Origin of the sequence: Streptomyces sp. NPDC029526 (assembly GCF_040637405.1) — a bacterium.
In the GTDB taxonomy this organism is placed as follows: domain Bacteria; phylum Actinomycetota; class Actinomycetes; order Streptomycetales; family Streptomycetaceae; genus Streptomyces.
Genome location: NZ_JBEZWE010000002.1, coordinates 111,464 through 169,134, shown reverse-complemented (window position 1 = coordinate 169,134; position 57,671 = coordinate 111,464). Strand labels below are relative to the sequence as shown.

At 73.3% G+C, this 57,671-nt stretch carries 45 protein-coding genes and 1 riboswitch (1 of these 46 cut by a window edge); of the genes, 17 read left to right on the top strand and 28 right to left on the bottom strand.

Translation table 11 applies throughout. The features are described from left to right. Positions 1-1,559, top strand: the 3' portion of a protein-coding gene (locus AB0F01_RS06305; protein WP_362090502.1) for a 2-oxoacid:acceptor oxidoreductase subunit alpha. 370 nt of this gene lie to the left of the window's left edge; 1,559 of the gene's 1,929 nt are visible here — the last part of the coding sequence; the start codon falls outside the window, past its left edge; it ends in the stop codon at positions 1,557-1,559. A 118-nt stretch (positions 1,560-1,677) separates the two neighbouring features. Next, positions 1,678-2,679 carry a 2-oxoacid:ferredoxin oxidoreductase subunit beta gene (locus tag AB0F01_RS06300; protein WP_362092452.1) on the top strand — a complete coding sequence of 334 codons (1,002 nt, stop codon included), beginning with the start codon at positions 1,678-1,680 and terminating at the stop codon, positions 2,677-2,679. A 304-nt stretch (positions 2,680-2,983) separates the two neighbouring features. Here the strand turns inward: AB0F01_RS06300 and AB0F01_RS06295 are convergent, their stop codons facing one another. Continuing rightward, positions 2,984-3,325, bottom strand: a complete 342-nt coding sequence (locus tag AB0F01_RS06295; protein ID WP_362092449.1) for a helix-turn-helix domain-containing protein — start codon at positions 3,323-3,325, stop codon at positions 2,984-2,986. A 138-nt stretch (positions 3,326-3,463) separates the two neighbouring features. On the opposite strand from AB0F01_RS06295, the gene AB0F01_RS06290 reads away from it, so the two are divergent. From AB0F01_RS06290 to AB0F01_RS06275, 4 genes are all read left to right on the top strand, one after another. Then, a complete protein-coding gene (locus AB0F01_RS06290; RefSeq protein WP_362092446.1) occupies positions 3,464-4,318 on the top strand; it encodes an SDR family oxidoreductase in 855 nt (284 codons plus the stop codon). A gap of 300 nt (positions 4,319-4,618) precedes the next feature. Further along, entirely contained in the window at positions 4,619-5,713 is a 1,095-nt protein-coding gene (gene rarD / locus AB0F01_RS06285; protein WP_362090500.1) for an EamA family transporter RarD, read from the top strand. A 36-nt stretch (positions 5,714-5,749) separates the two neighbouring features. Then, positions 5,750-6,226, top strand: coding sequence for a VOC family protein (locus tag AB0F01_RS06280; protein WP_362090498.1), 477 nt, complete (start codon positions 5,750-5,752; stop codon positions 6,224-6,226). Positions 6,227-6,595: 369 nt separating this feature from the next. After that, on the top strand, positions 6,596-7,549 hold the full coding sequence (locus AB0F01_RS06275) for a M28 family metallopeptidase (RefSeq protein WP_362090497.1): 954 nt from the start codon (positions 6,596-6,598) through the stop codon (positions 7,547-7,549). Between the two features lie 283 nt (positions 7,550-7,832). On the opposite strand, the gene AB0F01_RS06270 is transcribed toward AB0F01_RS06275, so the two are convergent. Continuing rightward, positions 7,833-9,080, bottom strand: coding sequence for a tetratricopeptide repeat protein (locus AB0F01_RS06270; RefSeq protein WP_362090495.1), 1,248 nt, complete (start codon positions 9,078-9,080; stop codon positions 7,833-7,835). Positions 9,081-9,466: 386 nt separating this feature from the next. Here AB0F01_RS06270 and AB0F01_RS06265 point away from each other — a divergent pair, with 386 nt between their 5' ends. Beyond that, entirely contained in the window at positions 9,467-11,050 is a 1,584-nt protein-coding gene (locus AB0F01_RS06265) for an amidase (protein ID WP_362090493.1), read from the top strand. A gap of 363 nt (positions 11,051-11,413) precedes the next feature. On the opposite strand, the gene AB0F01_RS06260 is transcribed toward AB0F01_RS06265, so the two are convergent. Together AB0F01_RS06260 and AB0F01_RS06255 are read right to left on the bottom strand one after the other, a co-directional pair. Continuing rightward, positions 11,414-12,649, bottom strand: a complete 1,236-nt coding sequence (locus tag AB0F01_RS06260; protein WP_362090491.1) for a sigma-E factor regulatory protein RseB domain-containing protein — start codon at positions 12,647-12,649, stop codon at positions 11,414-11,416. 312 nt (positions 12,650-12,961) lie between these two features. After that, a complete protein-coding gene (locus tag AB0F01_RS06255; RefSeq protein ID WP_362090489.1) occupies positions 12,962-13,972 on the bottom strand; it encodes a polyprenyl synthetase family protein in 1,011 nt (336 codons plus the stop codon). A 556-nt stretch (positions 13,973-14,528) separates the two neighbouring features. Continuing rightward, positions 14,529-14,691, top strand: a riboswitch (cyclic di-AMP (ydaO/yuaA leader). A gap of 5 nt (positions 14,692-14,696) precedes the next feature. Between AB0F01_RS06255 and AB0F01_RS06250 the strand changes: the two genes are divergently transcribed. Then, on the top strand, positions 14,697-15,176 hold the full coding sequence (locus AB0F01_RS06250; RefSeq protein ID WP_362090487.1) for a transglycosylase SLT domain-containing protein: 480 nt from the start codon (positions 14,697-14,699) through the stop codon (positions 15,174-15,176). Here AB0F01_RS06250 and AB0F01_RS06245 read toward each other — a convergent pair. Continuing rightward, entirely contained in the window at positions 15,140-16,069 is a 930-nt protein-coding gene (locus AB0F01_RS06245) for an HAD family hydrolase (RefSeq protein WP_362090485.1), read from the bottom strand. The genes AB0F01_RS06250 and AB0F01_RS06245 overlap by 37 nt on opposite strands. 443 nt (positions 16,070-16,512) lie before the next feature. Here AB0F01_RS06245 and AB0F01_RS06240 point away from each other — a divergent pair, with 443 nt between their 5' ends. From AB0F01_RS06240 to AB0F01_RS06230, 3 genes are all read left to right on the top strand, one after another. Further along, positions 16,513-17,577: a GNAT family N-acetyltransferase gene (locus AB0F01_RS06240; protein ID WP_362090483.1), complete on the top strand. Its 1,065-nt coding sequence runs from the start codon at positions 16,513-16,515 to the stop codon at positions 17,575-17,577. 16 nt (positions 17,578-17,593) lie between these two features. Then, positions 17,594-19,258, top strand: coding sequence for a glycosyltransferase (locus tag AB0F01_RS06235; protein WP_362090481.1), 1,665 nt, complete (start codon positions 17,594-17,596; stop codon positions 19,256-19,258). 113 nt (positions 19,259-19,371) lie between these two features. After that, positions 19,372-20,127, top strand: a complete 756-nt coding sequence (locus AB0F01_RS06230; protein ID WP_362092443.1) for a polysaccharide deacetylase family protein — start codon at positions 19,372-19,374, stop codon at positions 20,125-20,127. A gap of 194 nt (positions 20,128-20,321) precedes the next feature. Here AB0F01_RS06230 and AB0F01_RS06225 read toward each other — a convergent pair whose 3' ends face one another. The 5 genes from AB0F01_RS06225 to AB0F01_RS06205 form a co-directional block, all read right to left on the bottom strand. Then, the gene (locus AB0F01_RS06225) at positions 20,322-21,689 is read right to left on the bottom strand and encodes a glycosyl hydrolase (protein WP_362090479.1); all 1,368 of its coding nucleotides are present in this window, start codon (positions 21,687-21,689) and stop codon (positions 20,322-20,324) included. After that, a complete protein-coding gene (locus AB0F01_RS06220; protein ID WP_362090477.1) occupies positions 21,686-22,117 on the bottom strand; it encodes a hypothetical protein in 432 nt (143 codons plus the stop codon). Before AB0F01_RS06220 ends, AB0F01_RS06225 begins: the two co-directional genes overlap by 4 nt. After that, positions 22,117-23,928 (bottom strand): glycosyltransferase, encoded by a 1,812-nt coding sequence (locus AB0F01_RS06215; protein ID WP_362090476.1) that lies wholly within the window; start codon positions 23,926-23,928, stop codon positions 22,117-22,119. The genes AB0F01_RS06220 and AB0F01_RS06215 overlap by 1 nt, the downstream gene beginning before the upstream one ends. Before the next feature lie 365 nt (positions 23,929-24,293). Next, the gene (locus AB0F01_RS06210) at positions 24,294-27,230 is read right to left on the bottom strand and encodes a lipopolysaccharide biosynthesis protein (protein WP_362092440.1); all 2,937 of its coding nucleotides are present in this window, start codon (positions 27,228-27,230) and stop codon (positions 24,294-24,296) included. A gap of 109 nt (positions 27,231-27,339) precedes the next feature. Further along, complete coding sequence (locus AB0F01_RS06205; RefSeq protein WP_362090474.1) at positions 27,340-28,599, bottom strand: DegT/DnrJ/EryC1/StrS family aminotransferase; 1,260 nt, start codon at positions 28,597-28,599, stop codon at positions 27,340-27,342. 599 nt (positions 28,600-29,198) lie between these two features. Between AB0F01_RS06205 and fahA the strand changes: the two genes are divergently transcribed. Both fahA and AB0F01_RS06195 read left to right on the top strand, forming a co-directional pair. Next, complete coding sequence (gene fahA, locus AB0F01_RS06200) at positions 29,199-30,416, top strand: fumarylacetoacetase (RefSeq protein WP_362090472.1); 1,218 nt, start codon at positions 29,199-29,201, stop codon at positions 30,414-30,416. Between the two features lie 220 nt (positions 30,417-30,636). After that, positions 30,637-31,575 carry a M56 family metallopeptidase gene (locus AB0F01_RS06195; RefSeq protein WP_362090470.1) on the top strand — a complete coding sequence of 313 codons (939 nt, stop codon included), beginning with the start codon at positions 30,637-30,639 and terminating at the stop codon, positions 31,573-31,575. 199 nt (positions 31,576-31,774) lie between these two features. On the opposite strand, the gene recQ is transcribed toward AB0F01_RS06195, so the two are convergent. Then, positions 31,775-33,799, bottom strand: a complete 2,025-nt coding sequence (recQ, locus tag AB0F01_RS06190; protein WP_362092437.1) for a DNA helicase RecQ — start codon at positions 33,797-33,799, stop codon at positions 31,775-31,777. Between the two features lie 309 nt (positions 33,800-34,108). Further along, positions 34,109-34,543, bottom strand: coding sequence for an ATP-binding protein (locus AB0F01_RS06185; RefSeq protein ID WP_362090468.1), 435 nt, complete (start codon positions 34,541-34,543; stop codon positions 34,109-34,111). Positions 34,544-34,760: 217 nt separating this feature from the next. On the opposite strand from AB0F01_RS06185, the gene AB0F01_RS06180 reads away from it, so the two are divergent. After that, on the top strand, positions 34,761-36,110 hold the full coding sequence (locus tag AB0F01_RS06180; RefSeq protein WP_362092434.1) for a hypothetical protein: 1,350 nt from the start codon (positions 34,761-34,763) through the stop codon (positions 36,108-36,110). Between the two features lie 233 nt (positions 36,111-36,343). On the opposite strand, the gene nuoN is transcribed toward AB0F01_RS06180, so the two are convergent. The 14 genes from nuoN to AB0F01_RS06110 are packed head-to-tail and all read right to left on the bottom strand — an operon-like array spanning position 36,344 to position 52,444. Then, the gene (gene nuoN, locus AB0F01_RS06175) at positions 36,344-37,993 is read right to left on the bottom strand and encodes an NADH-quinone oxidoreductase subunit NuoN (RefSeq protein WP_362090466.1); all 1,650 of its coding nucleotides are present in this window, start codon (positions 37,991-37,993) and stop codon (positions 36,344-36,346) included. Then, entirely contained in the window at positions 37,990-39,561 is a 1,572-nt protein-coding gene (locus tag AB0F01_RS06170; RefSeq protein WP_362090465.1) for an NADH-quinone oxidoreductase subunit M, read from the bottom strand. Before AB0F01_RS06170 ends, nuoN begins: the two co-directional genes overlap by 4 nt. 5 nt (positions 39,562-39,566) lie before the next feature. Then, positions 39,567-41,531, bottom strand: coding sequence for an NADH-quinone oxidoreductase subunit L (nuoL, locus tag AB0F01_RS06165; protein ID WP_362090463.1), 1,965 nt, complete (start codon positions 41,529-41,531; stop codon positions 39,567-39,569). Between the two features lie 14 nt (positions 41,532-41,545). After that, on the bottom strand, positions 41,546-41,845 hold the full coding sequence (gene nuoK, locus AB0F01_RS06160) for an NADH-quinone oxidoreductase subunit NuoK (RefSeq protein ID WP_003974374.1): 300 nt from the start codon (positions 41,843-41,845) through the stop codon (positions 41,546-41,548). Next, the gene (locus AB0F01_RS06155) at positions 41,842-42,681 is read right to left on the bottom strand and encodes an NADH-quinone oxidoreductase subunit J (protein ID WP_362090461.1); all 840 of its coding nucleotides are present in this window, start codon (positions 42,679-42,681) and stop codon (positions 41,842-41,844) included. The genes nuoK and AB0F01_RS06155 overlap by 4 nt, the downstream gene beginning before the upstream one ends. Then, positions 42,678-43,328 carry an NADH-quinone oxidoreductase subunit NuoI gene (gene nuoI / locus AB0F01_RS06150; RefSeq protein WP_362090459.1) on the bottom strand — a complete coding sequence of 217 codons (651 nt, stop codon included), beginning with the start codon at positions 43,326-43,328 and terminating at the stop codon, positions 42,678-42,680. The genes AB0F01_RS06155 and nuoI overlap by 4 nt, the downstream gene beginning before the upstream one ends. Then, entirely contained in the window at positions 43,321-44,697 is a 1,377-nt protein-coding gene (gene nuoH / locus AB0F01_RS06145; RefSeq protein WP_362090457.1) for an NADH-quinone oxidoreductase subunit NuoH, read from the bottom strand. The genes nuoI and nuoH overlap by 8 nt, the downstream gene beginning before the upstream one ends. Further along, positions 44,694-47,198 carry an NADH-quinone oxidoreductase subunit G gene (locus AB0F01_RS06140; RefSeq protein WP_362090455.1) on the bottom strand — a complete coding sequence of 835 codons (2,505 nt, stop codon included), beginning with the start codon at positions 47,196-47,198 and terminating at the stop codon, positions 44,694-44,696. The genes nuoH and AB0F01_RS06140 overlap by 4 nt, the downstream gene beginning before the upstream one ends. Further along, positions 47,195-48,544, bottom strand: a complete 1,350-nt coding sequence (gene nuoF / locus AB0F01_RS06135; RefSeq protein WP_362090453.1) for an NADH-quinone oxidoreductase subunit NuoF — start codon at positions 48,542-48,544, stop codon at positions 47,195-47,197. Before nuoF ends, AB0F01_RS06140 begins: the two co-directional genes overlap by 4 nt. After that, positions 48,541-49,452: an NADH-quinone oxidoreductase subunit NuoE gene (gene nuoE, locus AB0F01_RS06130; RefSeq protein WP_362090451.1), complete on the bottom strand. Its 912-nt coding sequence runs from the start codon at positions 49,450-49,452 to the stop codon at positions 48,541-48,543. Before nuoE ends, nuoF begins: the two co-directional genes overlap by 4 nt. Further along, positions 49,449-50,780: an NADH-quinone oxidoreductase subunit D gene (locus AB0F01_RS06125; protein WP_362090449.1), complete on the bottom strand. Its 1,332-nt coding sequence runs from the start codon at positions 50,778-50,780 to the stop codon at positions 49,449-49,451. The genes nuoE and AB0F01_RS06125 overlap by 4 nt, the downstream gene beginning before the upstream one ends. Further along, the gene (locus AB0F01_RS06120; protein WP_362090447.1) at positions 50,777-51,523 is read right to left on the bottom strand and encodes an NADH-quinone oxidoreductase subunit C; all 747 of its coding nucleotides are present in this window, start codon (positions 51,521-51,523) and stop codon (positions 50,777-50,779) included. The genes AB0F01_RS06125 and AB0F01_RS06120 overlap by 4 nt, the downstream gene beginning before the upstream one ends. Next, positions 51,520-52,074: an NADH-quinone oxidoreductase subunit B gene (locus AB0F01_RS06115; protein WP_004984689.1), complete on the bottom strand. Its 555-nt coding sequence runs from the start codon at positions 52,072-52,074 to the stop codon at positions 51,520-51,522. The genes AB0F01_RS06120 and AB0F01_RS06115 overlap by 4 nt, the downstream gene beginning before the upstream one ends. 10 nt (positions 52,075-52,084) lie before the next feature. Then, on the bottom strand, positions 52,085-52,444 hold the full coding sequence (locus tag AB0F01_RS06110; RefSeq protein WP_164337649.1) for an NADH-quinone oxidoreductase subunit A: 360 nt from the start codon (positions 52,442-52,444) through the stop codon (positions 52,085-52,087). A 756-nt stretch (positions 52,445-53,200) separates the two neighbouring features. Between AB0F01_RS06110 and AB0F01_RS06105 the strand changes: the two genes are divergently transcribed. Continuing rightward, positions 53,201-54,040: a C40 family peptidase gene (locus tag AB0F01_RS06105; RefSeq protein ID WP_362090444.1), complete on the top strand. Its 840-nt coding sequence runs from the start codon at positions 53,201-53,203 to the stop codon at positions 54,038-54,040. Between the two features lie 426 nt (positions 54,041-54,466). Here AB0F01_RS06105 and AB0F01_RS06100 read toward each other — a convergent pair whose 3' ends face one another. Then, positions 54,467-54,916 carry a hypothetical protein gene (locus AB0F01_RS06100; protein WP_362090442.1) on the bottom strand — a complete coding sequence of 150 codons (450 nt, stop codon included), beginning with the start codon at positions 54,914-54,916 and terminating at the stop codon, positions 54,467-54,469. A gap of 136 nt (positions 54,917-55,052) precedes the next feature. Next, positions 55,053-56,336, bottom strand: coding sequence for a geranylgeranyl reductase family protein (locus AB0F01_RS06095; protein ID WP_362090440.1), 1,284 nt, complete (start codon positions 56,334-56,336; stop codon positions 55,053-55,055). Between the two features lie 98 nt (positions 56,337-56,434). Here AB0F01_RS06095 and AB0F01_RS06090 point away from each other — a divergent pair, with 98 nt between their 5' ends. Together AB0F01_RS06090 and AB0F01_RS06085 are read left to right on the top strand one after the other, a co-directional pair. Further along, positions 56,435-56,941 (top strand): GNAT family N-acetyltransferase, encoded by a 507-nt coding sequence (locus tag AB0F01_RS06090; RefSeq protein ID WP_362090439.1) that lies wholly within the window; start codon positions 56,435-56,437, stop codon positions 56,939-56,941. Positions 56,942-57,170: 229 nt separating this feature from the next. Further along, the gene (locus AB0F01_RS06085) at positions 57,171-57,518 is read left to right on the top strand and encodes a PASTA domain-containing protein (protein ID WP_362090437.1); all 348 of its coding nucleotides are present in this window, start codon (positions 57,171-57,173) and stop codon (positions 57,516-57,518) included. The last annotated feature ends 153 nt before the right edge of the window (positions 57,519-57,671 follow it).

Here is a 57,671-nt window from a genome sequence, read left to right as displayed (position 1 = left end):
GCGGCGCCGAGATCATCGTCAACACGGACGAGTTCACCAAGCGGGCGATGGCCAAGGTCGGCTACGACAGCAACCCGCTGGAGGACGGTTCGCTCGACGGCTACCACCTCCATCCGGTGCCGCTGACGACGCTCACGGTCGAGGCCCTGAAGGACTTCGAGCTGAGCCGCAAGGAGGCCGAGCGCAGCAAGAACATGTTCGCGCTGGGCCTGCTGAGCTGGATGTACCACCGGCCCACCGAGGGCACGGAGCGCTTCCTGAGGTCGAAGTTCGCGAAGAAGCCGGACATCGCGGCGGCCAACATCGCGGCCTACCGGGCCGGCTGGAACTTCGGCGAGACGACCGAGGACTTCGCCGTCTCCTACGAGGTGGCCCCGGCGGCGACGGCGTTCCCGCCGGGCGTGTACCGGAACATCTCGGGGAACCTGGCGCTGGCCTACGGGCTGATCGCGGCGTCCCGGCAGGCGGACCTGCCGCTGTTCCTGGGGTCCTACCCGATCACCCCCGCGTCCGACATCCTGCACGAGCTGAGCCGCCACAAGAACTTCGGCGTGCGCACCTTCCAGGCGGAGGACGAGATCGCGGGCATCGGCGCGGCACTGGGGGCGGCCTTCGGGGGTTCGCTCGCGGTCACCACGACCTCCGGTCCCGGCGTGGCGCTGAAGTCGGAGACCATCGGGCTGGCGGTGTCGCTGGAGCTGCCGCTGCTGATCGTGGACATCCAGCGTGGCGGCCCGTCGACGGGGCTGCCGACCAAGACCGAGCAGGCGGACCTGCTGCAGGCGATGTACGGGCGCAACGGCGAGGCCCCGGTCCCGGTGGTAGCACCGCGCACGCCGGCGGACTGCTTCGACGCGGCCCTGGAGGCCGCCCGGATCGCGCTGACGTACCGGACGCCGGTGTTCCTGCTGTCCGACGGCTACCTGGCCAACGGCTCGGAGCCCTGGCGGGTGCCGGACCTGGAGGAGCTGCCGGACCTCGGGGTGCAGTTCGCGCAGGGCCCGAACCACACCACCGAGGACGGCACGGAGGTGTTCTGGCCGTACAAGCGGGACCCCGAGACGCTGGCCCGGCCGTGGGCCATCCCCGGCACCCCGGGCCTGGAGCACCGCATCGGCGGCATCGAGAAGCAGGACGGCACGGGCAACATCTCCTACGATCCGGCCAACCACGACTTCATGGTCCGCACCCGGCAGGCCAAGGTCGACGGCATCGACGTGCCCGACCTGGAGGTGGACGACCCGGACGGCGCGCGGACCCTGGTCCTGGGCTGGGGGTCGACGTACGGGCCGATCACGGCGGCCGTGCGGCGGCTGCGCAGAGCCGGCGAGGCGGTGGCGCAGGCGCACCTGCGGCACGTCAACCCCTTCCCGAAGAACCTCGGGGACGTGCTGCGGTCGTACGACAAGGTGGTGGTCCCCGAGATGAACCTGGGCCAGCTCGCCACCTTGATCCGGGCGAAGTACCTGGTCGACGCGGAGTCCTACAACCAGGTCAACGGCATGCCGTTCAAGGCGGAGCAGCTCGCAACGGCTCTGAAGGAGGCCATCGATGGCTGAGACGTCCACACGAGGCGCGGCGACGGGCCCGGACACGGGCGCGGGCGCGGGATCCGAGGCGGGCACCGGCACGCTCGGGCCCCTCTCGCTCGTGCCGAAGGCCGAGGGCAAGCAGTCCATGAAGGACTTCAAGTCCGACCAGGAAGTGCGCTGGTGCCCCGGTTGCGGTGACTACGCCGTGCTCGCCGCCGTGCAGGGCTTCATGCCCGAGCTCGGCCTGGCGCGGGAGAACATCGTCTTCGTCTCCGGCATCGGCTGCTCCTCCCGCTTCCCGTACTACATGAACACCTACGGGATGCACTCCATCCACGGCCGCGCCCCGGCCATCGCCACCGGCCTCGCGGCCTCCCGGCGCGATCTGAGCGTGTGGGTGGTCACGGGGGACGGCGACGCGCTGTCCATCGGCGGCAACCACCTGATCCACGCCCTGCGCCGCAACGTCAACCTGAAGATCCTGCTGTTCAACAACCGGATCTACGGTCTGACCAAGGGCCAGTACAGCCCGACCTCCGAGGTCGGGAAGATCACCAAGTCGACGCCGATGGGCTCGCTGGACGCCCCGTTCAACCCGGTGTCGCTGGCGCTGGGCGCGGAGGCGTCGTTCGTGGCCCGCACGGTCGACTCGGACCGCAAGCACCTCACCGGGGTGCTGCGCCAGGCCGCCGCTCACCCGGGCACGGCCCTGGTGGAGATCTACCAGAACTGCAACATCTTCAACGACGGCGCCTTCGAGGTCCTCAAGGACCGGCAGCAGGCCGAGGAGGCGGTGATCCGGCTCGAACACGGTCAGCCGATCCGCTTCGGCAGCGAGGGATCCAAGGGGGTCGTGCGGGACCGGCTGACGGGCGACCTCCGGATCGTCGCGGTCACCCCGGAGAACGAGGCCGACATCCTGGTCCACGACGCGCACGCCGCGTCGCCGACCACCGCGTTCGCGCTCTCCCGGCTCGCCGACCCGGACACGCTGCACCACACCCCGATCGGCGTGCTGCGCTCCGTGGACCGCCCGGTCTACGACACGCTGATGTCGGACCAGCTCGACACCGCGGTCGAGCAGCACGGCAAGGGCGACCTCGCCGCGCTCCTCGCGGGCGGCGACACGTGGACCGTCGTGGGCTGAACCGGGGTGAACCCGGGGGCACCGACGGACGGGGCCCACCGCGTACCGGCACGGCGGGGCCCGGACACCGAGCGGTGTCCGGGCCCCGCCGTGTGTGCGGTGGCCGCAGGGTTCCGGGGGTCGCCCCGGACACCCGCGGGGCCACGACGACGGCCGCGGTGGCCTCAAGAGGCGGCGCGACCGTGGTGACTTCGGGGGGGGCGGCGCGGACTGCTGTGGCTCCGGGGGGCGGCGCGGGCCCCGGTGGCTTCACGGGCGGCGCGGACTGCTGTGGCTCCGGGGGGCGGCGCGGGCCGCGGTGGCTTCAGGAGGCGGCGCGGGCCGCGTCGTACGTCTGCCGGGCGGCGAGCACGTCGGGCGTGCGGCGCTCGGTCCACCGGGCCAGCTCGCGGACCTGCTCGGCGGCCTCCCGGCCCAGGCCGGTGAGGGAGTAGTCGACGCGCGGCGGGATGACCGGCCGGGCGTCGCGGTGCACCAGGCCGTCGCGTTCCAGCGTCTGGAGGGTCTGGGTGAGCATCTTCTCGCTGACCCTGCCGATGGCCCGGCGCAGTTCGCCGAAGCGGTGCGGCCGGTCGAGCAGCAGGATGAGCACCAGTACGCCCCAGCGGCTGGTCACGTGTTCCAGGATCAGCCGGTGGGGACACATCGCCTCGGCTTCGTCCCGTGCCGTACGTCCACTGACCGTCACACCAGTACCTTACTTCAAGGTGGGTACTTTCAATAAGTTAGCACCTCTCCTACGGTGAGTGGGGAAGCCACCCACCCGCACAAGGAGTCGCACACCATGGGCATCGTCGTCACCGGCGCCACCGGACACCTCGGCCGGCACGTCGTCGGGCAGCTGCTGGAGAAGGTCCCCGCGGACCGGATCACCGCCGTCGTCCGGAACGCCGACAGGGCCGCGGACCTCGCCGAGCGCGGCGTCCGGATCGCCGTGGCCGACTACAACGCGCCCGAGACCTTCGACGGCGTCCTCGCGGCCGGGGACAAGGTGCTGCTGATCTCCGGCAGCGAGGTGGACCAGGACCGGGTCGCCCAGCACCGCGTGGTGATCGACGCCGCCCGGGCCGCCGGGGTCGCCCTGCTCGCCTACACCAGCGCGCCCGGCACGCTGACCGCCTCCCTCGCCGACGCCCACCGGGGCACCGAGGAGGTGCTGCGCGGCTCGGGACTGCCGTACACGCTGCTGCGCAACTGCTGGTACCACGAGGTCTACACCGAGAACCTCGCCCCGGTCCTGGAACACCGCGCGGTGGTCGCGGCGGCCGGCGGGGGCCGGGTGTCGTCCGCGTCGCGCGCCGACTACGCCGCTGCCGCCGTCGCCGTGCTGACCGGCGAGGGCCACGAGAACAAGACCTACGAGCTCGGCGGCGACCGGGCGTGGAGCTTCGCCGAGTACGCGGCCGAGCTGAGCCGGCAGACCGGCGAGGAGATCGCCTACCGGGAGGTCACGGTCGAGGAGCTGACCGGAGTCCTCACCGGTGCGGGCCTGCCCGAGCCGGTGGCCGCCGTCTACGCGGGCGTGGATGCCTCCATCGCGAAGGGCGAGTTGGTCGTCGACAGCGGCGACCTGTCCCGTCTGGCCGGCCGTCCGACCACCCCGCTGTCCGAGGCGATCGCCGCCGCCCTGAAGGGCTGACCGGCGCCCACGCGGCGCCACCGCGGCACCTCGCCCCCGCCCCCGTCACCCTGGCCGGGGCGGGGGGCGCCGCCGTCACCGGACGCCCCGGTGACCGGCGTCTCCCGTCGCCCGCTACCGCGCCCCCGCGCCCCGTCCCGCTCTCCGCGCCCCGTCTGTTCTCCGCACCCGGGCCCGGCCCCCGCACCCGTCATGACCGTATCGCGGTACGGACATGACAGGCGGGGGCCCGCGGCGTTACCGTCGAACAGTTCGGGCGGCGCCCGGACACGGCACACGCAGGGAACCGAGGGAGGGCCAGTGACCGGGAAGCCGGCCGCCGAAGGGCGCACAGGACTGCTGAACGGCTTCGCGGCCTATGGCATGTGGGGCCTGGTCCCCCTCTTCTGGCCCCTGCTGATGCCCGCCGGTGCGGTGGAGATCCTCGCCCACCGGATGGTGTGGTCCCTGCTCTTCGTCGGCGTCGCCCTGCTGCTCGTCCGCCGCTGGGCCTGGCTCGGCGAACTGCTGCGGCAGCCGCGCCGGCTGGCGCTGGTGGCGCTGGCCGCGGCGGTCATCACCGTCAACTGGGGCGTCTACATCTGGGCGGTCAACTCCGGGCACGTCGTCGAGGCGTCCCTCGGCTACTTCATCAACCCGCTCGTCACGATCGCCATGGGCGTGCTGCTGCTGAAGGAGCGCCTGCGCCCGGCGCAGTGGGCGGCCGTCGGCGTCGGCGCCGCGGCGGTCGCCGTCCTCACCGTCGGGTACGGGCAGCCGCCGTGGATCTCGCTCTGCCTCGCCTTCTCGTTCGCCACCTACGGGCTGGTGAAGAAGAAGGTCGACCTCGACGGGGTCGAGTCACTGGCCGCGGAGAGCGCGATCCAGTTCCTGCCCGCGCTCGGCTACCTGATGTGGCTGGGCAGCCGGGGCGAGGCCACCTTCGGCACCGAGGGCACCGGCCACGTGCTGCTGCTGGTCGCCTCCGGACTCGTCACCGCGCTGCCGCTGGTCTGCTTCGGCGCCGCCGCCATCCGCGTGCCGCTGTCGACGCTGGGGCTCCTGCAGTACATGACGCCGGTCTTCCAGTTCCTGCTCGGCGTCCTGTACTTCAAGGAGGCCATGCCGCCCGAACGCTGGGCCGGGTTCGCGCTGGTGTGGCTGGCGCTGACGCTGCTCACCTGGGACGCGCTGCGCACCGCCCGCCGGACCGCACGCACCCTCGCCGAACACCGGGCCGCAGGCCGGACGACCGCCGACGGCCCGCGCGCGGGCGGCACGGCACGCACCCCGGAGCCGGAGCCGATACCCGCACCGGTGCCGGTGCCGGCGGGCCCGGAGGCCGCCGCCCCGTCGGCCGGCGTACCGCCGCGGCCCGACGCACCCGGGAGCGACACGGCCCGCTCCTGTCCGTGACGCGCTCAGCGGCGCCGACGCGGTAGAACTGCGGACATGAAACAGACGTCGGCACCGCCCGTCCCCGTGCACTGGAAGCTGGTCATCGACGCGGAGGACCCCCACGCCCAGGCGGACTTCTGGGCCGCGGCCCTCGGCTACCTGGTCGAGGACAACAGCGCCCTCATCGGACAGTTGCTCGCCTCCGGCGCCCTGCCCGCCGAGGCGGTTATGGAGCACCGGGGCCGCCACGCCTTCCGGGACCTGATCGGGGTACGGCACCCCGACGACCCCTACCAGGAGGCGAGCGGCACGGGGCTGGGGCGGCGGCTGCTCTTCCAGCGGGTCCCGGAGGCGAAGTCGGCCAAGAACCGGCTGCACCTCGACCTCCACCCGGAACCGGCGGACAGCCGCGAGGAGGAGGTCCGCCGGCTGGAGCGGCTGGGTGCGCGGGTGCTGCGGGAGGTGCGGGGACCCTCCGGGTCGTGGACCGTGATGACCGACCCCGAGTCGAACGAGTTCTGCGTGCACTGAGCAGCACCGGGGCCTCGACCACCGCGCTCCGGCGACGCGGGCGGAGACGGCGGGAGCGGCGGAGACGGCGGAGACGGCGGAAACAACGGGGACAACGGGGACAACGGAGGCATCGGCAGCGGACTTGAGTGGGACTCCCGGGCGGCGACCGCCCGGCCGTGCACCCCGGGCCCGCTGTGCGGTGCGCGTCCCGCACGGGCCCGCTCCGCGCTTCCCGTACGGTCCCGTTGGCCTCCGGAATGTGTGAACGGGTGTCCTGATACCGCTCTTGACGGAGATTCAGTTTCAGCCTCACCATCCAGGCACCCCCACACCCAGGGGATGCCTGTGGACTCCCACGGGCTCACCCGAGGAACTCGGAGCCCCCCCATGAAGCTCTCCGTTTCCGTCCGTACGGCCGCCGCCGGTGCCGTCGCCACCGCCACCCTGCTGGCCGGCGGCACCGCGTCTGCCGGCGCGGCCCCCGCCCCCGCCCAGCGCGCCGCCGCCGCACCCGACATACCCGTGGCCAACGTCAAGGCCCACCTGTCCCGACTGCAGTCCATAGCCACCGCCAACGGCGGCAACCGTGCCCACGGCCGCCCCGGCTACCAGGCATCCCTCACCTACCTGAAGGACCAGCTGGACGCGGCCGGATTCACGACCCGGGTGCAGCAGTTCACCGCGTCCGGACGCACCGGCTACAACCTCGTCGCCGACTGGCCCGGCGGCGACTCCGAGCACGTTCTGATGGTCGGCGCCCACCTCGACGGGGTCACCTCCGGACCCGCGATCAACGACAACGGTTCCGGCTCCGCCGCCGTGCTGGAGACCGCCCTCGCCGTCGCCCGGACGGGGTACCAGCCCTCCAGCCACCTGCGCTTCGCCTGGTGGGGTGCGGAGGAACTGGGCCTGGTCGGCTCCCGGTACTACGTCGCCCAACTGTCGTCCGCCGACCGCTCCCGCATCGACGGGTACCTGAACTTCGACATGATCGGCTCGCCGAACCCCGGGTACTTCGTCTACGACGACGACCCGGTGATCGAGAAGACCTTCAAGGACTACTTCGCGGGCATCGGCGTCCCCACCGAGATCGAGACCGAGGGCGACGGCCGGTCGGACCACGCGTCCTTCAAGAACGCGGGTGTCCCGGTCGGGGGCCTGTTCACGGGCGCGAGCCGGACCAAGACCACCGCCCAGGCCAGGAAGTGGGGCGGCACGGCGGGCCGGGCGTTCGACCGCTGCTACCACTCCTCGTGCGACACGACGGCCAACATCGACGACACGGCCCTGAACCGCAACAGCGACGCGATCGCCCACACCGTCTGGGAGCTGTCGCAGTGACGCGGTGACGCCGTGCCACACCCCTCAGGGAAGCTCCGGACCCACGGACCCACGGACCCACGGAGCGACGGAGCGACGCGCGGACGGATCGACGCGCGGACGGACCGGCGGGCCCCTTCCGGTCCGCGCCGCCCGGCAGGGCGGGGCCGACCGGATCCGGCGGGCCGCATGAAGGGCTACCTGATCCGGTCCTGCCCCATCGGGCCGCCCGGACCGGGTCGGGTCGGATCGGGCCGGGTCGGACCGATCCGGTCGAGCCGACCCCACAGCAGGGCGGCCCGGCTCAGTCCTGGTCCTGCCGGGTGCGGGCGCGGGTGTGGAGCCGGTCCATGCGGGCGCGGGCCGACTCCAGGGCGTCGGTCTCGGCGCCTGCCGGCCCCCCGTCGGCGGCGAGTTCTGTCCACAGGGCGAGGAGTTCCCGGCCGAGCTCCAGCCCTCGCAGCGGGTCGCGCACCGCCCGCCAGGCGGTGGCGGCACCACGGACGCTGCTGTACGCGCCCTCGGCGTCCCCCGCGCGGCGACGGAGCGCGGCGATGTCGAGGCAGGTCCGCAGGGCGGGCTCGGGTCGCCCGGCCAAGTAGGCGACGTAGGCGGCGAGTTCCCGCACGCGGAGCACCTCGGGGTGCTCCGCTCCCAGGGTGGTCGTCGCCTCGGTCGCGGTCTCCTCGGCCAGTTCCGCGGCCGGGTCCAGCCGGCCGTGCCGGACGGCGTCGCTGATCCGGGCCACGGGCTCGGCCAGCAGGCCGTCCTCGGTCGGACCGGGGTACTCGGACCCGTCGCCCAGCACCGCTTCCGCCACCGCGTCGAACCCTCGGGGCGGGGCCGGCCGGTCGTCGGGGTCGGGGCTCCGGTCCGGGGAGGACCGCGGTGCCCGTCGGGGCCCGTCGTCGGCGACGACGGGGTGCGGCTTCGCCTCCATCACCGGAGGCGGACCGAAGGTCCCGGTCGGCGGCGCCACCGTGCCGAACGGCACGGCCCGGACCGGGTCGCCGACCGGCAGCGGGGCCGGGGGACGCACCACGGCGCTCCGCGCGCCCACGGCGTCGGGTGCCGGGGCCTGCGGCGGCGCGGAGGGGGCCGGAGGCGCGGAGGGGGCCGGGGGTGCGAGGGGAGGGGCGGGCGGTGCGGGCTGCGCGTGCTCCGTGGACGGCGAGGGGGGTGCGGGGGGTACGGGGGGTACGGGGGCAGCCGGTGCGGGTGCCGGGCGCGGGCCGGTCGGCACCGGGTCCGCGGTGAAGCGGCTGGAGCCGTCCGGCTCGACCCGGAGCGGGACGACGAAGCCGATGCGCTCGTCACGGACCGTCGCCAGGACCGCGTGCCCGGCGGCGCGGGCCATGCGCTGGAGGCGGTCCAGGACGGCCTGCTGCACTTCCTCCCCGGGTGCGACGGTCACCGGCACCCCGCCGACCGACGCGACGGCGTCACCGGCCCCGTGGGCGGGGATGCGGACCTCGATCGGCCCGGCGGCATCGTGCGTCGTGTGCGCCGCCTGCTGCTGTTCCCGCTTCTTCTCGCGGCTGAGTCGCGCCATGGTCCCCTCATTCGGGTCGTACACCTACCGACCAGTCTGTCCGCCTCCCCCGGTTTCTCACGTCACCGCGGTGTCACAGGCTCGTCCCAACGACCGTCCGCCCCCGTGCCGGGCTCGCGTCGGGTGTGGCGAGGGGATCCGGCGAGGCGTGAGGGGGCCACCGGGGCTCGTGGGACCGCGACACGATCGGCACGCCCGGTCGAGCGGGTGCCTACGAAGAAGCGGAGGGGAAGGACGGGGACGGGCACGAAGGGGCATGAAGGGGCATGGAGAGGAATGGAGGAGCGGGGACGAATGGGGAGGGGCATGGAGCAGCGGGGACGAGCGGGGCGGGAGCGGGGAGGGGCATGGCGGGAGCGGCCGGCGACGGAGGGTACGGGACCGACATGCGGCAGCGACCGGCACCCGGCGACGGTGCGTCGGTGACGGGGACGGGCCGTCCCACCGATGCGCACGGCCCCCTCGGCACCTCGGGCGGGGCGTTGCCACTCCTGGCCGGCGAGTCGCCCGACACGGCCGGGGAGATCGCGCGGGCCGTGCGGGAGGGCCGGGTGCGGGCGGTCGACGTGGTGGCGGGGGCGCTGGAACGCGTCGAACGGGCCGATCCGGAGCTGTGCGCGTTCCTCGACGTGTGGGCCGACGAGGCGTTGCGACGGGCGGCGGAGGTCGACGCGCGGGTGGCCGAGGCGCACGCACGGGTGGCGGCGGGGCGAGCGCGGGTGACGGACACGGACGCCCGGGTGACCGCGCATGACCCGCAGGTGACGGACGTGGACGCACAGGTGGCCGCGGAGCGCGCACGCGCGCACGGCACCGGGAGTCCTCTCGCGCACGGCTCCCCCACGGACCTGCCGCTGGCCGGGGTGCCGATCGCCGTGAAGGGGCGGCACGGGATGCGGGCCGCGGGTCCCCTGTCGGCCGCCGGTGCCGTCGTGGTCGGCACCACGTCGGTTCCGGGGCCGGGACCGCCCTGGCAGACCTGGGGGCGCGGCGCCCACGGCCGCACGGTCAACCCCTGGCGCGCCGACCGCACTCCGGGCGGTTCCTCGGCCGGTGCCGCGGTGGCGGTGGCGGCCGGGCTGGTCCCGCTGGCGACGGGCAGCGACGGGGCCGGTTCGGTGCGCCTGCCGGCGGCCTGGTGCGGGGTGGTCGGCCTCAAGGTGACCAACGGCCGCCTCCCGTCGTCCGACCGTACGGGCCTGGCGGCGCCCGGGGTCCTCGCGCGGACGGCACGGGACGCGGCGCTCTGGTGGCAGGTGGTGTCCGCGGCCCCGGGCCACGGCGGGACCGTGACCGGCACGAACTGCGACGGGTCCCCGCCCGGCGGCCACCGGTCCTCACCGGTCCTCGGCCCGTTCGCCCCGTACGGAGAAGGCTCGGCGGCCCCGGGCACCCGGGGTGTCCCGCCCGTACCGCCGAGGTTCCCCGTGGACGCCGTCTGGTCGCCCGACCTGGGGTTCGCCGACCCCGATCCCGAGCCGGTCGCGCTCGCCCGGAGTGCGGTGCGGCGGCTCGTCGACGCGGGGGTGGTCCGGCTGGTCGAGCCGCGCGTCCCGCCCCGGCTCCTGGACCCCGCCCCCGCCTGGCTCGCCCTGCGGACCGGCCGGACCGGAACGGCCGGGGGCGCGGCCGCCCCCACGGACGACGGCACGGCCGGGGCCGGGGCGCTCCGGCGGGAGAACGACGCGCGCCTGGCCCGCGTGTTCGCCGAAGCCCCCCTGCTGCTCACGCCCACGGCGCCGACCGCCCCGCACGGCCACGAGGGCCCCGGGGACGTTTACTCGACCGCCCTCACCTGGGCGTTCAACCTGAGCGGGCACCCGGCGGCGAGCCTCCCGGCCGGATTCGGCACCGACGGCTGCCCGGCGGGCCTGCAAGTGGTGGCTCCGCACGGGCGGGAGGACCTGCTGCTGGCCGTGGCACAGGCGGCGGAGGCGGACGGTCGGCCGCGCGCGGAGGCGGACACGTAGGCGGAGGCGGACACGTAGGCGGGGGCGCGGGCGGGCACGTAGGCGGGGGCGCGGGCGGGCACGTAGGTGCGGGCGCGGGCGGGCACGGAGGTGCGGGCGGCACCTGTGGAGGGCCGCCGGCGCCCCGGCGCAACGGTGGTGCCGGTCCCCCGGGGGGTCAGGGCGGCGGAGCGCTCGGTACCGCCGCCGCGCCGACGGCGAAGCCCGCCGGAACGGCCTGGCAGGACCGGTCCCGGCGGGCTGGGAGGGCCGGTCACGGCGGGCTGGAAACACCAGGTGACGCGGGCCGACGGCCCCCGGCGGACCCACGGCCCTCGGCGCCGACCGTCCCGGTAGGGCCGCCCGCCTCGGCCCCGTGTGGGGCTACTTCGCCCCGTCGGCCGCCTTCACCAGGGCGTCCTTGGTGACCGCGCCGACGTAGACGGTGCCGTCCTCGGTGATCAGGGCGTTGACCAGGCGGGTGCTGAACACCGTGCCGGTGCCGAACTCGCCCTTGACCTGGTCGCCGAGGGAGCCGAGGAAGCCGTCGAGGTCGCTGCCGGTGCCGCCCGCGGGCAGGCCCGGGTCGCCGGTGTCGAAGGTGGCGACGGAGTTCCAGCCCTCGCCGAGGACCTTCATGCCGTCGAGGCCCTTGCCGAGGTCCTCCTCGGACTTCGGGGCCTTCCCGGGCCGGTCGGAGTCCTTGCCGGCGTGCCGCTCCGCCTGCTTCTCCAGTGCGCCCTCCTCGGTCACCTTCGCGCCCTCGGGCGGGGTGAAGTCGAAGGTCGACGCGGCGGGCCGGGCGAAGCTGACCTTGGTGAAGCCGACGTCGACGACGGCCGCGCCGCCGCTCGCCGGGGTGAGCGTGAACTTCAGCGGCATGCCGGTCTCGTGGTCCACGGCGATGCTGATCGCGCCGACCGTGGAGCCGGACTGCCGGGGCTTGACGACCAGCTTGTAGGCGTCCCGACCGGCCACCTGGGCGGTGCCGTCCACGGTCACGGAGGTGGTGTCGTCGACCGCCTTCAGGGCCTCCTCGGCGAAGTCCTTCGGGGTGGCGGGCGGCTGGTGCTCGCCGCGCTCCCCGCCGGGCTGCTCGTCGACCGTGCCGTGGAACACCTCGTCGGACTTGCTGTCGTAGCCCCAGACGTTCTTGCCGTTGTGGATGAGGCTGTACTCGTCGGAGCCGTCGAGGAGGGACAGCTTCTGCCGCTCCGGGCCGTCGGCGGCGACGCGCAGCGTGTGGGTACCGGAGGCCAGCTCGGTCAGCTTGGCGGACGGGTCGGCGGAGGATCCGTCCCCGCCCTGGCCGAGGGCACCGGAGGTGAGGCTGCTCTCCAGCCCTCCGAGGTCGGGCAGGCCGAGGTCGGTGGTGACCTTCACGGTGCCGGACAGCTGCTCCACGTCCGACTTCGCGATCTTCTCGATGAGCTGGGCGGCGGTGATGTCCGGCAGGTCGGGGTCACCGGAGCTGGCGATGGCGGGCACCAGCCCGATGGTCGCGGCCGCCACCCCCATCACCGTGACCGGGACGACGTACCGGGCGGCCCTGCGACGGGCCGGGCCGGGCTCGACGGCCGGCTCCGCGGGCGTCTGGTCGTCGGATGCGTTCGGTGCCATGTGTGCCTTACCTCCTGGTCGGCGGCGGCCTGCGTCGCGTGCTGCGCACCTGTTCACCCCGAGCCGCCGTTCTCACCCGAATCGGTGAGGACTGGTGATGTCCGTCGTGTTCCATCTGACCAAACCGCAGCGGAGGATGCGTCAGACCGCGGACCCAACTCCGTGTACTGCTGGGGTATGACATCGGGGCGCCACGGGTCCGCCTACCAGTAGGGGTCGTCGGGGGCGGGACGCGGCGGCCGGTCCGGGCCGGGGCCGGCCCGCCCGGCGCACCACGGTGCCGGACCGCACGCGGCCGGTCCGGGCCGGGGGTCAGCCCGCCCGGTGCACCACGGCGTCGCACAGCTCCGTCAGGGCCGTCCGCGCCTCGCACTCCGGCAGCGGGGCCAGCACGGCGCGCGCCTCCTGGGCGTAGCGGACGGTGTCCCGGCGCGCCTGCTCCAGGGCGGGGTGGGCGCGCAGCAGGCGCAGCGCCTCGGCGTGCCGGCGGTCGTCGGTGAGGTCGGAGTCGAGCAGTTCGCACAGGGCGAGGTCGTCGGCCAGTCCGAGCCGGGCCGCCCGCTCGCGCAGGCGCAGCACCGGCAGGGTGGCGACGCCCTCGCGCAGGTCCGTGCCCGGGGTCTTGCCCGACTCGTGGGAGTCGGAGGCGATGTCCAGGACGTCGTCGGCGAGCTGGAACGCGACGCCGAGGCGTTCGCCGTACTGGGTGAGCACGTCCACGACCGTGTCGTCGGCGCCGGACATCATGGCGCCGAACCGGCAGGAGACCGCGACGAGGGAGCCGGTCTTGCCGCCGAGCACGTCCAGGTAGTGCTCCACGGGGTCCCGGCCGTCCTGCGGGCCCGCCGTCTCCAGGATCTGCCCGGTGACGAGCCGCTCGAACGCCACGGCCTGCACGCGGACGGCCTCGGGGCCGAGGTCGGCCAGGATCTGCGAGGCCCGGGCGAAGAGGAAATCGCCGGTGAGGACGGCGACGGAGTTGCCCCAGCGGGTGTTGGCGCTGGGGACCCCGCGCCGCACGGCGGCCTCGTCCATCACGTCGTCGTGGTACAGCGTGGCCAGGTGGGTCAGCTCCACCACCACGGCCGACGGCACGATGCCGGGCGCGTAGGGGTCGCCGAACTGGGCGGAGAGCATCACCAGCAGCGGCCGGAACCGCTTCCCGCCGGCCCGCACCAGGTGCTGGGCGGCCTCCGTGATGAAGGGGACCTCACTCTTGGTGGCCTCGAGCAGCCCTTCCTCGACAGCCGTCATCCCGGCCTGGACATCGGCTTCCAGAGCCTGGTCCCGCACGCTCAGCCCGAACGGCCCGACGACGGTCACGAGGGGTCTCCTGTCTGCTGGTGTCCACTGGCGTTTACACGGTTTGTCGATAGGTCGCTGCCATCACTCAAGTCAGCGTATCCGGTCATGTTTCGATCACCGCCAGGGCCCGGGGATACGGGCCGGGCAGGAGACGATCAGGACCGGCCCGTTTTCGATCGGATGACAACAGGGAACATTTTCCGACTTTCCGGGGCGAATCTCTGCGCACTCCGGGCCACTCCTCGACATGCGCACCATCCTGCCCGTCCCGACGCCCGATTTGCCGCAATTACCAAGCGAATTCCCCTTGGCGTGAAATGCTCCGACGGCCCCCGGCCCGTGAGGTCGGTCACGCGCCACCCGACAGAGGGACGACGGGCGCGAGCCGCCGGTTCCCCGTTGCCCCGTGGCGAGTTGGGCCGTGGCGACCGCAAAGGATCAAGTGGCGCAAACCGCCCATGTCAAGATCAAGCAGCGTTTACCGTGACGGCCGCACTTGTTCCCGGCGTGTGCTCTCGCATACGTTCCGGGCCGCCGGGCGGACGCCGAATCCTGCCGCCGCCCGCACCACCCATCGACGAACTCACTCACGCACGGCAGGAGCGGGGGACCCAGGTAAGTCGCCGGGACGGCCACGCGCCGGAACGGCTCGGGGTGAAGCCGTGCCCGCAGGGGCACGGCCGGACACTCTCCCGTCCGAACCCGACAGCTCACCTCGCAGGCGTAGGAGAGGAACACAGACATGCCTGCATCCGGTCAGCTCCGCCGCTTCGGCGGTCGCCGTCTCGCCCGCACCCTCGCCGTGGCCGGCACCGGCGTCGCCGTGGCCGCCCTGCCGCTGTTCGGCGCCTCCAACGCCGCGGCGGCCACCCCGGCCGCCGCCACCGCGGCGACGGTGTACCCGAACAACCTCGACGGCTGGATCCGCGAGTCGCTGTCCGTCATGGCCCAGCACGGCATCCCCGGCTCCTACGAGGGCATCCACCGCAACATCATCCGCGAGTCCTCGGGCAACCCGCAGGCCATCAACCTGTGGGACTCCAACGCCGCCAAGGGCACCCCGTCCAAGGGCCTGCTCCAGGTCATCGACCCGACCTTCGCCGCCTACCACGTGCCCGGCACCGTCTACGACCCGTACGACCCGGTCGCCAACATCACGGCGGCCTGCAACTACGCGGCCGACCGCTACGGCTCCATCGACAACGTCTTCGGGGCGTACTGAGCCACCACCCTCCCCGCGGCGGGCGGGGACGGGACACCCGGGGCGGACGGGTGCGGCACGTGTTGGGGCACGTGCGGCACCGGCCCCCCGCCGAACAGTCGCTCGAGGACGACGGCCACGCCGTCGTCCTCGTTCGTCGTGGTGACCTCGTCGGCCACCGCCTTCAGCTCCGGGTGGGCGTTGGCCATCGCGACACCTCGGGCCGCCCAGTCGAACATGGGGATGTCGTTGGGCATGTCACCGAATGCGAGGGTGTCCGCCGGACTCAGGCCCAGGTGCCCGGCCGCCAGCGCCAGGCCGGTCGCCTTGGTGATCCCGCACGGCTGGAGCTCCACCGTGCCCGGCCCCGACATGGTGACGGTGGCCAGCGAGCCGATCACCGAACGGGCCGTCGCCGCCAGCTCGTCGTCGGACAGCACCGGGTGGCGCAGCAGCACCTTGCTGATCGGCCGCGCCCACAGGTCCGAGCGCCGCTCCACCCGCACCGCGGGCAGCGTGGGATGCGGCATCCGGTAACCCGGCTCGATCAGCGTGAGCCCGTCGACCCCGTCCTGGTCGACCGCCGCGTACACCTCCCCCGTCTCCGCCTCGATCTTGCCGAGCGCGGTCTCCGCCAGCTCCCGGTCCAGGGTCACCGACCACAGCAGCCGGTCCGTCCCCGCGTCGTACACCTGCGCGCCCTGCCCGCACACCGCGAGCCCCGTGCAGCCGAGGTCCTCCAGGAGGGGGCGCACCCGGGGGGCCGGCCGTCCCGTCACCACCAGATGCCGGGCACCGGCCCGCGTGGCCTGCGCGAGCGCGGCGAGGGTCCGGTCCGACAGGGTGTCGTCGCCGCGCAGCAGCGTCCCGTCCAGGTCGGTGGCGATGAGTGAATATGCGGTGGGTGCGGCCATGATCAGAGAATACGGACAGCGCACGCCCCCCATTCACCACGTCGGGCCCCCCGCTCCTCGCATCCGCCCCGCCCCGCCACCGCGCGCCACCCCGGCCGCACGCGCCCGACCGCCCCGTCGGGCCGGCTGCGCGCGCCCGACCACCCCGCCCCGCAGGGCCGGCCGCCCGCCGCCCGCCGCCCGCCGCCCGGTACGACGGTCTTGGAGCGTGCCCGGACCGACGGCCCCGGACCGACGGCTCCGGACCGACCGCCCCGGACCGACCGCCTCGGACCGACGGCCCCGGACCGACCGCCCCGGAGCGTGCCCGGTCGTCGACGGTTTGTGCACCAGGTGGCAAAAAGGGCAGGACGCCACCTACCGGCCATCGGTCCCCGGCGGTACCTTCCAAGGGTCCAGGGGGGACTTGATCGGGGGGTCGGGTGAACAGTGGACGCACGCGTGTGCTGAGGCCGGAGGAGCTCGGCGAGGGGGAGAGGGAACGGTGGCGTGCCCTGCGCGCCGCCGCGGACACACCGCGCAATCCGTTCATGGAACCGGAGTTCACCACGGCCGTCGGACGGGTCCGGCCGCGGGCCCGGGTCGCCGTGGTGTACGAGGGCGCGGAGCCGGCCGGCTTCCTGCCGTACGAACGGGGGCCGTGGGGGCAGGGCCGGGCGATCGGGCTGGGGGTGTCGGACTGCCAGGGAGCGATCCTGGCGCCGGGGGCGGTCCCGGACGCCCGTGAACTGCTGCGCGCCTGCTCCCTGTCCAGCTTCGCCTTCGACAACCTGGAGGCGGACCAGCCGCTGTTCGTGCCGTACGCGGCCGAGGAGCACGCCACCTACGTCATCGACGTGGAGAAGGGCTACGAGACCTACGAGTCGGTGCTGCGCACGCAGTCGCCGAAGTTCCTGAAGACCACGCTGGCCAAGGAGCGCCGGCTCGGCCGCCAGGTCGGTCCGGTCCGGTTCGTCCTCGACGAACGCGACCCGGCCGCGCTGCGCACGCTCATGGAGTGGAAGTCGGCGCAGTACCGCAGGACGGGCCGGCGCGACCGGTTCGCGCAGGAGTGGATCGCCCGGCTGGTGGCCCGCCTCGCGGAGACCCGGGCCGAGCAGTGCACGGGCACGCTGTCGGTCCTCCACGCCGGCGACCGTCCCGTCGCCGCCCACTTCGGCCTGCGCTCCGCCTCGGTGCTGGCCTGCTGGTTCCCGGCCTACGATCCGGAGTTCGCGAAGTACTCGCCCGGGCTGGTGCTGCACCTGCGGATGGCGGAGGCGGCAGCCGCCGTGGGCGTGGGCCTGCTCGACATGGGGCGCGGCCGGGCCGAGTACAAGGACTCGCTGAAGACCGGCGAACTCGCCGTCCACGAAGGGGCGGTGACCCGTCCGGGCGCGGGAGCGGCGCTGCACCGGCTGAGCCGCGAGCCGGTGCGTCGCGCGCACGGCTTCGTCCGCGCCCGCCCGCGCCTGGCGTCGCTGGCCTCGCGAACCCTGCGGGGCGCGGGCCGGCTGCGCCGTTCCTGAGGAGGGAGGGGGACCCATGTCCCGCAGAACACCGTCCGGCAGAACACGCACCGCCCGGGAGGAGATCCGCCGTTTCCTGGCCATCGGGGCGGTGCAGGTCGCCGAGGTGGACCTGCGCGGCACCGAGGCGGACCTGAGACCCGGCCCGGGCGGCCCGGCGGTCGGGCCCGGCGAGGTGTTCGCCCTGGTCCGCCGCGACGGCCGGCCCGTCGGGACGCTGCTGGGGCACGTCCCGGAGGGGGCCGACCCGAAGGCGGTCCTGGCCCGCCTCGCCCGCGAGGCGGTGCCGGCCGGCGCCGCGGCGGCCGGGAGGGCCGTCGACGCGGGGCCCGGGCGGCCGGCTGCCGCGGACGGGGCCGTCTCCGCGGCGGGCGACGGCGGAGCCGCCGGGGGCGGCGAAGCTGCCGGGGGCTGCGAAGCTGCCAGGGGCTGCGAAGCTGCCAGGGGCGGGGAGGTGGCCGGGGACGGGGAGGCGGCAGCGCCGTACACGACGGTCGTCGTGGCCACCCGGGAGCGCGCGAGGCAGTTGGCCCGGGCGCTCGACTCCCTGCTCGCCCAGGACCACCCCCGGTTCGAGGTCGTCGTCGTCGACAACGCCCCGGTGACCGACGCGACACACGACCTGGTGCACGGTACGTACGGGGAGCGCGTGCGCTACGTGCGCGAGCCGGTCCCGGGACTCGCGGTCGCCCACAACGCCGGGCTCGCGCGGGCGCGGGGCGAGGTCGTCGCCTTCACCGACGACGACGTGGTCGCCGACCCCCGCTGGCTGACCGAGCTGACCGCCCCCTTCGCCGCCGACCCCCGGCTCGGCTGCACCACCGGCCTGATCCTGCCCGCCCGGCTGCGGACGCCCGCGCAGGTGCTGCTGGAGAGCCACGGCGGCTTCGCCAAGGGCTTCGCGCCGGTCACCTACGACCCGTGGGACCCGCCCCGCGACGAGCCGCTGTTCCCGTTCACCGCGGGCCGGTTCGGCTCGGGGGCCAACATGGCGTTCCGTGCCGGGGCCCTGCGGGAGGCGGGCGGCTTCGACCCGGCCACCGGCGCCGGCACGGCCGCCCGCGGCGGGGACGACCTGTACGGGTTCGTCCGCGTCCTCTCCCAGGGGCACCGGTTGCACTACACGCCGTACGCGCTGGTCTGGCACCACCACCGGGAGACCTGGGCCGACCTGGAGACCCAGGCGTACGGCTACGGCGCCGGGCTCACCGCCTACCTCACCGCCGTCCTGGTCAACCGTCCCGCGCTGCTGCCCGCGTTCCTCGCCCGGCTGCCCGGCGGGCTGGCCCACGCCCGGTCCCTGACCGCCGTGCGGGACACCGACGGCGGCGGCACCCCCGGCGCCCACGACGCCCGCACCCATCCCTGGCCGCGCCGGCTGTCCCGGCTGCAGCGGCGGGGCATGCTGTACGGACCGGTCGGCTACCTCCGGGCCCGGCGCGCGCTGCGGGGCTCCCGGGACGGCACGTCGGACGCGGGCCCGGGTGGTGCTACGGATGCTGCTACGGGTGCCACTACCGGTGCGGCCACGCCTGCGGGTACGGACACGGCTGCGCATACGGGCACTGATACGGACGCGGCTGCGACTGCGGCTGCGGGCACGCCCGCGGGTGCGCGTACGGACACGGGTGCGGCTGCGGCTGCGGCTGCGGCTGCGGCTGCGGAGAGGAGAACGCGATGACGGCGTCGCCCCAGCGGGCCAGTGCGGGGGGACCGCGCCCGGAGGACACCGCGCAGGTCGCGGCCGGGTCCGGCGGGGGCCCGGCCGTGCCGGTGTTCCTCTACCACGCCGTGATGGACGACCCGCCCGACTGGATCGCCGAGTTCACCGTCACTCCGCGCCAGTTCGCCGCGCACCTGGACGCCGTGGTGGACAGCGGCCGCACCCCCGTCACCATCAGCGCCCTCGCCGACCACCTCGCCGGGCGCGCCCCGTTGCCGCCCCGGCCGGTGCTGCTCACCTTCGACGACGGGTTCGCCGACCTGCCCGGCCCGACCGCCGAGGCGCTCGCCGCCAGGTCCCTGCCCGCCACCGCCTACCTCACCACCGGCGCCCTGGCCACGGGCGGCGGGAGCCTGCTGCCGCCCGGGCCGATGATGGGCCTGGACCAGGTGGCGAACCTGGAGGCCGCGGGCATGGAGGTCGGCAGCCACACCGTGACCCACGCCCAGCTGGACACCCTGCCCACCCGCCGGCTCCGGGCCGAACTGGCCGACTCCAGGGCCGAACTGGAGGACGCCCTCGGTCACCCGGTGCCCCACCTCGCCTACCCGCACGGCTACAACAGCCCCCGGGTCCGGGCGATGACGGCCCGCGCCGGATACGAGACGGCCACCGCGGTGCGGCACGCGCTCAGCTCGGGCCGGGACGAGCCGTACCGCATCGCCCGGCTCATCGTCCGGCGCACCCACACGCTCGCCGACGTCGAGGGCTGGCTGGCGGGCCGGGGCGCGCGGGTCGCGCCCTACCGCGACGGCCCGAGGACGCTCGGCTGGCGCTGGTACCGGCGGGCCCGGGCGGCGGTGCGCGGACCGGAGTTCGCGGGCTGACCCGGTCCGGCAGGACGGGGACGGCAAGAGCGGGGCGGCAGGCGCGCCGCGGGCCGGGCGCCGCCGTGACCGGGCACGGGACGCGGACCGGAGGCCGGGCGAGCGGGGCGGGCGGCAGGCCGGGCGAGCGGGGCCGACCGGAGGCCGGGCGAGCGGGACCGAGAGGCCGGGACGGGAGCCGGACCGCCGCCGGGTCACCTGACCGGCTGGTTGAGGTACGGGTCGGCCACCACCTCGCGCAGGCTGTCCCACGACGCGTCGCCGGACAGGGCGAGGTCACAGTGCGGTCCGGGGTCCCGGTGGTTCCACTGGAGGGCGGCCTTGACGCCGTCCAGGCTCTTCAGCACCCCGGGGACCTCGGCGTACCACTCGGCCTGGCGGTCCGGGCGGGACGTGTCGGTGGCGCTGCCGAACTCGGAGAGCATCAGCGGTTTGTCGTCCGAGATGTTCGCCCGTATCCAGGCGTGCGTGGCCCGCTGGGTCCGGGCGAAGCTCCGCCATTCCGTCCGGTGGCAGCGGTAGTAGTTGTACTGGTTGTAACCGATCCAGTCGACGTACGCGTCGCCCGGGTACATGCGCTCGAACAGGTCGGCGTGGCCGAGGTAGCCGGTGATGATCCACGTCCACACCACGTTGTCGACACCGAGTTCCCGGAACCGGTCGTGGATGTGCCGGTGCGCCGCGACGTACTCCTCGGGGGTGCCGTTGTCCGGGGTGCGGGTGTCCATCTCCAGGTCGAAGGAGAGGAACACCTTCCGGCCGGTGCGCTCCCCGTAGTCCTTGATGCGCCGGGCCTGGACGTCGATGACGGTCTCGTCCAGCTCACCGGCGGCGATCTGCTTCCACGTGGGCTGCTGCTGCTTCGTCCCGCCCCACCACTTGCTCTCCCAGGAGAGCAGCAGCATGCGGTCCTCACCGACGGCCTGTTCCTCCGGGCTGAGCAACTGCCCCTCCCGGCGGGTGCCTTCGGGCAGCGACATGTCGTGGTACGTGTACACGATGTCGAGCCTCCGGCCCACCCGCTTCTCGTAGGCGGCGACCTCCCGCTCCAGGGTGTGCCGTTCGTGCGGCACGAAGGCGCCGAACCAGGCACCGCACGGCGGTTCCAGCAGTGCGGTCGGGCGGCACTCCTCCCGGGCGGAGGCGTCCGTCCCGCCCGCCGGTCCTGAGGCGTTCCGCAGGGCGAGCAGCGCGGCCAGGACGGCGCCGACGACCACCGCCGACGTGAGCAGCAGCCGCCGGCGCGGCCACCTCGGCCGGGCCCTCGACACGCGGTGACGGCCGGAACCGGGGCCGGAGCGGGCCACCACGGGCCCGCCGGGGCCGAGGTCGGCGGGGCGGCCCTCCTCGGCGGAGCCGGCGCGGCGGCCCTCCTCGGCGTTGCCCGCGGGGTGACCGTCGGTACCAGCCCCCGCGGGGTGGCCGTCGGAGCCAGGCCCGGCGGTGGCCCGGGCGTCCCGCAGGGCGGCGGTGACGCGGTGGAGGAGACGGGCGGGGTGACGGGCGGGGTGACGGGCGGGGTGGCGGGCGGGGTGGCGGGCGGGGTGGCGGGCGAACCTCACAGAGCGGAACCCTTCCGTGTCCGGGGCGTCGGGGGCGAACCGCCCGGTCGCGGGCAGAACGCGGCGAGCGTCGTCAGCACCGTCAGCGCCAGCAGCACCCGCTGGGCGCTGAAGGTGTGGGTGGCGATCAGTACGGTGGCGGTGATCATGACCGCGCCGACGCTGATGAAGACCACCAGCATCAGCCGCTCCAGCAGGTCGGAGTGGCGGGCGAAGCGCGGGTCACGCGCGTCGACGGGCCCCTCGGCGGACCGTTCGCCCAGCGCCGGGGCACAGGCCGTGACCAGGGCCGCCCCCGGACCCGCCGCCAGGAACGCGACGACGGCCGCGCCGCGCAGCGGTGACCCTCCGGGCAGCTCGAGCGAGGCCAGCGCCAGCCAGCCGCCGAACGGCGGCAGCATCCGGACGACGAGTTCCTGCGGTGTCATCACTCCGTTCCTCCTTCGCCGCGCAGTGCGTAGACCGTCCCGGCGCCGTTCTCCGCCACGAGCCGGAAGCGGGGCGAGGCCGCCACCGCCCGTTCGATGCCGGTCAACTGCTCGCGGGTGAGCTGCCCGTTCATCTCGGAGTGGGCGAACTGCCCCTGGGTGAAAAGGAGATAGGCGGTCGCCGGGCTCTCCACGCCGGCCAGGTCCGCGGCCAGGGTGGCGGCCGGGTCGGCCACGATCCGGTCGATGTGGGACCGCTCGTCGTCCAGGTACCAGTAGTGGTCGATGTCCCCGTACGAGGCGTAGGCGAGCGGGTAGTTGCGGTTGGCGGCGACGACCAGCGAGCCCTCGGCCGCCTCGGCGAAGACCTGCCGCACGAGCGCCACCTCCTGCGGAGGGAAGTAGCTGACGCGGTCCTTCCCCGAGTAGCTCGGGACGAAGGCCAGCGTCGTGACGAGGAGCACCGCCGGCGTTCCCCACCCGGCGAGCCGGCGGCGCACGGCGGACCTCTCCCGGACGCCTGCTGCCCGCGGCGGCCCGGCGGGTGCCTCGACGCCCGGCGCGCGCACCGTCGGCAGCAGGGCCGCCGCGGCGAAGAACGCGGCACCGGGCAGCATGAACATCAGCACCCGGAAGATCATTTCGCTGCCGTAGCTGCTCGCCACCAGCATCGGCAGGGGCGCCGCCGCGATGAGCACCAGGGGCATCGCCCGGTGCCGCAGCTCCCGTTGCCGCCACAGCCCGGCCGCCGCCAGCAGCAGGACCGAGCCTGAGAGCAGCCGGGCGGCCCACGAGGTGGCGACCGCCCCGGTGCCGGTCGGCGTGGTGCCGTACCCGGTCGCCACGTTGCCGCCGACGTCACCGACCGAACGGATCATGTCCGGCAGCGCGGCGGACAGGAAGGGCAGCGCGGCGGTCAGACACCACGCCAGGAAGAGCACGACCGTGGTGGCCACGGGCACCCAGTCGCGGTACCGGCGCAGCAGGCACAGCGCGAGCAGGGACACCACCAGCATGCCCGGGGTGAGCTGGTGGGAGATCACGATCGTCGTCACCATCACCACGAGCACCGCCGTCCACACGGCCTGCCCCTGCCGCCGGGCTCCGCCGGTGCGGCCGAACCGGCGCAGCACCACCGCCAGCACCCCCAGGTGCAGCGCGAACGCCACCGACTGCGGGGAGAAGTAGTCCTGGCCCACCCAGTTGGCCACGAAGAACAGCCAGACCCCGGTCCAGATCAGCCGCCGGTCCTCCGTGAAGGTGCGGTAGACCAGCAGCAGCGGGAGCAGCAGCATCAGGCTCGACGCCAACGGCCACCACGCCATGTACATCGCCGCCGAGTCCACGCCCAGCAGGCGCACCAGCGCGGCCTGGGCGGCGAAGAAGCCGGGCCACTGGTCGTAGACCGCCATGTCGCCGACCTCGGCCGCACTCTGCAGCCCGCCCGCGGTCAGCAGGTGGTCGACCACACCGTCGTGCTTCCACGCCCACGCGTACAACGGCGTCGGGTAGAGCACGGCCTGGGTGGCCCGTTCCATCACCAGCAGGCCCAGCACGTACGCCGCCGGCCAGCCGCCGCGGCGCCCGGGACGGCGCACCGTCAGCCAGAAGCCCGCGGTCAGCACCGCGAGGCCGGCCCAGAACGCCGGGTGCAGCGCGGTCACCAGGCCGAAGTCGTCGAGGGCCGACACGTCCGTGTGCCGCACCGCGTACGCCCACAGGGCGAGCGCCACGGTCAACGGCACGAGGGGCCAGGCGGCGAGGACACGGCGCCCGGACCACAGGGGCGGAAGGTCGGCCAGATCCGTCACGGGGTCCCCGGGTTCGAGGGGTTCGCGCTCGGGGCTCGACGCCTCCGGGCCCGACGGACCAGGGCTCGACGGACCAGGGCTCGACGCCCCGTGGCCCGCCGCATCAGGGCCCGCCGGCTTCCGGGACGGGCGGGAGCGGCTCACGGCCGGACCGTCGGACGACCCGTCCACGGCCGGCGTGGACCGCCCTGCCGGGGTACCGGCGGCGGGGGCCGGCACCGAGGTCTCCTCCGGTGCGGGTTCGGGCCCGGATCTCTCGCGTGGAGTTGCTGGCGGACGCACGGTGGTTCCCCCCTGACGGTTCGGCTCTGGCGCTGACGTCTTGCTCGGTCCTCTTGTGCGGTCCTCTTGTGCGGTCCCCTTGTTCAGCCCTCGGACGGGCCGGGCGGCTCCGGTGAGCCCGGCGGGCCGGACGGACCGGGCGGACCGTGCGGCTCCGGCGGGCCGGGCGGGCCGGGCGGGCCGGGCGGCCGACCGGTGTCGGGCGGGGCTCCACGAGTGACGTCCCGGTGGTGCGGGCGCAGCGGACGGAGCAGGCGGAGCGCGTGGCCGGGCAGGGCCGAGTCCGCCACGGCACGGACCACGGGCACCAGCAGGACGAGGACGAGCAGCAGGACCGGCGCGACGGACGCGAGCGCCCCCTGCCACACCCAGCCGCCCACCGCGACGAGGTACAGGACTCCCCAGCGCCTCGCCCACGACAGCCGTCCGCCCAGGCACCCGAGCAGCTGCCACAGCGGGACGAGGCACAGCAGCGTGCAGACCACCGGCGTCCACCGCAGCAGCGGTCCGGTGCCGTCGAGCCCCACCGCGTCCGCGACGAGCCCGGCCGCTTCCGAGTACAGGGGCCCCTCCGCCGGCCGCGGTTCCCGTCCCAGAGCGATGGGCGCGGCGTGCAGCGCCACCAGCGCCGAGCCCAGTGCGGCACCGGCCAGCCGGGGCGCCGGACGCAGGCACAGGGTCACCGAGGCGACGAAGACCAGGAGCAGCACTCCCCCGGCGGCCAGCGCGGGCAGCGGCAGTTCGTGCAGCAGGTCCTGCCCGGTGAGGGCGTCGCGCGACGGGCCACCGAGCCAGGCCGACGCGCGCACGGAGTACCAGAAGACGAGCGTGCCGAGGCCGAGGACCCCCCAGAGGGCGCGCCGGAGGAGCCGGTCGGGGTCGGTGGGGGCGGGGCCGGACGCCGGACCCGTACCGGCGCCGGGGACGGGAACGGAAGGGGACGCAGGGGGCGATGTCCGGAGGGGCGCGGCGGGCGCCACCTCGTCCCAGGGCGCGCTGCTCACTTCGGCGGGGGCCTCGCGCTCCCAGGAGGCGAGCCCGCTGGGCGGGGCGGACCGGACGGGCGGAATCAACGATGCGTCGCCCAGGACCGTCTCGCCCACGCCCTCGGTTCCGTCGCGGACCACCCAGCCCGCGTCCTCGGTCCCGTCCAGGCCCCGGGCCCCGTCCTCGCCACCGTCCGCCCCCGTGTCGGCCGGGCCGCCCACGCCCGGTGAATCCGAGCCCCGTGGGCCTGAAACCCGTGGGCCCGAGCCACGTGAGCGCGAGTCCCGTGCACCCCAGTCCACCGCGCCCGAGTCCACCGGACTCGATCCCGGCCCACCTGCGGGCGCCGCATCTGCGGGCACCGCGTCCATGGGCACCTCGTCCATGGGCACCGCGTCCATGGGCACCGCGTCCGCGGCACCCGCGTCCGCCGGTGACCCGTCCGCCGGTGACCGGCCCCCCGGGTGCGCGTCCGAGGGCGCCCTCTCCCCCGTCGCCGCTTGCGGACCGTCCGCCCCGGAGGGGCCCCCGCCCGGCCTCGGCTGCTGCTGCTGCTGCTGCTGACGAACGACGAAGGCCGGCGTGTCCACCCGGAGCGCCTCGCGCTCGTAGCCCGGGGTGCCGATGAACAGCGACACCGTGTCCTCGCCCCCGGCCTTCCGGCCGCTCCCGGCGGCGCCGCCGCCCTCACCCGGGCCCCTTCCCCCATCCGGGCCCCCGCCCCCGTACGCGGCCCGGCGGGCCCAGCTCGTGCCGTAGCCGGCGGTGGCGTTCAGCCGGGCCCAGCGGGTGCCGTAGACAGGGGCGGGGGGCGGCGGGTCCGTCGGGCCGCCCGGCCCGGGGCGCAGCGCCGAGCGCAGGCCGAACACCGAGACGACCGCGATCAGCGACATGCTGCCCAGCACCGCCCAGCCCGCGCCGGAGATCCCCGCCGGGGTGAACAGCACGGCCGCGCTGCCCAGGACCAGGACGCACATCGCCCCCTGGAGCGCGGCGAGCACACCGGTGCGGCCCTGCACCCGCAGGACCCCGATGTACAGCTCCACGACGACCCGGGGCAACGCCCCGAGAGCGAGCAACCGCAGGACGGTGGAGCCGTGTTCGGCGTACTCGGGGCTGAACGGGGTGAGGATCTGCTCCGCGAACACGACCAGGACCAGCACCACCGGCACCAGCAGCAGGCCCATCCGCCGCAGCGCCCCGCGCACGCCGTCCGCGAGCCGGCGCGGGTCGTGCGAGGCGTGCGCGGTGAGCGAGGAGGCCATGTTGATGGCCATGAACTCCATGGTGCCGCCGACGGTGTAGGCGACGTAGAAGTAGCCGTTCTCGGCTGCGCTGAAGCGGACGGCGACCATCACCGGCAGCAGGTTGATCATCGCCAGGCTGAACAGCGCGCCCAGCGAGTCACCTGCCAGGAAGCGCCCCATGGTCCGCAGCCCGGGCGGTTCCACGTCGCGGTCGGCGGCGGCCTGGCGCGGGATGAGACGGCGGAAGATCAGCCAGCCCAGGGGCAGCGTGGAGAAGGCGATCGCCACGGCCCAGGAGACGAAGATGCCGAGCACCGGCATCGCCCCGGCGAAGACGGCCAGCAGGGCCAGCTTGCCGACGGAGAACACGGCGTTGCCGGCCGGCACCCACTCGGCCCTGCGCAGCCCGGTCAGCACCCCGTCCTGGAGCGTGAGCAGCGCCCACGCCACGCACGCCGCCACGAACAGGGCTCCGGCGGACAGCGTGCCGAGGGGTGCGTACGAGGCGCCCCACTGGTCGAGCGTGAGCAGGAAGACGCCCGCCGCCAGGGCGACGACCAGCGAACTCGCCCCGTACACGCCCCACACGAGACGTGCGGTCTCCCGCCCGGCCCGGGGGACGAAGCGCACCACGGCGCCGATCATGGTGGTGGCCGTGATGCTGGCGAGCAGCCGCATCGCGGCGATCGCGGCGGACCCCTGGCCGACGGCGTCCTCGGAGTAGTAGCGCGCGGCGACCAGCCAGAAGCCGAGACCGAGGACGGCCGACACCCCGGTGCTGAGCATGAGGAAGTAGGCGTTCTTGAACAGCGAGTCGGAGCCGCCCGCGGCCCCCGGCCGGGGCTCCGGCCGGCTGCCGCCGCGGCGCACCGCGGCGGGCTCGTGCACCCGGGTCTCAGCCACCGGTGTCCCGCTCCCCCGGTGCCGGTCCGGGCCGGCGGGTGAGCGCCCGCGGCGGTTCGGCGGGCGGGATGCCGGACCGCCGGAGCACGTCCAGGGCCTCCCGGGCCCGCAGCGGGTCGACGGGCAGCGCGTGCCGGGCGAACCAGCGGGCCGCCGCGGGCGCCGGCGACGGGTCGGTGAACGCGGGACCGGCGTAGTCGTCCAGCGGCGGGTCGTAGAGGTAGCCGACGACGATGCCGCGGCGGGCCAGCGCCGCCCGCGCCGCGTCCCGGTCCGCCACCAGCAGTGGGACCCGGAACAGCGGCTGCACCGCGCCGTCCGCTCGGGGGCGGGCCCAACGGGACGCGAGCAGCGTGGCGGTGCCGGCCCGGTGGGCGGCGAGGATCTCGTCGAGCCGGGCGAGCCGCCGCCCGATGCGGCGCAGCCGTGCGGGGCCCGGCTCCAGCCGGTAGTCGTGCAGGTCGACGCGGACCCAGGGGTCGTGGGCGCCGAGGTCCGGCGCGGTGGCCGCGGCGCGGCTCAGCTCCTCGGGGCGCAGGGGCATCCGGATGCCCTCGCGTTCCGTCAGGCCCAGCAGGTCGAGCGTGGCCCAGGCGGCCCGGCGCAGCCCGAGCCGCCGCACCGCCGCCTCCGCGTACGGGCGGACGGCGTAGGCGAGTTCGGACCGGAAGCGGCGCGGGAGGAGCAGGTCGTCGCGGGCCGCGCGGAACGCGTCGGCGAGGCCCGGGTCGGCGACCGCGAGCAGGCCGCCCGCCTTGGCTCCGACGTGCTTGGACAGGCTGAAGACCGACGCGTCGCCCCAGGCCCCGACCGGCCGGCCACCGGTCTCGCTTCCGATGGCGTGGGCCGCGTCCTCGATCAGCGGGATGCCCAGCGACGCGCACCGGGCGCGCAGTTCCGGCGCCGGGTCGGGGTTGCCGTAGAGGTTCGTGGTGAGCACGGCGGAGAGCGAACCCCAGACGTCGTCGGGCACCGCGCCGACGTCGAGGGACCCGTCGAACGGGTCGAGCGGCGCCTGCACCGGACGCAGTCCGGCGGCCAGCACCACGAAGAGGATGACGTCGTCGTTGACCGGCGACATCAGCACCCGGCCGCCGGGCGGGCACCAGTGGCGCAGCGCCACGTACAGCCCGAGCCGGCACGACGGCATGTACACGCTTTCCCGGCCGAGCCGGGCCCGCAGGATCTCCTCCAGCTCTCGTGGCCGGACACCCGCACGCACCGAACCCGGACCGGCCTCCCCTATGGCCATCCGCCCCCCTGAGGTGCCGTCGGAAGGCCCCCTCCCCGAGTCCTTCCGGCACCCGCCCAGAGTCACCCCGTTCGCACCGCTCCGTCAAGATTGCGTCGCGTCCTGTGGATGACGCCCGGTACGCGAGTGGTGTCGCGGACACTCCGGAACGCGCCCGCCCGCCGGCCGCCGCGCCCTGCTCATCACCGTCCGCGGTTCCGCCCCCGCCCTGCCCGCCGCCCTACGCCGTTCCGCCCGCCGCCGTACGCGTTCCGCCCGCCGCCGTACGCGTTCCACCCGCGCCCTGCCCGCCGCCACCGGACGCCGGCCGTCCCTCCCGTACCTGCTCGCCACCGTGCCGGTCACCGTCCGCCGGCCCGCCCGTGCCAGGCTCGCCGCCGCCCGCCGACCCGCCCGCGCCACGCGCTCGCGACGCTGCCCGTCACCGCCCGCCGGCCCGCCGGCTCCCGGCTCGCCACCCCGCCCGTCACCCCGTCCGTCACCCCGCCGGTCGCCCGGCCACCGGGACGGCCCTGCCCAAGAGGCGGGTGTCCCCCGTAACGTGTGGCACGGCCACGGACACGTGGAGCACTGCGCACACGAAAGCGAGGCAGCACCCGATGCCCCCCTTCGATGTCCCCGAGGGCGATCCCTTCGGCCCGCACAACCTGCCGTACGGCGTGTTCTCGCCCCCCGGTTCGTCGGAGCGGACCGTCGGCGTCCGGCTCGGCGACCACGTCCTCGACGCCGGAGCCGCGGCCCGCGCGCTCGGCTCCCCGTACGCCTCCCTGCTGGCCCGCCCGACGCTCAACGCCCTGCTGGCGGCGGGCCGTACGGCCTGGTCGGACGTCCGGCGGGCGATCACCGCGTGGGTGACCGTCCCCGCGCACCGGGAGACCGTCGAGCCGCTGTTCCACCCCCTGTCCGCGGTGACCCTGCACCTGCCCTTCGAGGTCGCGGACTACGTGGACTTCTACGCCTCGGAGAACCACGCGCGGAACGTGGGCCGGATGTTCCGCCCCGACGCCCCGGACTCGCTCACGCCCAACTGGAAGCACCTGCCGATCGGTTACCACGGCCGGTCCGGCACCGTCGTCGTGTCCGGCACCGAGGTGGTGCGTCCCGCGGGCCAGCGCAAGACGCCCGCCGACGACGCCCCGGTCTTCGGCCCGTCCGTCCGGCTGGACATCGAGGCCGAGGTCGGATTCGTCGTCGGCGTGCCGTCCGAGCAGGGGCGTCCGGTGCCACTCGGCGCCTTCCGCGACCACGTGTTCGGCCTGTGCCTCCTCAACGACTGGTCCGCGCGCGACGTCCAGGCGTGGGAGTACGTCCCCCTGGGCCCGTTCCTCGGCAAGTCCTTCGCGACCTCCGTGTCCGCGTGGATCACCCCGCTGGACGCCCTGGACGAGGCCCGGACGGCTCCCCCGGAGCGCACCCACGCCCTGCTCCCCTACCTGGACGACCGGGACGAGGAACCCGGCGGCTACGACCTGCGGATCACCGTCGCCCTGAACGGCCACGTGATCTCCGAGCCGCCCTTCTCCACCATGTACTGGACGGCCGCCCAGCAGCTCGCCCACATGACGGTGAACGGCGCGTCGCTGCGCACCGGCGACCTGTACGGCTCCGGCACGGTGAGCGGGGCCGCCGAGCGGGAACGCGGATCACTGCTGGAACTGACCTGGAACGGCCGCGACCCGCTGGAACTGCCCGACGGCAAGCGGACGTTCCTGGAGGACGGCGACGAGGTGACCCTGACCGCCTGGGCGCCCGGCCCCGACGGGGTGCGGGTCGGCCTCGGCGAGGTCACCGGCCGGGTGGTCCCCACGCCGTCCTGACGGGAGAACCGTTTCGCAGGGGTCGGGGTCGGCCGGTGCGCCACCGGTCCGGCGCCGCACCGGCCGACCCCTCCCCCCGCACCGCGCCGCCGCGTCATACTGGGCGGCGGGCGGTGCGGACGGTCCCGGCGACACGCAAGGGGAACCGGCGCGCCCGCCCCGCGCGCCCTCCCGCCGTGTCCCGAGCCGCCCTCTTCCGACAGGATCCGGAGTCCGTGGCATGACCGTCTGCCTGCTCCTGCTGAGCTTCGTCGCCGTGACGGCCGCCGTCCCCGTCCCCCGGGCGCTGACCCGGGCGACGTGGCCGGAACGGGAACCGGTGGTGGGCCTGTGGGTGTGGCAGTGCCTGGTCGCCACCGTCCTGCTGTGCTGCGTGACCGCCCTCGCCCTCGGCGCCGCCGCGGTGTTCGGCACCGTCCGCGCGCAGCTCTTCGCGCCCGCCCCGCCCGCCGTGACCGCGGCCTACGACCTGTCCTCGGCACCTGCCTGGGCGGTCGTCCTCACCGTGCTCCTGGCCTGCGGGGCCGCCTGGACGACCGCGATGCTCGCGCGGGAGCTGTTCGAGACCCGCCGGCGCCGCTCCCGGGCCCGCGCACACCTGCGGGAACGGGCCCCCGACCTGCCCGCCGGACTGCCCGACAGGCAGGGACCGCTGCTGGTGCTGGAGGACGAGTACCCGGACGCCTGGTGGATGCCGGGCAGTCCGTCCCGGCTGATCGTCACCACCGGTGCCCTGCACCGTCTGACCGACCACCAGCTCGACGCCGTCCTCACCCACGAGCGGGGGCATGCGCGGGCCCGCCACGACTGGCTGCTGCACCTGTCCACCGCGCTGGCCACCGGCTTCCCGCGCGTCCCGCTGTTCGCGCACTTCTGCGACCAGACCCACCGGCTGGTCGAGCTGGCCGCCGACGACACCGCCTCCCGCCGCTGCGGCCACCTGACCACGGCCCTGGCCCTGATCGAGCTGAACCAGCACCGCGGGGTCCTGTCCTGCGCCTCCAGCCACCGCCTGCTCGGCGAGCGCGTCGACCGCCTGCTGCAGCCGCCGCCCCGCCTCGGCCGCCGTGACCGCGCCCTGACGACGACGGCGGCGGCCCTGGTGCCCCTGGTGCCCCTGCTGATCACCTTCGCGCCGGGCCTCACCGCGCTGCCGTAGTCGAGGACGACAACCGACACCGGACCGCCGGGCCAGCACCGAGCCGCCGGGCCGACGCCGGGCCGTCGGCCGACACCGGACCGCCGGGCCGGCGCCGGGCGGCCCTCACCGCGCCCGTGGCCCGCGCAGGGCCGCCTGCCCGGCCCTGTCCGGCCCTGTCCGGTCCGGTCCGGTCCCAGGGAGGTCACTCCCAGGGAGGTCACTCCCAGGGGTCGGGTTCCGGCTCCTCCTCGGGCCAGAGGTCGTCAGGCCCCTCGGCGACGGCCTCGCGGGAAGCCGTGCCGCGTCCGGCCGGGGCGTCGGCCCTCGAGACGTCCGACGCGGCGCCCGACGGAACGTCCGATGAGGCGGACAGGCCCGCCAGCACCTCCAGCACCCCCTCGCCGTAGGTCGCCAGCTTCTTCTCGCCGACCCCGCTGATCCCTCCCAGCTCGGCGACCGACGTGGGCCGGGCCGTGGCGATCTCCCGGAGGGTGGCGTCGTGGAAGATGACGTACGCCGGGACGCCCTGCTCCCGGGCCTGCTCCGCCCGCCAGGAGCGCAGCGCCTCGAAGACCGGGACCAGCTCCTCGGGGAGTTCCGCGGCGGCGGCCGCCGCGCGCCCGCCCCGTCCGGAGCCGGAGCCTCTCGTCCGCGCCGTGGGCGCCCGCTTGGGCTCCTTGCGCAGCGGGACCTCCCGCTCGCGCCGCAGCACCGCCCCGCTGGCCTCCGTCAGCACCAGCGTGCCGTAGTCGCCCTCGACGGCGAGCAGGCCCTGGGCCAGCAGCTGGCGGACCACGCCCCGCCACTCGCCCTCGTCGAGCTCCTCCCCGATGCCGAACACGGACAGCTGGTCGTGGTCGAACTGGATGACCTTGGCCGTGCGCCGCCCGAGCAGGATGTCCACGATCTGCACCGCGCCGAACTTCTGACCGCGCTCGCGCTGCAACCGCACCACGGTGGACAGCACCTTCTGCGCCGCCACCGTGCCGTCCCAGGTCTCCGGCGGGGTGAGGCAGGTGTCGCAGTTGCCGCACGCCTCCCCGCCGGGCTCCTGGCCGAAGTAGGCGAGCAGCTGGCCTCGCCGGCAGCGGGCCGTCTCGCACAGGGCGAGCATCGCGTCCAGGTGCTGGGCGGCCCGGCGCCGGAACGCCTCGTCGCCCTCGCCGGTCTGGATCAGCTTGCGCTGCTGGATGACGTCGTTCAGCCCGTAGGCCATCCACGCCGTGGACGGCAGGCCGTCACGCCCCGCGCGCCCGGTCTCCTGGTAGTAGCCCTCGACCGACTTGGGCAGGTCGAGGTGGGCGACGAACCGGACGTCGGGCTTGTCGATGCCCATGCCGAAGGCGATGGTCGCCACCACCACCAGGCCGTCCTCCCGCAGGAAGCGTGCCTGGTGCGCGGCGCGCGTCCCCGCGTCGAGCCCCGCGTGGTAGGGCACCGCCTCCACCCCGTTGCGCGAGAGGAACTCGGCGGTCTTCTCCACGGAGTTGCGGGAGAGGCAGTAGACGATGCCCGCGTCCCCGGCGTGCTCCTCCCGCAGGAACTGCAGCAGCTGCTTCTTCGGGTCGGCCTTGGGGACGATGCGGTACTGGATGTTGGGCCGGTCGAAGCTGGCCACGAAGTGCCGGGCGTCCGGCATGCCCAGCCGCTCGGTGATCTCCCGGTGGGTGGCGTGGGTGGCCGTGGCCGTGAGCGCGATGCGGGGCACGTCCGGCCACCGCTCGCCGAGCAGCGACAGCATGAGGTAGTCCGGGCGGAAGTCGTGTCCCCATTGGGACACGCAGTGCGCCTCGTCGATCGCGAAGACGGAGATCTTGCCGCGCGAGAGCAGGTCCAGCGTGCCCTCCAGCCGCAGCCGCTCCGGCGCCAGGTACAGCAGGTCCAGCTCCCCGGCGAGGAACTCGGCCTCGACCACCCGGCGCTCGTCGAAGTCCTGCGTCGAGTTCATGAACCCGGCGCGCACCCCGAGCGCCCGCAGGGCGTCCACCTGGTCCTGCATCAGCGCGATCAGCGGGGAGACGACCACGCCCGTACCCGGTCTGACCAGGGCCGGGATCTGGTAGCACAGCGACTTGCCGCCACCGGTGGGCATGAGCACCACGGCGTCGCCGCCCGCCACCACATGCTCGATCACGGCTTCCTGCTCGCCCCGGAAGGCGTCGTACCCGAACACCCGGTGCAGCGTGGCCCGCGCCTCGCTCTCCGTCACTGCCATCTCGGCGATACCGCCCATCCCGCCCATCGACCCGTCCCCCGTGCGTCGTCCCTCGACCACTGCGTCCACGATAGGCGTCCGCGCCGACAGGCCCGGAGTTTTCCACAGGCACCGGCCCCGGTCGCGCCCGCCGCCGCCTCGGGCCGGAAGGCCGAGCACCAGGACGAGGCGGTCCGCACCCCGCCCGTAGTAGTCCTCGCGCAGCTCCACCTCGGTGAACCCCAGGCCGCGGTGGAGCGCCACTGGCCCGGGCCTAGGTGTGCTGTCCGGACAGGGTTGGTTACGGCGTCCATCGCGGCACAGGGCGAGAGAAGCGCCGGACGGCGCCAGGAGCGGTCACGGGCGGCCGCCGGAGACCGCGAGACAGCACCAGGTTGTGGTTCCGTCGTCGCTGGTTCCCCAGGTGCCGCCGTGGGCAGCGGCGAGGCGGTCGACGAGGAACAGCCCGCGGCCGCGTTCGGCGTAGTCGTCGGCTGTGCGGATGACCGGCCGACCGGTCGTCTCGTCATGCACGGCCAAGCGCAGGAAGCCGTCGCGGACCGTCACGGTCAACGTGACCTGCGCTCCCTCCCCGTGCTGGATGGCATTGGTGACCAGCTCGGAGACGATGAGCGTGGCGTCGTCGACCAGCGCCTCCAGGCCGCAGTACCGCAGTCGGGCCGCGGTCACCTGCCGGGCCATCCTCACGCGGCGTGCGTCGTTCTCGGGGATACCGCTCCCGTTCCGGGACGGGGAGACCTCGAAGCACACGCTCATCTGGTCGTCGGCCAAGCGCGGACGCTTGGGCGGGTGCTCATGACAGAGGCCTTCGGCCGCCGTGGCGGCGCCTCCTCTCGTTGGTGGTGCGCTGGTCACCTTTGCTCCCAAGGGCCTGGATCGGTACGTGACTCGTAAGAGGTAACCGCTCGGTCACTGTCTGCGGGTACCGTTGGGGCCAGGTGGGACCGTGAACACCGTGAACGCCATGGAGCTGTCGGGAGTTGAGGACATGGCCACGAGGAAACGCACGCCCAACCCTGCCTTGGACAGGCTGCTTGAGCAGGCACGATGGACGCGCACGCAGCTCGCCCAGCAGGTGAACAGGCTCGGCCCACAGGCCGGACTCGAACTGTCTTACGACCGGACGGCCGTTGCACACTGGATCGCCGGAACGCCGCCAAAGCCGCAGGTCAGGCCTTTGATCCTTGAGGCGTTGTCCGCCCGGCTGGGGCGGCCGGTCTCCCACGCGGAAGCAGGCTTACAGCCCGCCGTTTCGGCCGACGGCTCCCAACCAGTCGACACTGTGGAGGAGTTGGTTGACCTAGGAAGGGCGGACATGGACCCATCCCGTCGCGGCGTCCTGGCCGCGACTCTGTTCTCTGCGGCGCTCTCCGTGCCTGTGTTCCAACACACGGCGCGAGCCGCCAGTGATCCGGTCGCTCCCGGCAAGGCCACCGTCCGGATCGGTGCATCCCAAGTCGCTTCGGTTCGCTCCATGACGGAGCGGATCGCCGACATCCTCGATGAGCTCGGCGCCGGCCACGCCCGCCCCATGGCGGCTGCATTCCTCGTCAACACCGTCGGCCCATGGCTCAGGGCGCAGGCTTCCGCCCCGGTGAAACGGAGCATGCTTGCCGCAGCATCGGACCTGACGTACCTGACCGGCTGGATGGCCATGTACGAGAAGGCCCACGGCCTTGGCCAGACGTACTACTCCCAAGCACTCAAACTCGCCAACGAGGCGGACGACCACGTCACCTACTGCCGCACACTGCGCGGGATGTCGCTCCAGGCGTCGAACCTGCGACACGGGCGGATGTCGCTGGAGCTGGCGGACTCCGCGGCCGAGGCCGCACCGTCGGCGGGCCCGCGTCTGGTGGCGTTCCTGCGCGGGCAACAGGCCCACGCGGCGAGCATGGTCGGGGACCGCCGCCAGGCGCACACCCGGCTCCGGGAGGCCGAGACTGCGCTCGCGAAGGCCGACGACCGGCGCGACGCGATCGGCGGGTACGACCAGACCGCCTACCTCTTCCACGTCTCTCATGTGCTGTTGGAGGAGAACGACCTGCCCGGCAGCATCAGCGCCCTACGGCAGTCCATCAAGGTCCAGCCGGCCAACGAACGGCAAGGCCGTGTCCACGCCTACGCGCTCCTGGCGCAGCGACAACTCAGGTACGGGCACCTGGAAACCTCGTGCGAGTCGTGGAGCCGGTTCCTGGACGAATACGAGCATGTGTCGTCCGTCCGTGGCGACGACCATTTCGCCACGATGCGCAAGGAGCTCGCGCCGTACGCCAAGACACGGGCCGTGCGGGCTCTGTCCAGCCGAGTGCGTGAGGTTGCAGCGGCCAAGGCCTGAGACCGGGAGTCCTCCAGGGAGCTGTCGGCAAACCCGGAGGCACACCATCCACGACAGGGGCATCCCGGTGCGGCCGAGGCTCGGCGGTGCATTCGCTGAAGGTGTACCTCCAGGGCCGTGACCAGGAAGACAGTGACGCGCCGCGTCGCCGGTGCTCGCACGCCGAAGGGCCCGGCCCCCCTCGCGGAGACCCGGACCCCTCGGCGTACTCGCGGCAGAGGCGCCACCGCGCGTCAGCGCACGAACACCCCCGCCGTGCCGGCCAGGTCCAGGAAGTACTGCGGCGCCACGCCGAGCACCACCGTGACCGCCACGCCGACCGCGATCGCCGTCATCGTCAGCGGTGACGGCACGGCGACGGTCGGGCCCTCCGGGCGGGGTTCGCTGAAGAACATCAGGACGATCACCCGGATGTAGAAGAACGCGGCGATGGCCGAGGCGATCACACCGACCACGACCAGCGGCACGGCGCCGCCCTCCGCCGCCGCCTTGAAGACGGCGAACTTGCCGGTGAAGCCCGCGGTGAGCGGGATACCGGCGAAGGCCAGCAGGAACACCGCGAACACCGCCGCCACCAGCGGCGAACGGCGGCCCAGGCCGGCCCACTTGGACAGGTGCGTGGCCTCACCGCCCGCGTCGCGGACGAGGGTGACCACGGCGAAGGCGCCCATCGTGACGAAGGAGTACGCCGCCAGGTAGAACAGCACCGACGACACGCCGTCCGGAGTGGCGGCGATGACGCCCGCGAGGATGAAGCCCGCGTGGGAGATCGCCGAGTACGCCAGGAGCCGCTTGATGTCGGTCTGGGTGATGGCGACGATCGCACCGATCAGCATGGTGGCGATCGCGACGCCCCACATCACCGGCCGCCAGTCCCAGCGCAGTCCGGGCAGGACCACGTAGAGGATGCGCAGCAGGGCGCCGAAGGCGGCCGTCTTGGTGGCGGCGGCCATGAAGCCGGTGACCGGCGTCGGGGCGCCCTGGTAGACGTCGGGGGTCCACATGTGGAACGGGACGGCACCCACCTTGAACAGCAGGCCCATCACCACGAGGGCGCTGCCGACGAGCAGCAGCGCGTCGTTGCCCATGGTGCCCGCGAGCGCCGGGCTGACGTCCTGGACGGTGCCCTCGACGACCTGCGCGATCGTGGCGTACGACATCGAGCCGGCGTAGCCGTACAGCAGGGCGATGCCGAACAGCATGAACGCCGAGGCGAACGCGCCGAGCAGGAAGTACTTGACCGCCGCCTCCTGCGAGATGAGCCGCTTGCGGCGGGCCAGCGCGCAGAGCAGGTACAGCGGGAGGGAGAGCACTTCCAGCGCCACGAACAGCGTCAGCAGGTCGTTGGCGGCGGGGAAGACCAGCATGCCCGCGACCGCGAACAGCAGGAGCGGGAACACCTCGGTGGTGGTGAAGCCGGCCTTGACCGCCTTCTTCTCCTGGTCGCTGCCGGGTACGGCGGCGGCCTGGGCGGCGAAGGAGTCGACCCGGTTGCCGTGGGCCTCCGGGTCGAGCCGGCGTTCGGCGAAGGTGAACAGGCCGACCAGGGCGGTCAGCAGGATGACGCCCTGGAGGAACAGGGCGGGGCCGTCGACGGCGATGGCGCCCATCGCCGCGATGCCCGCCTTCGTCGTGCCGTAGCCGTCGACCGCCAGCGCCACCACGGCGGCGAAGGCGGCGGTGAGGGCGACCGCGGCGACGAACATCTGCGCGTGGTACCGCGCCTTCCGCGGCACCAGGCCCTCGATGAGGATGCCGACGACGGCCGCGCCGACGACGATCAGCGTGGGCGCCAGCTGGGCGTACTCGATCTTCGGCGCGTCGATCTTCGCGATCGGTTCGGCCGCCGTCGTCCACAGGCTGTGGATGGCTGTTGCGCTCACTTGGCCGCCTCCACCTCGGGCTGGGGGTCCTTCTGGTCCACGTCGGACAGGGTGTGCTGCACCGCCGGGTTCACGATGTCCGTGACGGGCTTCGGATAGACGCCCAGGAACAGCAGCAGCACGATCAGCGGTGTCACCACCGCGATCTCACGCAGCCGCAGGTCCGGCAGCTTGGCGACCTCCGGCTTCACCGGGCCCGTCATGGTCCGCTGGTAGAGGACGAGGGTGTACAGGGCGGCGAGCACGATGCCCAGGGTCGCGACGATGGCGATCGCCGGATGGCGGGTGAACGTGCCGACCAGCACCAGGAACTCGCTGACGAACGGCGCCAGACCCGGCAGCGACAGCGTCGCCAGACCGCCGATCAGGAAGGTGCCGGCCAGTACCGGGGCCACCTTCTGCACCCCGCCGTAGTCGGCGATGAGCCGGGAGCCGCGCCGCGAGATCAGGAACCCGGCGACCAGCAGCAGCAACGCCGTCGAGATGCCGTGGTTGACCATGTACAGCGTGGCGCCGGACTGGCCCTGGCTGGTCAGCGCGAAGATGCCCATCACGATGAAGCCGAAGTGGGAGATCGACGCGTAGGCGATCAGCCGCTTGATGTCGCGCTGGCCCACCGCGAGCAGCGCCCCGTAGATGATGCTGATGACGGCGAGCACCAGGACGACCGGGGTCGCCCACTGGCTGGCCTCCGGGAACAGCCCGAGGCAGAAGCGCAGCATCGCGAAGGTGCCCACCTTGTCCACGACCGCCGTGATGAGCACGGCGACCGGGGCGGTCGACTCCCCCATGGCGTTGGGCAGCCAGGTGTGCAGCGGCCACAGCGGCGCCTTCACCGCGAACGCGAAGAAGAAGCCGAGGAACAGCCAGCGTTCGGTGCTCTGTGCCATCTCCAGCGAGCCGTTGGCCCGCGCCTCGGCGATCTCGGGGAGGGAGAAGCTCCCGGCGACCATGTACAGGCCGATCACCGCGGCCAGCATGATCAGTCCGCCGGCCAGGTTGTAGAGGAGGAACTTCACCGCCGCGTAGGACCGCTGGGTGGCGCCGGCCTTCTCGCCGTGTTCGTGCGCCCGGTCCCCGAAGCCGCCGATCAGGAAGTACAGCGGGATCAGCATGGCTTCGAACAGGATGTAGAAGAGGAAGACGTCGGTGGCCGTGAAGGCGAGGATCACCATCGCCTCGATGGCGAGGATCAGGGCGAAGAAGCCCTGCGTCGGCCGCCACCGCTTGCTGCCCGTCTCCAGCGGGTCGGCGTCGTGCCAGGACGCCAGCACGATGAACGGGATCAGCAGGGCGGTCAGCGCGATCAGCGCGACCGAGATGCCGTCCACCGCCAGGTCGTAGCGGACCCCGAAGTCCGCGATCCAGGCGTGCGACTCCGTGAGCTGGTAGCGGTCGCCGCCCGGTTCGAAGCGCACCAGGATGACGACCGCCAGCGCGAGCGTGGCGAGCGAGACCAGCAGGGCCAGCCACTTGGCGGCCGTGCGCTTGGAGGCCGGTACGGCGGCCGTGGCGATCGCCCCGATGGCCGGGAGCGCCGCCGTCGCTGTCAGCAGAGGAAAGGACATCGGTATCAGACCGCCCTCATCAGCAGGGTCGCGGCGACCAGGACCGCCGCGCCGCCGAACATGGAGACCGCGTAGGAGCGGGCGAAGCCGTTCTGCAGGCGGCGCATCCGGCCGGACAGGCCGCCGAACGAGGCCGCCGTCCCGTTGACGACGCCGTCGACCAGGGTGTGGTCGACGTACACCAGCGAACGCGTGAGGTGTTCGCCGCCGCGGACCAGGACGACGTGGTTGAAGTCGTCCTGGAGGAGGTCGCGGCGGGCGGCCCGGGTGAGGAGCGAGCCGCGCGGGGCGACCGCCGGGACCGGGCGGCGCCCGTACTGGGCCCAGGCGACGGCCACACCGACGACCATCACGGCGACCGTTGCCAGCGTGACCGTCAGGGCGCTGAGCGGGGAGTGGCCGTGGTCGTACCCGGTGACCGGCTCCAGCCAGTTCAGGAAGCGGTCGCCGATGCTGAAGAAGGCACCGCCGGCGACCGATCCGACGGCCAGCACGATCATCGGGACCGTCATGACCTTCGGGGACTCGTGCGGGTGCGGCGGGGTGTACTCGCCGCGCGTCTCGGCGGCGGGCTCCACGTCCGGCGCCGCCGGGGACGGCGTCGGGGCGTTGCGCCAGCGCTCCTCGCCGAAGAACGTCATCAGCATCACGCGCGTCATGTAGTACGCGGTGATGGCCGCGCCCAGCAGGGCGCAGGCGCCGAGGATCCAGCCCTCGGTGCCGCCCTTGGCGAAGGCCGACTCGATGATCTTGTCCTTGGAGAAGAAGCCGGACAGGCCCGGGAAGCCGATGATGGCGAGGTAGCCGAGGCCGAAGGTGACGAAGGTGACCGGCATGTACTTCCTGAGGCCGCCGTAACGGCGCATGTCGACCTCGTCGTTCATGCCGTGCATGACCGAGCCGGCGCCGAGGAACAGGCCGGCCTTGAAGAAGCCGTGCGTCACCAGGTGCATGATCGCGAAGACGTAGCCGATGGGGCCGAGGCCCGCGGCCAGGACCATGTAGCCGATCTGCGACATGGTCGAGCCGGCCAGCGCCTTCTTGATGTCGTCCTTGGCGCAACCGACGATCGCACCGAACAGCAGCGTGACCGCGCCGACGATGGTGACGACGAGCTGCGCGTCCGGGGCGCCGTTGAAGATGGCCCCGGAGCGGACGATCAGGTAGACGCCCGCGGTCACCATGGTCGCGGCGTGGATGAGGGCGGAGACCGGGGTCGGGCCCTCCATCGCGTCGCCGAGCCAGGACTGCAGCGGCACCTGGGCGGACTTGCCGCAGGCGGCCAGCAGCAGCATCAGGCCGATCGCGGTGAGCTTGCCCTCACCGGCGGCCGAGGCGAGCCCCGGCTCCCCCTCGGAGCCGAGGACCGGGCCGAAGGCGAAGGTGCCGAACCAGGCGAACATCATCATGATCGCGATGGACAGGCCGATGTCGCCGACCCGGTTGACCAGGAAGGCCTTCTTGGCGGCGGTCGCCGCGCTGGGCTTGTGCTGCCAGAAGCCGATCAGCAGGTAGGAGGCGAGACCGACGCCCTCCCAGCCGAAGTACAGCAGCAGGTAGTTGTCGGCGAGGACCAGCAGGAGCATCGCCGCGAGGAAGAGGTTCAGGAAGCCGAAGAAGCGGCGGCGCCGCTCGTCGTGCTCCATGTACCCGACGGAGTAGAGGTGGATCAGCGAGCCGACGCCGGTGATCAGCAGGACGAACGTCATCGACAGCTGGTCGAGCCGGAAGGCGATGTCGGCCTGGAATCCCTCCACCGGGATCCAGCTGAACAGGTGCTGGGTGACGGTGCGGTCGGCCGCGTCCCGGCCCAGCAGGTCGGTGAACAGCACCAGGCCGACCGCGAAGGAGACGCCGGCCAGGGCCGTGCCGATCCAGTGGCCGACGGCGTCCAGTCTGCGGCCGCCGCACAGCAGGACCGCCGCTCCGAGCAGGGGCGCCGCCACCAGCAGCGCAATCAGGTTCTCCACGATTCAGCAGCCCCTCACAGCTTCATCAGGCTGGCGTCGTCGACCGAGGCCGAGTGGCGGGAACGGAACAGGGACACGATGATCGCCAGCCCGACCACGACCTCCGCGGCGGCGACGACCATCGTGAAGAAGGCGATGATCTGGCCGTCGAGGTTGCCGTGCATGCGGGAGAAGGCGACGAAGGCGAGGTTGCAGGCGTTGAGCATGAGCTCGATGCACATGAACACCACGATCGCGTTGCGCCTGATCAGTACGCCGGTGGCGCCGATCGTGAAGAGCAGGGCGGCGAGGTAGAGGTAGTTGACCGGGTTCACTTCTGCCCCTCCTCGGTCCCCTTGAACGGTCCGGCTTCGATCGCCGTGCGGCCCAGGCGCTCCTCCGCGCGCTGCTCCAGCGCCCGCAGGTCGTTCATCGCCTCCTGCGACACGTCACGGATCTGGCCCCGCTCGCGCAGCGTGGCGCTGACCGTGAGGTCGGAGGGCGTGCCGTCGGGCAGCAGGCCGGCGATGTCCACGGCGTTGTGCCGCGCGTACACGCCGGGGGCGGGCAGCGGCGGGAGGTACTTGCCCTCGCGGACCCGCTGTTCGGCCAGCTCCCGCTGGGTCCGGGCGCGCTCGGTGCGCTCACGGTGGGTGAGCACCATCGCGCCGACGGCGGCCGTGATGAGCAGGGCGCCGGTGATCTCGAAGGCGAACACGTAGCGGGTGAACAGGAGGGCGGCGATGCCCTCCACGTTGCCGCCGGCGTTCGCCGCGCCGATGCCGTTGAACTCCGTGAGGGAGGCGTTGCCGATGCCGCCGACCAGCAGGATGCCGAAGCCGGCCATGCACAGCAGGGCCAGCCAGCGCTGGCCCTTGATGGTCTCCTTCAGGGAGTCCGCCGCGGTGACGCCGACCAGCATCACCACGAACAGGAACAGCATCATGACCGCGCCGGTGTAGACGACGATCTGCACGACGCCCAGGAAGTAGGCGCCGTTGGCGAGGTAGAACACCGCCAGGATGATCATCGTGCCGGCGAGGCACAGCGCGCTGTGCACGGCCCGCTTCATGAAGACGGTGCACAGGGCGCCGATCACGGCGATCGTGCCCAGGATCCAGAACTGGACGGCCTCGCCGGTGGAGGTGGTGTAGGCGGCGAGCGCGGTCATCGGCCGATCACCTGCTCCGACGCCGGTTCGTCCGGGCCGAAGGTCGAGTCGGCCTCCTGGACGACCTCCCCCTTCGAGTGGGCGACCTGGCGCTCCGTGCCGGGGGCGGCCTCGGTCACCAGGCCCCGGTAGTAGTCCTGTTCGTCGGTGCCCGGGTACATGGCGTGCGGGCTGTCCACCATGCCCTCCTCCAGGCCGGCGAGCAGCTGCTCCTTGGTGTAGATGAGGTCGGCCCGGCTGGAGTCGGCCAGTTCGAACTCGTTGGTCATCGTCAGCGCCCGCGTGGGGCACGCCTCGATGCACAGCCCGCACAGGATGCAGCGGGCGTAGTTGATCTGGTAGACGCGGCCGTACCGCTCGCCCGGCGAGTAGCGCTCCTCCTCGGTGTTGTCCGCGCCCTCCACGTAGATCGCGTCGGCGGGACAGGCCCAGGCGCACAACTCGCAGCCGACGCACTTCTCCAGGCCGTCCGGATGGCGGTTGAGCTGGTGCCGTCCGTGGAAGCGCGGAGCGGTGGTCTTCTGCTGCTCGGGGTACTGCTCGGTGAGCCGCTTCTTGAACATGGCCTTGAAGGTCACGCCGAAGCCGGCCACGGGGTTCAGGAAACCGGGCTTGGTCTGCCCGGCCTCCTTGGGCTCCTCAGCCATCGGACGCCTCCTTTCCATCCGTGGATCCGCTCGAAGATTCGTCACTCCGAGTATCTGGACCACCACTGACAATCAGCTCCCGCTCCCGGCGGGGGCGGCGGCGGGGCACCGGCGGCAGTTCCTGTCCGGGCAGCGGCGGTACGGGGAACCCGCCCGCCATCGGGTCGAACGCGGCCGGGGGTTCGGCGGCGGCCTGCTCCGCCCGCCTGGCCTTGTCGCGGAACAGGTCCGCGACGAAGGAGAGCAGCAGCAGGGCGAGGACCGCGCCGCCGATGTAGAGCGCGATGTCGGCGAAGGCCACGTTCTCGTTGCGCAGGGCGCGGACGGTGGCGACGAGCATCAGCCAGGCCAGCGCGACCGGGATGAGCACCTTCCAGCCCAGCTTCATCAGCTGGTCGTAGCGCACCCGGGGGAGCGTGCCGCGCAGCCAGACGAAGCAGAACAGCAGCATCTGGACCTTGAGGACGAACCAGAGCATCGGCCACCAGCCGTGGTTGGCGCCCTCCCAGAAGGTGCTGACGGGCCAGGGGGCCCGCCAGCCGCCCAGGAACAGCGTGGTCGCCACGGCCGCGACGGTCACCATGTTGATGTACTCGGCGAGCATGAACATCGCGAACTTGATCGACGAGTACTCGGTGTTGAAGCCGCCGACCAGGTCGCCCTCGGACTCCGGCATGTCGAACGGGGCGCGGTTGGTCTCGCCGACCATGGTGACGATGTAGATGATGAAGGAGATGGGCAGCAGCAGGATGTACCAGCGGTCGGTCTGCTGCTCCACGATCTGCGAGGTCGACATCGACCCCGAGTAGAGGAAGACCGAGGCGAAGGCGAGGCCCATCGCGATCTCGTAGGAGATCATCTGCGCGCACGAGCGCAGACCGCCCAGCAGCGGGTACGTGGAGCCGGAGCTCCAGCCCGCCAGCATGATGCCGTAGATGCCGATCGAGGCGACCGCGAGGATGTAGAGCATCGCGATCGGCAGGTCGGTGAGCTGCATCGTGGTGCGCTGGCCGAAGATGGAGATCTCGTTGCCGGCCGGCCCGAAGGGGATCACGGCGATCGCCATGAAGGCCGGGATGGCGGCCACGATCGGCGCCAGGATGTAGACCGCCTTGTCGGCGCGCTTGACGACGACGTCTTCCTTGAGCATCAGTTTCACGCCGTCGGCGAGCGACTGGAGCATGCCCCAGGGGCCGTTGCGGTTGGGGCCGATGCGCAGCTGCATCCAGGCGACGAACTTGCGCTCCATCACGATGGCGATCAGCACCGTCACCATCAGGAACGCGAAGCAGAACACCGCCTTGACGACGACCAGCCACCAGGGGTCGCGGCCGAACATCGAGAGGTCTTCGGCGGAGAGGTACATCATGCCTCCACCTCCTGGGGGGCCTCGCCGGCGCCGGTCGCCGGGCCGATGCGGACGAGGGAGCCGGGCAGCGCCCCGGTGTCGGAGGCGACGCCGTCGCCGGCCGAGTTCAGCGGGAGCCACACCACGCGGTCGGGCATCTCGGTGACGGCCAGCGGCAGCGCGACCGTCCCGGTGGTGCCGGTGACCGCGAGCAGGTCGCCGTCCTTGACGCCGGCCTCGGCGGCCGTGGCGGCCGAGAGGCGGGCGAGCGCGGCGTGCCGGGTACCGGCGAGCGCCTCGTCGCCCTGCTGGAGCAGGCCCTGGTCGAGCAGCAGCCGGTGCCCGGCCAGCACCGCCTCGCCGGCGGCGGGCCGGGGCAGCGCGCCCGCCCGGTCCTCCGGGTCGGTGGCCCGCGGGCCGTCCCAGGTGCCGAGCCGGTCCAGCTCCGCGCGCAGGGTGCGCAGGTCGGGCAGGCCCAGGTGGACGTCCATGGCGTCGGCCAGCATCTGCAGCACCCGTGCGTCGGTCGGCGCGGGGCGGCGGGTCATCTGGTCGGGCTTGATCGACGCCTCGAACAGGCGGGCCCGGCCCTCCCAGTTGAGGAAGGTGCCGTCCTTCTCGACGACCGGGGAGACCGGCAGCACCACGTCGGCGAGCGCGGTGACCTCACCGGGCCGCAGCTCCAGGGAGACCACGAACCCGGCCTCGGCCAGGGCCTCCCGCGCGCGGGCCGGATCGGGCAGGTCGGCGACCTCGACCCCGGCCACCAGCAGCGCCTGCAGCTGGCCGTCGGCGGCGGCCTCGACGATCCCGGTGGTGTCGCGGCCGAAGCGGAGCGGGAGTTCGGCGACGCCCCAGGCGGCGGCGACCTCCTCCCGCGCCCGCGGGTCGGTCGCCGGACGTCCGCCCGGCAGCAGGGTGGGCAGGGCGCCCGCCTCGATCGCGCCCCGCTCCCCGGCGCGGCGCGGGATCCACGCCAGCCTGGCGCCGGTCGCGGTCGCCGTCCGGACGGCGGCGGTCAGGCCGCCCGCGACGGCCGCGAGCCGCTCGCCGACGACGATCACCGCGCCGTCGGCGCGCAGCGCCTCGGCCGCGGCGGCCCCGTCGCCCTCCAGGCCGACGCCGCTCGCGAGGGCGTCCAGCCACTCGGTCTCGGTGCCGGGGGCGGCGGGCAGGAGCGTGCCGCCCGCCTTCTCCAGGCCGCGGGTGGCGTGGGTGGCCAGCGCGAAGGTGCGCTGGCCGCGCTTGCGCCAGGCCTTGCGCAGCCGCAGGAAGACGCCGGGCGCCTCCTCCTCCGACTCGAACCCGACCAGCAGCACGGCGGGCGCCTTCTCCAGCGCCGTGTAGGTGACGCCCGTGCCGTCCAGGTCACGGCCGCGTCCGGCGACCCGGGCGGCCAGGAAGTCGGCCTCCTCGCCGCTGTGCACCCGCGCCCGGAAGTCGATGTCGTTGGTGCCCAGGGCCACCCGCGCGAACTTGCTGTACGCGTAGGCGTCCTCGACGGTGAGCCGGCCGCCGGTCAGGACGCCGGTGCGGCCCCGGGAGGCGAGCAGCCCCTGGGCGGCGATCTGCAGCGCCTCCGGCCAGGAGGCGGGCTCCAGTTCGCCCTCGGCGTTGCGGACCAGCGGGGTGTGGAGCCGGTCGCGCTGCTGCGCGTAGCGGAACCCGAAGCGGCCCTTGTCGCAGATCCACTCCTCGTTGACCTCGGGGTCGTTGCCCGCGAGGCGCCGCATGACCTTGCCGCGCCGGTGGTCGGTGCGGGTGGCGCAGCCGCCGGAGCAGTGCTCGCACACCGACGGCGAGGAGACCAGGTCGAAGGGGCGGGCGCGGAAGCGGTAGGCCGCCGAGGTGAGCGCGCCGACCGGGCAGATCTGGATGGTGTTGCCGGAGAAGTACGACTCGAAGGGGTCGCCCTCGCCGGTGCCGACCTGCTGCAGGGCGCCCCGCTCCAGCAGTTCGATCATCGGGTCGCCCGCGACCTGCACGGAGAACCGGGTGCAGCGCGCGCACAGCACGCACCGCTCGCGGTCGAGCAGGACCTGGGTGGAGATGGGGACGGGCTTCTCGTAGGTGCGCTTGGTGCCCTCGAAGCGGGACTCGGCGTGCCCGTGCGACATGGACTGGTTCTGCAGCGGGCACTCGCCGCCCTTGTCGCAGACCGGGCAGTCCAGGGGGTGGTTGATGAGCAGGAACTCCAGCATCCCCTTCTGCGCCTTCTCGGCGACCGGCGAGGTGAGCTGGGTCCTCACCACCATCCCGTCGGTGCAGGTGATGGTGCAGGAGGCCATCGGCTTGCGCTGCCCCTCCACCTCGACGATGCACTGGCGGCAGGCGCCGACCGGGTCGAGGAGGGGGTGGTCGCAGAACCGGGGGATCTCGATGCCGAGCTGTTCGGCGGCCCGGATGACCAGGGTGCCCTTGGGCACGCTGATCTCGACGCCGTCGATGGTCAGCGTCACCAGGTCCTCGGGCGGGACCGCCGCCTCTCCCCCGCCGGAGGGAGCGTTGGTGGTCACAGTCATGCGTGCACCTCCGTACGGTCGGCCCAGGCCGTCGACTCGGCCGGGTCGAAGGGGCAGCCACGGCCCGTGATGTGCTGCTCGTACTCCTCGCGGAAGTACTTCAGCGAGGAGAAGATCGGCGAGGCGGCGCCGTCGCCGAGGGCGCAGAACGCCTTGCCGTTGATGTTGTCGGCGATGTCGTTCAGCTTGTCCAGGTCGGACATCCGGCCCTTGCCGGCCTCGATGTCCCGCAACAACTGCACCAGCCAGTACGTCCCCTCGCGGCACGGCGTGCACTTGCCGCAGGACTCGTGGGCGTAGAACTCGGTCCAGCGGGTCACGGCGCGGACCACGCAGGTGGTCTCGTCGAAGCACTGCAGCGCCTTGGTGCCGAGCATGGAACCGGCGGCGCCCACCCCCTCGTAGTCCAGGGGGACGTCGAGGTGCTCGTCGGTGAGCAGCGGTGTGGACGAGCCGCCCGGGGTCCAGAACTTCAGCCGGTGGCCCGGGCGCATGCCGCCGCTCATCTCCAGCAGCTGGCGCAGGGTGATGCCGAGCGGTGCCTCGTACTGGCCGGGCTGGGCGACGTGGCCGCTGAGGGAGTAGAGCGTGAAGCCGGGGGACTTCTCGCTGCCCATGGAGCGGAACCAGTCCTTGCCCCGGTTCATGATGGCGGGAACCGAGGCGATGGACTCGACGTTGTTCACCACAGTGGGGCACGCGTAGAGCCCCGCGACCGCGGGGAAGGGAGGACGCAGCCGCGGCTGGCCGCGGCGGCCTTCGAGCGAGTCGAGCAGCGCGGTCTCCTCACCGCAGATGTACGCGCCCGCCCCCGCGTGCACGGTGAGTTCGAGGTCGAGTCCGCTGCCCAGGACGTTCTCGCCGACGAAGCCGGCTTCCCGCGCCTCGCGCACGGCCTCGTGCAGCCGCCGCAGCACGGGCACGACCTCGCCCCGGAGGTAGATGAAGGCGTGCGACGACCGGATGGCGTAGCAGGCGATGACGATGCCCTCGATGAGGCTGTGCGGGTTGGCGAAGAGGAGCGGGATGTCCTTGCAGGTGCCGGGCTCGGACTCGTCGGCGTTGACCACGAGGTAGTGGGGCTTGCCGTCGCCCTGCGGGATGAACTGCCACTTCATGCCGGTGGGGAAGCCGGCGCCGCCGCGTCCGCGCAGGCCGGAGTCCTTGACGTAGGCGATGACCTCGTCGGGCGTCATGGCGAGCGCCTTGCGGAGCCCCTCGTACCCGTCGTGTCTGCGGTAGGTGTCCAGGGTCCAGGAGCGGTCCTGGTCCCAGAAGGCGGACAGCACGGGTGCGAGCAGCTTCTCCGGGCCGGTGTCCTTGAGTTCGGGTGCCAAGGTCATCACTCCCCCTCCTCGGCAGCGGATCCCGTGGGGCCGGAGGGACGGGGCGGTGTCTCCGGGTCACGGGAGGTGGTGGGTGACGGGTGGGCGGGGTCGGAGGCCGCGGTGTCCTGCGGCGCGTCGTGCGAGCTGAGGTGCTCGGTGGGCGACGGCTCGTGCGGCGGGGCCTCGTGGCGCGCCTCGCCACGCGGGTGGACCACGCGGGCGGGCGGGGCCTCGCCCTTGGCGAGCTTCAGCCCGGCCAGGGAGGCGGGTCCGGCCCCTCCGGTGGCCTCGACGGCGCCGTCCCGCTCGTCGGGGAAGCCGGCGAGGATCCGGGCGGTCTCCTTGAAGGTGCACAGCGGGGCCCCGCGGGTGGGCGCCACCGGGCGGCCGGCCCGCAGGTCGTCCACCATGCGCTTGGCGCTCTCGGGCGTCTGGTTGTCGAAGAACTCCCAGTTCACCATCACCACGGGCGCGAAGTCGCAGGCCGCGTTGCACTCGATGTGCTCCAGCGTGACCTTGCCGTCGCCGGTGGTCTCGCCGTTGCCGACGCCGAGGTGCTCCTGGAGCTCCTCGAAGATCTGGTCGCCGCCCATGACGGCGCACAGGGTGTTGGTGCACACCCCGACCTGGTAGTCGCCGCTCGGCTTGCGCCGGTACATGGTGTAGAAGGTCGCGACGGCGGTCACCTCGGCCGTGGTCAGGCCGAGGACGTCCGCGCAGAACCGCATCCCGGTGCGCGTGACGTGGCCCTCCTCCGACTGCACCAGGTGCAGCAGGGGCAGGAGGGCGGACCGGGAGTCGGGGTAGCGGGCGACGATCTCGCGCGCGTCCGCCTCCAGCCGGGCGCGGACGTCGTCGGGGTAGTCGGGTGCGGGCAGTTCGGGCATGCCCAGGCTGACGCCCCGCTCCGAAGAAGAGGTGGTCACCGGTCGACGCCTCCCATCACGGGGTCGATGGACGCGACGGCGACGATGACGTCGGCGACCTGGCCGCCCTCGCACATCGCCGCCATGGCCTGCAGGTTGGTGAAGGACGGGTCGCGGAAGTGGACCCGGTAGGGGCGGGTGCCGCCGTCGGAGACGACGTGCACCCCGAGTTCGCCCTTGGGCGACTCGACCGCCGTGTACGCCTGGCCGGGCGGGACCCGGAAGCCCTCGGTGACCAGTTTGAAGTGGTGGATCAGGGCCTCCATGGAGGTGCCCATGATCTGCTTGATGTGGTCCAGGGAGTTGCCCAGGCCGTCCGGTCCCAGGGCGAGCTGGGCGGGCCAGGCGATCTTCTTGTCGGCGACCATGACCGGGCCGGGCCGGAGCCGGTCCAGGCACTGCTCGATGATGTTCAGCGACTGGCGCATCTCCTCCAGGCGGATCAGGAACCGCCCGTAGGAGTCGCAGGTGTCGGCGGTCGGGACCTCGAAGTCGTAGGTCTCGTAGCCGCAGTACGGCTGGGCCTTGCGCAGGTCGTGGGGCAGGCCGGTGGAGCGCAGCACCGGGCCGGTGGCGCCGAGGGCCATGCAGCCGGCCAGGTCGAGGTAGCCGACGTCCTGCAGCCGGGCCTTGAAGATGGGGTTCCCGGTGGCGAGCGCGTCGTACTCCGGGAGGTTCTTGCGCATCTTCTTCACGAGCTCGCGGATCTGGTCCACCGCGCCGGGCGGCAGGTCCTGGGCGAGCCCGCCGGGGCGGATGTAGGCGTGGTTCATCCGCAGGCCCGTGATCAGCTCGAAGACGTCGAGCACGAGTTCACGGTCCCGGAACCCGTAGATCATGATCGTGGTGGCGCCGAGCTCCATGCCGCCGGTGGCGATGGCCACCAGGTGGGAGGAGAGCCGGTTCAGCTCCATCAGGAGCACCCGGATGACCGAGGCGCGGTCGGGTACCTGGTCCTCGATGCCGAGCAGCTTCTCGACCGCGAGGCAGTACGCCGTCTCGTTGAAGAACGGCGTCAGGTAGTCCATGCGCGTCACGAAGGTGGTGCCCTGCGTCCACGTGCGGTACTCGAGGTTCTTCTCGATGCCGGTGTGGAGGTAGCCGATGCCCGCGCGGGCCTCGGTGACGGTCTCGCCGTCGATCTCCAGGATCAGCCGCAGCACTCCGTGGGTGGAGGGGTGCTGGGGGCCCATGTTGACGACGATGCGTTCGTCGTCGGCGCGGGCCGCGGCCTCGACGATCTCGTCCCAGTCGCCGCCGGTCACCGTGTAGACGGGACCTTCGGTGGTGTCGCGGGCCGAGGCGGAAGAGGGGGTGTGCGTGCTCATGAGTACGACCTCCGCTGGTCCGGAGCCGGGATCTGGGCGCCCTTGTACTCGACGGGGATGCCGCCGAGGGGGTAGTCCTTGCGCTGCGGGTGGCCCTGCCAGTCGTCCGGCATCATGATCCGCGTCAGGGCCGGGTGACCGTCGAAGACGATGCCGAAGAAGTCGTACGTCTCGCGCTCGTGCCAGTCGTTGGTCGGGTAGACCGAGAACAGCGACGGGATGTGCGGGTCGCTGTCGGGCGCGCTGACCTCCAGGCGGATCACCCGGTTGTGGGTGATCGAGCGCAGGTGGTAGACGGCGTGCAGCTCGCGCCCCTTGTCGTTCGGGTAGTGCACGCCGCTGACGCCGGTGCACAGCTCGAAGCGCAGGGCGGGGTCGTCGCGGAGGGTCTTCGCCACCCGCACGAGGTGCTCGCGCTCGACGTGGAAGGTGAGTTCGCCGCGGTCGACGACGGTCTTCCCGATGGCGTTGTCCGGGAGGAGGTCCTGCTCCTCCAGCGCGCCCTCGAGTTCGTCGGCGACCTCGTCGAACCAACCGCCGTAGGGGCGGCTCGACGGTCCCGGGAGCCGGACCGGGCGGACCAGCCCGCCGTAACCGGAGGTGTCGCCTCCGTTGTTGGCGCCGAACATGCCGCGCTGGACGCGGATCTCCTCGCCGCCGTCGCCGCGCTGGCCGGGGAGGTTCTGCGCGGAGAGGTCCTTCTCGGGGTTCACGCCGTCCCCCGCGTGGTGCGCGTCGCTCATCGCAGCAGCCCCTTCATCTCGATGGTGGGCAGGGCCTTGAGCGCCGCCTCCTCCGCCTCGCGGGCCGCCTCCTCGGCGTTCACGCCGAGCTTGGAGTTCTGGATCTTCTGGTGCAGCTTGAGGATCGCGTCCAGGAGCATCTCGGGGCGGGGCGGGCAGCCGGGCAGGTAGATGTCGACCGGGACGACGTGGTCGACGCCCTGGACGATCGCGTAGTTGTTGAACATGCCGCCCGAGGAGGCGCAGACCCCCATGGAGATCACCCACTTCGGGTTCGGCATCTGGTCGTAGACCTGCCGCAGCACCGGCGCCATCTTCTGGCTGACCCGGCCGGCCACGATCATCAGGTCCGCCTGCCGGGGCGAGCCGCGGAAGACCTCCATGCCGAAGCGGGCCAGGTCGTAACGGCCGGCGCCGGTGGTCATCATCTCGATGGCACAGCAGGCGAGGCCGAACGTGGCGGGGAAGACGGACGACTTGCGCACCCACCCCGCGGCCTGCTCGACGGTGGTCAGCAGGAAGCCGCTCGGCAGCTTTTCTTCGAGTCCCATGGCTAACCCCTCAGTCCCATTCCAGGCCGCCGCGCCGCCATACGTACGCGTACGCGACGAAGACGGTGAGCACGAAGAGCAGCATCTCCACGAGCCCGAAGATCCCCAGGGCGTCGAAGCTGACGGCCCAGGGGTAGAGGAAGACGATCTCGATATCGAAGATGATGAAGAGCATCGCCGTCAGGTAGTACTTGATCGGGAAGCGCCCGCCGCCGGCCGGCGTGGGGGTCGGCTCGATTCCGCATTCGTAGGCCTCGAGCCTGGCGCGGTTGTAGCGCTTCGGACCGATCAGCGTGGCCATGACCACGGAGAAGATCGCAAAGCCTGCCCCGAGGGCTCCCAGTACGAGGATGGGCGCATACGCGTTCACCGCTCCTCGCTCCTCTCAGTCGGCACTGACTGCTGGCGCGTCGGGCTTCCCACCTGCCTCAGCAACCTCTCGAACCACGCCCGCCCCGGCGAAGATCGAGAACATGTGAAGCAGGTCACAAGCCCAACTGCTCCGCATCCTATGCCCGGTGGTCTGTGATCTGCGACACGGGGTATCCCACTACCTTTGTGATCTCTGCCACCTGACGAACGATCATGAAGTCGGATGAGCGGTGATCTTCGCACGCGAAGCGTCCGCGCGATCACGAGAAGTGACATTTTGGCACGTCGGTGCAGGTCGGAGGGGTGCGTCTCCATATCAAGAGGTTTCCCCTGCATGCAAATTGGTGCTGGACCGGATCTCTTGATAGAGGCCGTTCACACCTGCGGGGGGCCGCGCGGAGCGATGTGGACACGTGCACGCGTTCACGAAGTCGCGCGCCCTCGACACCGCTCCCGACGCCCTCCCGAGGATCACCACCGCCGTCCGCCCCGGCCGGCCCCCGGGACGCCGCCGCAGAGGTAATCGTTCCGTGACCTCCGCCACATCCGCAGGTCCGGCCGAACAAGAGGGCTTGGCCAATCGGCGGAACCGGTGGTAGGTGGCGGGCAATTCGGGCGTAACGATGAAAGACCGTGATCACAGGCCGATTACCGGGCGTCCGCAATGTCCGTTACGGCGTCAATAAGGAACGACACGCCCGGGATTCGGGGTCTCGGTTGAACAACTGTGGCGCAGCACACGTTTCTTGTGGATATGAAGGAGCCCCTGGTACCGGTTGTTCCCATGTCCCACACCGCTCACATACGCAGCCACCGGAAGCCCCGGCGCACCGCACAGACCACGATGGCGATGCGGGCCGGCGTGGCCGGTGGCGTCCTCAGCACCCTGGCAGTGGCCGGCGCATCGGGTTCGGCGAACGCAGCCGAGCCGGTGACCCAGACCCTCGAACTGCCCACCCTGACGGCCGACCTGGCCGCTCAGGTCGCCCAGTCCGCGGACGCCACGCAGCAGGCCGCCGCGAACTACCAGCTGCGGGCCGAGCGCGACGCGGCCGCCGCCGAGGCGGCCAAGGAGGCCAAGGCGGACCTCGCCGAGGCCAAGAAGAAGGCGGCGGCGAAGAAGAAGGCCGCCGAGGACGCCCGCAAGGCCGCCGCGGAGCGCGCCACGCGCACCGCCGACCGCCCGGACCTGTCCACCAGCACCGCCACGGCCGCCACGACCGCCTCCGCGCCGGCCAGCGGCAGCGTCGCCACGGTCATCGCCTTCCTCAAGGCGCAGGTCGGCGACGCCTACGTCATGGGCGCCACCGGCCCCAACGCCTGGGACTGCTCCAGCCTGGTGCAGGCCGCGTTCAAGCAGGTCGGCGTCGACCTGCCGCGCGTCTCCCAGGACCAGTCGACGGTCGGCACCGACATCCCGCTCTCGCAGATCCAGGTCGGCGACATCCTGTACTGGGGCGGGAAGGGCTCCGCATACCACACGGGTGTCTACATCGGTAACGGCCAGTACCTGGACGCGGCCAACCCCTCCAAGGGCGTCGTCATCCAGGACCTCTCGGGCTACCCGGCGTCGGGCGCCGTGCGCGTGCTCTGAGCCGTACGACCGGAACGCCGGAGGGCCGCTGCCGCTCGGGGGCAGCGGCCTTCCGCCGTTCACATCCCGCCCCTTCGGGGGCACTTCGGACGGATCGCCCACGCCGGCGCGGTGACCCGAACGGGTCGGCGCGACGCCCGCGGGGGTGACCGGCGAGGGCCGGCACCCCACCCGCACGGGTGACCGCCGGCGGACCGCGGCGCGACGGGCACGCGGAACCGCGAGGAACACCCCCCGGGCGGGGGCAGTTGCACGGGATTGCCCGAATCACCCCATTGCCGCGGCGCCTTGGCGTGCCCTCCCGCCCGCGCGGAGCGGCTCCACGGCCCCTGGCGGGCCCGCAGAGCGCCTCGACGGGCTGCGGCGGCCGGTGGGAGTACGTCACCGGCTCCCGGCCGCCCACAGCCACGCCCTACGGCCTCCGCCTCACACGGCGGTGCCGCCGGACAGCCGCGCGCGCCGGCGCGGGAACAGGGTGAGGCCCGCGCCGAGGCCCGGCGCCGGCAGGGCGGCCCCGTCGGTCAGGGCCGTGCCGCCTGCCCCGGTGAACGCGAGAGTGCCGCCGTCACCGACGTCACCCGAGGTGCCGTCCGTCCCGCTCGCACCGCCTGTCCCGTCCTTGCCGTCCTCGTCACCCGTGCCGTCCTCGTCGTCCACGGGCGGTGTCGTGGCGCCCGGGGTGCCCGGGGTGCCGTCGTCGCCGGGTCCGTCGGCGGCGTCGAGCACGATCCAGGCGGAGTCGTTCGTCTCGTCCGCGTCCCAGGGGTCGTCCCACTCGGGCAGCGCGACCTCACCGTTCGCGCCCTCGACCACCCGGTCGATGCGGCGCGCGAACGGGAAGGTGGGCGACGCGTCCTCCAGCGGCGGGGTGTTCACCCAGACGTCATGACGACGTCCGGACCGGGCCACTGGGCGAGCCGGACCCGTCGGGCGCGCGGCCGGTGCGCGGGCGCGCGGGCGGTGCGCGGACGCGCGGCCGGTGCGAGGCGCACCGACGGGCACCGCCCGCCGGTCAGGCCTTCGGCGCCACCTTGCTCAGGCCGTTGATGATGCGGTCCATGGCGTCGCCGCCCGTCGGGTCGGTCAGGTTGGCGAGCAGCTTCAGGGTGAACCGCATCAGCATCGGGTGGGTGAGTCCGCGCTGGGCGGCGATCTGCATGATCTTCGGGTTGCCGATGAGCTTCACGAAGGCACGGCCGAGCGTGTAGTAGCCGCCGTAGGTGTCCTTCAGGACGCGCGGGTAGCGCTGGAGGGCGAACTCCCGCTGGGCCGGGGTCGCCCGCGCGTGCGCCTGCACGATGACCTCGGCGGCGATCTGCGCGGACTCCATGGCGTAGGCGATGCCCTCACCGTTGAACGGGTTGACCAGCCCGCCCGCGTCGCCGACCAGGAGCAGGCCGCGGGTGTAGTGGGGCTGACGGTTGAAGGCCATGGGGAGCGCGGCGCCGCGGATCGGGCCGGTCATGTTGTCCGGGGTGTAGCCCCACTCCTCGGGCATCGAGGCGCACCACGCCTTGAGGACCTCGCGCCAGTCCAACTCCTTGAAGGACTCGGAGGTGTTGAGGACGCCGAGGCCGACGTTGCTGGTGCCGTCGCCCATGCCGAAGATCCAGCCGTAGCCCGGCAGCAGCCGGTCCTGGGCACCGCGGCGGTCCCACAGCTCCAGCCAGGACTCCAGGTAGTCGTCGTCGTGGCGGGGCGAGGTGAAGTACGTGCGGACGGCGACGCCCATCGGGCGGTCCTCGCGCCGGTGCAGGCCCATCGCCAGGGACAGCCGGGTGGAGTTGCCGTCGGCGGCCACCACCAGCGGGGCGTGGAAGGTGACTTCGCGCTTCTCCTCGCCCAGCTTGGCCTTCACGCCGGTGATGCGGCCGGTGCGGTCGTCGATGATCGGCGCGCCCACGTTGCAGCGCTCGTACAGTCGGGCGCCGGCCTTCTGGGCCTGCCGGGCGAGCTGTTCGTCGAAGTCGTCGCGCTTGCGGACCAGGCCGTAGTCGGGGAAGGAGGCGAGTTCCGGCCAGTCGAGCTGGAGCCGGACGCCACCGCCGATGATGCGCAGGCCCTTGTTGCGCAGCCAGCCCGCCTCCTCGGAGATGTCGATGCCCATGGCGACGAGCTGCTTGGTGGCGCGCGGGGTGAGGCCGTCGCCGCAGACCTTCTCCCGCGGGAACTCGGTCTTCTCCAGCAGGAGCACGTCGAGGCCGGACCTGGCCAGGTGGTAGGCGGTGGTGGAGCCGGCTGGCCCCGCGCCCACGACGATCACGTCGGCGGTGTTGTCGGAGAGGGGCTCGGTCACGGCGGGTTCTCCCCAAGGCTCGAAATCTGGTGCCGGCCGGCACGGGACAGGGGCAGTCTATGCAGGAGAATCGATCACCCGGCTGAAGGGCTGCCTCGATGACCAGAGCTCTCCCCGTCGTGCGGTTCCGCGTCCCCACCCATGAGGACGCCGTCGTGTGGCACCGCCTCTTCGCCGACCCCGAGGTCATGGAGTTCCAGGGCGGCAGGCCCGCGGAGTTGTCGGTCTACGAGGAGCTCACTGCCCGCCAGCGCCGGCACGACGCCGAACGGGGCTTCTGCCTGTGGACCCTGCTCGACGGGGCGGACGAGGTCATCGGCTTCACCGGCGCGCAGCCCTGGGAGCGGGATTGGGGCCCCGTCGGCGAGACGGAGATCGGCTGGCGGCTGGGGCGGCGGTTCTGGGGCCGGGGGTACGTCACCGCGGCGGCCCGGCAGACCCTGGAGCGGGTCCGCGCGGCCGGCGTCGCGGACGTGGTGGCGATGGTGGACGCCCGCAACGCCCGTTCCATTGCGGTCACCCGGTGCCTCGGCATGCGCCTCGCCGAGACGTACACGACGCCGGTGTCCCGCCGGAAGGGGCACTGCTACCGACTGGCCCTGTGACGGCTCCGGCCCGTCCCCGCACACCGGACGCCGGCACCCGGCACCCGGCATCCCGAACCCCGCACCCCGCACCCCGCACCCCGCACCCCGCACCCCGCCTGACGATCACTCGCGGTGATCCGCTGTCACTCAACGCGACACGCGCCTTCCGGCGGACGCCCCGGCGGGTCTACCCTGCCGGTACCGCTGGGGGGTGACGTCCGTGCCAGTGACACCCGGGACACCCGACGTGCGCGTACCACACCTGGTCGGCCTGATGGCCGTGGACGCGCGCGAGGCGGCCCGCGCGCGGGGCCTCCGCCTCGACGCGCCGGACCGGCCCGCCTTCCACCTCGTCGTCGTCGATCACGTCGTGCGCCAGTACCCGCAGCCCGGCACGCGGGTGCCGCGCGCGTCCCCGGTCCACGTGTGGTTCGACCTCGGCGAGGGAGAGGGCGGCGGCGGGGTGCGCGAACCGCGCGCGTCCGGCCCGCCCGGCGGAGGACTGCGGTGCGCGCGGGACGAACCGCGCCCGCCCCGGCCGGGCGACCCGCTGCCGCCGTGCGGCCGGGACCTGCTGCCCGTCGGTCCGCCCTGACCCCGGAAGGCCCGGTCACCGCAACCCGCGCCGGCTCCGCTCGAAGCCGGGCGCAGGCCGGGCCCGCCGCCCGTCCGCCCGCGTCCAAGCCGGGGGCAGGCGGGGCCCGCGGTCCGCAGCGCGCCTCGGAGCCGCGGGCCGGGACCGGCCCGC

Bases quoted from the DNA above. Each gene is read 5' to 3' on its own strand.
- nuoH (WP_362090457.1), bottom strand. From the start codon at position 44,697: ATGATGTACCTCTCCGCCGAAGACCTCTCGATGTTCGGCCGCGACCCC.
- AB0F01_RS06205 (WP_362090474.1), bottom strand. From the start codon at position 28,599: ATGGCCATAGGGGAGGCCGGTCCGGGTTCGGTGCGTGCGGGTGTCCGG.
- AB0F01_RS06140 (WP_362090455.1), bottom strand. From the start codon at position 47,198: ATGACTGTGACCACCAACGCTCCCTCCGGCGGGGGAGAGGCGGCGGTC.
- AB0F01_RS06105 (WP_362090444.1), top strand. From the start codon at position 53,201: ATGAAGGAGCCCCTGGTACCGGTTGTTCCCATGTCCCACACCGCTCAC.
- AB0F01_RS06120 (WP_362090447.1), bottom strand. From the start codon at position 51,523: ATGAGCGACGCGCACCACGCGGGGGACGGCGTGAACCCCGAGAAGGAC.
- AB0F01_RS06265 (WP_362090493.1), top strand. From the start codon at position 9,467: ATGCGGCAGCGACCGGCACCCGGCGACGGTGCGTCGGTGACGGGGACG.
- AB0F01_RS06230 (WP_362092443.1), top strand. From the start codon at position 19,372: ATGGACGACCCGCCCGACTGGATCGCCGAGTTCACCGTCACTCCGCGC.
- AB0F01_RS06235 (WP_362090481.1), top strand. From the start codon at position 17,594: ATGTCCCGCAGAACACCGTCCGGCAGAACACGCACCGCCCGGGAGGAG.
- AB0F01_RS06275 (WP_362090497.1), top strand. From the start codon at position 6,596: ATGAAGCTCTCCGTTTCCGTCCGTACGGCCGCCGCCGGTGCCGTCGCC.
- fahA (WP_362090472.1), top strand. From the start codon at position 29,199: ATGCCCCCCTTCGATGTCCCCGAGGGCGATCCCTTCGGCCCGCACAAC.
- AB0F01_RS06260 (WP_362090491.1), bottom strand. From the start codon at position 12,649: ATGGCACCGAACGCATCCGACGACCAGACGCCCGCGGAGCCGGCCGTC.
- AB0F01_RS06270 (WP_362090495.1), bottom strand. From the start codon at position 9,080: ATGGCGCGACTCAGCCGCGAGAAGAAGCGGGAACAGCAGCAGGCGGCG.
- AB0F01_RS06295 (WP_362092449.1), bottom strand. From the start codon at position 3,325: ATGTGTCCCCACCGGCTGATCCTGGAACACGTGACCAGCCGCTGGGGC.
- AB0F01_RS06280 (WP_362090498.1), top strand. From the start codon at position 5,750: ATGAAACAGACGTCGGCACCGCCCGTCCCCGTGCACTGGAAGCTGGTC.
- AB0F01_RS06210 (WP_362092440.1), bottom strand. From the start codon at position 27,230: ATGCTCAGCACCGGGGTGTCGGCCGTCCTCGGTCTCGGCTTCTGGCTG.
- AB0F01_RS06115 (WP_004984689.1), bottom strand. From the start codon at position 52,074: ATGGGACTCGAAGAAAAGCTGCCGAGCGGCTTCCTGCTGACCACCGTC.
- AB0F01_RS06090 (WP_362090439.1), top strand. From the start codon at position 56,435: ATGACCAGAGCTCTCCCCGTCGTGCGGTTCCGCGTCCCCACCCATGAG.
- AB0F01_RS06300 (WP_362092452.1), top strand. From the start codon at position 1,678: ATGAAGGACTTCAAGTCCGACCAGGAAGTGCGCTGGTGCCCCGGTTGC.
- AB0F01_RS06245 (WP_362090485.1), bottom strand. From the start codon at position 16,069: ATGGCCGCACCCACCGCATATTCACTCATCGCCACCGACCTGGACGGG.
- AB0F01_RS06195 (WP_362090470.1), top strand. From the start codon at position 30,637: ATGACCGTCTGCCTGCTCCTGCTGAGCTTCGTCGCCGTGACGGCCGCC.
- AB0F01_RS06155 (WP_362090461.1), bottom strand. From the start codon at position 42,681: ATGACCGCGCTCGCCGCCTACACCACCTCCACCGGCGAGGCCGTCCAG.
- nuoI (WP_362090459.1), bottom strand. From the start codon at position 43,328: ATGGCTGAGGAGCCCAAGGAGGCCGGGCAGACCAAGCCCGGTTTCCTG.
- AB0F01_RS06170 (WP_362090465.1), bottom strand. From the start codon at position 39,561: ATGTCCTTTCCTCTGCTGACAGCGACGGCGGCGCTCCCGGCCATCGGG.
- recQ (WP_362092437.1), bottom strand. From the start codon at position 33,799: ATGGGCGGGATGGGCGGTATCGCCGAGATGGCAGTGACGGAGAGCGAG.
- AB0F01_RS06220 (WP_362090477.1), bottom strand. From the start codon at position 22,117: ATGACACCGCAGGAACTCGTCGTCCGGATGCTGCCGCCGTTCGGCGGC.
- AB0F01_RS06250 (WP_362090487.1), top strand. From the start codon at position 14,697: ATGCCTGCATCCGGTCAGCTCCGCCGCTTCGGCGGTCGCCGTCTCGCC.
- AB0F01_RS06180 (WP_362092434.1), top strand. From the start codon at position 34,761: ATGGCCACGAGGAAACGCACGCCCAACCCTGCCTTGGACAGGCTGCTT.
- AB0F01_RS06125 (WP_362090449.1), bottom strand. From the start codon at position 50,780: ATGAGCACGCACACCCCCTCTTCCGCCTCGGCCCGCGACACCACCGAA.
- AB0F01_RS06290 (WP_362092446.1), top strand. From the start codon at position 3,464: ATGGGCATCGTCGTCACCGGCGCCACCGGACACCTCGGCCGGCACGTC.